Origin of the sequence: Mesorhizobium sp. ES1-3 (assembly GCF_020164795.1) — a bacterium.
In the GTDB taxonomy this organism is placed as follows: domain Bacteria; phylum Pseudomonadota; class Alphaproteobacteria; order Rhizobiales; family Rhizobiaceae; genus Mesorhizobium.
Window position 1 is genome coordinate 226436 of the sequence record NZ_JAIUGW010000001.1, and the last position, 55671, is coordinate 282106.

At 63.8% G+C, this 55671-nt stretch carries 57 protein-coding genes (2 of these 57 only partly in view); 30 read left to right on the forward strand and 27 right to left on the reverse strand.

The features are described from left to right. The 3 genes in view from LB536_RS01065 to LB536_RS01075 are tightly spaced (at most 11 nt apart) and all read left to right on the forward strand, a layout consistent with a single transcriptional unit that may run on beyond the window. Window positions 1-357: the end of an ABC transporter ATP-binding protein gene (locus LB536_RS01065; RefSeq protein WP_224589788.1), read on the forward strand. 747 nt of this gene lie to the left of the window's left edge; only the last 357 of its 1104 coding nucleotides appear in the window; its start codon lies beyond the left edge, outside the window; its stop codon occupies window positions 355-357. 11 nt (window positions 358-368) lie between these two features. Continuing rightward, on the forward strand, window positions 369-1226 hold the full coding sequence (locus LB536_RS01070) for an ABC transporter permease (RefSeq protein WP_224589789.1): 858 nt from the start codon (window positions 369-371) through the stop codon (window positions 1224-1226). Further along, window positions 1223-2023, forward strand: a complete 801-nt coding sequence (locus tag LB536_RS01075) for an ABC transporter permease (protein ID WP_224589790.1) — start codon at window positions 1223-1225, stop codon at window positions 2021-2023. Before LB536_RS01070 ends, LB536_RS01075 begins: the two co-directional genes overlap by 4 nt. Window positions 2024-2025: 2 nt before the next feature. On the opposite strand, the gene LB536_RS01080 is transcribed toward LB536_RS01075, so the two are convergent. From LB536_RS01080 to LB536_RS01110, 7 genes are all read right to left on the reverse strand, one after another. Next, window positions 2026-3420: an FAD-binding oxidoreductase gene (locus LB536_RS01080; protein ID WP_224589791.1), complete on the reverse strand. Its 1395-nt coding sequence runs from the start codon at window positions 3418-3420 to the stop codon at window positions 2026-2028. Window positions 3421-3630: 210 nt separating this feature from the next. Then, window positions 3631-4890, reverse strand: a complete 1260-nt coding sequence (locus tag LB536_RS01085) for an ABC transporter substrate-binding protein (protein WP_140757746.1) — start codon at window positions 4888-4890, stop codon at window positions 3631-3633. A 47-nt stretch (window positions 4891-4937) separates the two neighbouring features. Then, complete coding sequence (locus LB536_RS01090; protein ID WP_224589792.1) at window positions 4938-5369, reverse strand: DUF4440 domain-containing protein; 432 nt, start codon at window positions 5367-5369, stop codon at window positions 4938-4940. Then, on the reverse strand, window positions 5366-6421 hold the full coding sequence (locus LB536_RS01095) for an aldo/keto reductase (protein WP_224589793.1): 1056 nt from the start codon (window positions 6419-6421) through the stop codon (window positions 5366-5368). Before LB536_RS01095 ends, LB536_RS01090 begins: the two co-directional genes overlap by 4 nt. Beyond that, entirely contained in the window at window positions 6418-6771 is a 354-nt protein-coding gene (locus tag LB536_RS01100) for a TIGR04076 family protein (protein ID WP_224589794.1), read from the reverse strand. Before LB536_RS01100 ends, LB536_RS01095 begins: the two co-directional genes overlap by 4 nt. Further along, window positions 6764-7255: a DUF3830 family protein gene (locus LB536_RS01105; protein ID WP_224589795.1), complete on the reverse strand. Its 492-nt coding sequence runs from the start codon at window positions 7253-7255 to the stop codon at window positions 6764-6766. Before LB536_RS01105 ends, LB536_RS01100 begins: the two co-directional genes overlap by 8 nt. Further along, a complete protein-coding gene (locus LB536_RS01110; protein WP_224589796.1) occupies window positions 7252-7986 on the reverse strand; it encodes a GntR family transcriptional regulator in 735 nt (244 codons plus the stop codon). The genes LB536_RS01105 and LB536_RS01110 overlap by 4 nt, the downstream gene beginning before the upstream one ends. Window positions 7987-8113: 127 nt before the next feature. On the opposite strand from LB536_RS01110, the gene LB536_RS01115 reads away from it, so the two are divergent. From LB536_RS01115 to LB536_RS01135, 5 genes are read left to right on the forward strand one after another with little or no spacing between them, the layout of a single operon-like run. Then, complete coding sequence (locus tag LB536_RS01115; RefSeq protein WP_224589797.1) at window positions 8114-8914, forward strand: ABC transporter ATP-binding protein; 801 nt, start codon at window positions 8114-8116, stop codon at window positions 8912-8914. After that, window positions 8911-9651 (forward strand): ABC transporter ATP-binding protein, encoded by a 741-nt coding sequence (locus tag LB536_RS01120; RefSeq protein ID WP_224589798.1) that lies wholly within the window; start codon window positions 8911-8913, stop codon window positions 9649-9651. Before LB536_RS01115 ends, LB536_RS01120 begins: the two co-directional genes overlap by 4 nt. Next, window positions 9648-10556 (forward strand): branched-chain amino acid ABC transporter permease, encoded by a 909-nt coding sequence (locus LB536_RS01125; protein WP_224589799.1) that lies wholly within the window; start codon window positions 9648-9650, stop codon window positions 10554-10556. The genes LB536_RS01120 and LB536_RS01125 overlap by 4 nt, the downstream gene beginning before the upstream one ends. Next, window positions 10553-11536 carry a branched-chain amino acid ABC transporter permease gene (locus tag LB536_RS01130; protein ID WP_224589800.1) on the forward strand — a complete coding sequence of 328 codons (984 nt, stop codon included), beginning with the start codon at window positions 10553-10555 and terminating at the stop codon, window positions 11534-11536. The genes LB536_RS01125 and LB536_RS01130 overlap by 4 nt, the downstream gene beginning before the upstream one ends. Further along, window positions 11533-12837, forward strand: coding sequence for an NAD(P)/FAD-dependent oxidoreductase (locus LB536_RS01135; protein ID WP_224589801.1), 1305 nt, complete (start codon window positions 11533-11535; stop codon window positions 12835-12837). The genes LB536_RS01130 and LB536_RS01135 overlap by 4 nt, the downstream gene beginning before the upstream one ends. A 16-nt stretch (window positions 12838-12853) precedes the next feature. On the opposite strand, the gene LB536_RS01140 is transcribed toward LB536_RS01135, so the two are convergent. Genes LB536_RS01140 through LB536_RS01155 form a run of 4 tightly spaced genes read right to left on the reverse strand, consistent with a single transcriptional unit; the run spans window position 12854 to window position 17194 of the window. After that, a complete protein-coding gene (locus LB536_RS01140) occupies window positions 12854-13510 on the reverse strand; it encodes a GntR family transcriptional regulator (RefSeq protein ID WP_224589802.1) in 657 nt (218 codons plus the stop codon). A gap of 13 nt (window positions 13511-13523) precedes the next feature. After that, complete coding sequence (locus LB536_RS01145; RefSeq protein ID WP_224589803.1) at window positions 13524-14837, reverse strand: aspartate aminotransferase family protein; 1314 nt, start codon at window positions 14835-14837, stop codon at window positions 13524-13526. Then, window positions 14838-15896 (reverse strand): phosphotransferase, encoded by a 1059-nt coding sequence (locus LB536_RS01150; RefSeq protein ID WP_224589804.1) that lies wholly within the window; start codon window positions 15894-15896, stop codon window positions 14838-14840. After that, complete coding sequence (locus LB536_RS01155) at window positions 15893-17194, reverse strand: ArgE/DapE family deacylase (RefSeq protein ID WP_224589805.1); 1302 nt, start codon at window positions 17192-17194, stop codon at window positions 15893-15895. The genes LB536_RS01150 and LB536_RS01155 overlap by 4 nt, the downstream gene beginning before the upstream one ends. Before the next feature lie 177 nt (window positions 17195-17371). Between LB536_RS01155 and LB536_RS01160 the strand changes: the two genes are divergently transcribed. Further along, on the forward strand, window positions 17372-18019 hold the full coding sequence (locus LB536_RS01160) for a GNAT family N-acetyltransferase (RefSeq protein WP_224589806.1): 648 nt from the start codon (window positions 17372-17374) through the stop codon (window positions 18017-18019). Between the two features lie 70 nt (window positions 18020-18089). Here the strand turns inward: LB536_RS01160 and LB536_RS01165 are convergent, their stop codons facing one another. After that, window positions 18090-19736: an acetolactate synthase large subunit gene (locus LB536_RS01165; RefSeq protein ID WP_224589807.1), complete on the reverse strand. Its 1647-nt coding sequence runs from the start codon at window positions 19734-19736 to the stop codon at window positions 18090-18092. A gap of 94 nt (window positions 19737-19830) precedes the next feature. Continuing rightward, window positions 19831-20733: a LysR family transcriptional regulator gene (locus LB536_RS01170; RefSeq protein ID WP_224589808.1), complete on the reverse strand. Its 903-nt coding sequence runs from the start codon at window positions 20731-20733 to the stop codon at window positions 19831-19833. A 102-nt stretch (window positions 20734-20835) separates the two neighbouring features. Between LB536_RS01170 and LB536_RS01175 the strand changes: the two genes are divergently transcribed. The 6 genes from LB536_RS01175 to LB536_RS01200 all read left to right on the forward strand — a co-directional run bounded on the left by LB536_RS01175 (window position 20836) and on the right by LB536_RS01200 (window position 26607). Further along, complete coding sequence (locus tag LB536_RS01175; RefSeq protein ID WP_224589809.1) at window positions 20836-21825, forward strand: zinc-dependent alcohol dehydrogenase family protein; 990 nt, start codon at window positions 20836-20838, stop codon at window positions 21823-21825. A gap of 182 nt (window positions 21826-22007) precedes the next feature. Beyond that, entirely contained in the window at window positions 22008-22307 is a 300-nt protein-coding gene (locus tag LB536_RS01180; RefSeq protein ID WP_181178436.1) for a zf-TFIIB domain-containing protein, read from the forward strand. A 72-nt stretch (window positions 22308-22379) separates the two neighbouring features. Continuing rightward, window positions 22380-23372 carry a Tim44 domain-containing protein gene (locus tag LB536_RS01185; protein WP_224589810.1) on the forward strand — a complete coding sequence of 331 codons (993 nt, stop codon included), beginning with the start codon at window positions 22380-22382 and terminating at the stop codon, window positions 23370-23372. Window positions 23373-23732: 360 nt separating this feature from the next. Further along, window positions 23733-24284: a MaoC family dehydratase gene (locus LB536_RS01190; RefSeq protein ID WP_224589811.1), complete on the forward strand. Its 552-nt coding sequence runs from the start codon at window positions 23733-23735 to the stop codon at window positions 24282-24284. A gap of 2 nt (window positions 24285-24286) precedes the next feature. Next, the gene (locus LB536_RS01195) at window positions 24287-25447 is read left to right on the forward strand and encodes a CaiB/BaiF CoA transferase family protein (protein WP_224589812.1); all 1161 of its coding nucleotides are present in this window, start codon (window positions 24287-24289) and stop codon (window positions 25445-25447) included. Between the two features lie 32 nt (window positions 25448-25479). Continuing rightward, window positions 25480-26607 carry an extracellular solute-binding protein gene (locus LB536_RS01200; protein WP_224590073.1) on the forward strand — a complete coding sequence of 376 codons (1128 nt, stop codon included), beginning with the start codon at window positions 25480-25482 and terminating at the stop codon, window positions 26605-26607. Between the two features lie 17 nt (window positions 26608-26624). On the opposite strand, the gene LB536_RS01205 is transcribed toward LB536_RS01200, so the two are convergent. Together LB536_RS01205 and LB536_RS01210 are read right to left on the reverse strand one after the other, a co-directional pair. Further along, window positions 26625-27464, reverse strand: a complete 840-nt coding sequence (locus LB536_RS01205; protein WP_224589813.1) for an amidohydrolase family protein — start codon at window positions 27462-27464, stop codon at window positions 26625-26627. Window positions 27465-27529: 65 nt separating this feature from the next. Then, the gene (locus LB536_RS01210; protein WP_023771193.1) at window positions 27530-28315 is read right to left on the reverse strand and encodes an IclR family transcriptional regulator; all 786 of its coding nucleotides are present in this window, start codon (window positions 28313-28315) and stop codon (window positions 27530-27532) included. Window positions 28316-28483: 168 nt separating this feature from the next. Here LB536_RS01210 and LB536_RS01215 point away from each other — a divergent pair, with 168 nt between their 5' ends. The 8 genes from LB536_RS01215 (at window position 28484) to LB536_RS01250 (ending at window position 35781) form a co-directional block, all read left to right on the forward strand. Further along, window positions 28484-29803: an ABC transporter substrate-binding protein gene (locus LB536_RS01215; protein WP_224589814.1), complete on the forward strand. Its 1320-nt coding sequence runs from the start codon at window positions 28484-28486 to the stop codon at window positions 29801-29803. Window positions 29804-29925: 122 nt separating this feature from the next. Next, the gene (locus LB536_RS01220) at window positions 29926-30822 is read left to right on the forward strand and encodes a carbohydrate ABC transporter permease (protein ID WP_140757771.1); all 897 of its coding nucleotides are present in this window, start codon (window positions 29926-29928) and stop codon (window positions 30820-30822) included. Window positions 30823-30836: 14 nt separating this feature from the next. Continuing rightward, window positions 30837-31703, forward strand: coding sequence for a carbohydrate ABC transporter permease (locus LB536_RS01225; RefSeq protein ID WP_224589815.1), 867 nt, complete (start codon window positions 30837-30839; stop codon window positions 31701-31703). 4 nt (window positions 31704-31707) lie between these two features. Beyond that, window positions 31708-32805 carry an ABC transporter ATP-binding protein gene (locus LB536_RS01230; RefSeq protein ID WP_224589816.1) on the forward strand — a complete coding sequence of 366 codons (1098 nt, stop codon included), beginning with the start codon at window positions 31708-31710 and terminating at the stop codon, window positions 32803-32805. Between the two features lie 5 nt (window positions 32806-32810). Beyond that, window positions 32811-33923 carry a mandelate racemase/muconate lactonizing enzyme family protein gene (locus LB536_RS01235; RefSeq protein WP_224589817.1) on the forward strand — a complete coding sequence of 371 codons (1113 nt, stop codon included), beginning with the start codon at window positions 32811-32813 and terminating at the stop codon, window positions 33921-33923. 10 nt (window positions 33924-33933) lie between these two features. After that, window positions 33934-34263: an L-rhamnose mutarotase gene (locus LB536_RS01240; protein ID WP_140757815.1), complete on the forward strand. Its 330-nt coding sequence runs from the start codon at window positions 33934-33936 to the stop codon at window positions 34261-34263. Next, window positions 34256-35329, forward strand: a complete 1074-nt coding sequence (locus tag LB536_RS01245; protein ID WP_224589818.1) for a Gfo/Idh/MocA family protein — start codon at window positions 34256-34258, stop codon at window positions 35327-35329. The genes LB536_RS01240 and LB536_RS01245 overlap by 8 nt, the downstream gene beginning before the upstream one ends. Then, entirely contained in the window at window positions 35326-35781 is a 456-nt protein-coding gene (locus tag LB536_RS01250; RefSeq protein ID WP_181182809.1) for a MaoC/PaaZ C-terminal domain-containing protein, read from the forward strand. The genes LB536_RS01245 and LB536_RS01250 overlap by 4 nt, the downstream gene beginning before the upstream one ends. Window positions 35782-35909: 128 nt before the next feature. Here the strand turns inward: LB536_RS01250 and LB536_RS01255 are convergent, their stop codons facing one another. The 11 genes from LB536_RS01255 to LB536_RS01305 form a co-directional block, all read right to left on the reverse strand. Beyond that, window positions 35910-36569, reverse strand: a complete 660-nt coding sequence (locus LB536_RS01255; RefSeq protein ID WP_224589819.1) for a GntR family transcriptional regulator — start codon at window positions 36567-36569, stop codon at window positions 35910-35912. 173 nt (window positions 36570-36742) lie between these two features. Continuing rightward, window positions 36743-37744 (reverse strand): N(2)-acetyl-L-2,4-diaminobutanoate deacetylase DoeB, encoded by a 1002-nt coding sequence (gene doeB, locus LB536_RS01260; RefSeq protein ID WP_224589820.1) that lies wholly within the window; start codon window positions 37742-37744, stop codon window positions 36743-36745. A 5-nt stretch (window positions 37745-37749) separates the two neighbouring features. Continuing rightward, window positions 37750-38928 carry an ectoine hydrolase DoeA gene (gene doeA / locus LB536_RS01265; RefSeq protein ID WP_224589821.1) on the reverse strand — a complete coding sequence of 393 codons (1179 nt, stop codon included), beginning with the start codon at window positions 38926-38928 and terminating at the stop codon, window positions 37750-37752. A gap of 137 nt (window positions 38929-39065) precedes the next feature. Then, window positions 39066-40058, reverse strand: coding sequence for an ectoine utilization protein EutC (gene eutC / locus LB536_RS01270; RefSeq protein WP_224589822.1), 993 nt, complete (start codon window positions 40056-40058; stop codon window positions 39066-39068). Beyond that, entirely contained in the window at window positions 40055-41047 is a 993-nt protein-coding gene (gene eutB / locus LB536_RS01275; RefSeq protein ID WP_140757780.1) for a hydroxyectoine utilization dehydratase EutB, read from the reverse strand. Before eutB ends, eutC begins: the two co-directional genes overlap by 4 nt. A gap of 5 nt (window positions 41048-41052) precedes the next feature. Beyond that, window positions 41053-41832, reverse strand: coding sequence for an ectoine utilization protein EutA (eutA, locus tag LB536_RS01280; protein WP_224590074.1), 780 nt, complete (start codon window positions 41830-41832; stop codon window positions 41053-41055). Between the two features lie 3 nt (window positions 41833-41835). Beyond that, window positions 41836-42495: an ectoine/hydroxyectoine ABC transporter permease subunit EhuD gene (gene ehuD / locus LB536_RS01285; RefSeq protein WP_127870505.1), complete on the reverse strand. Its 660-nt coding sequence runs from the start codon at window positions 42493-42495 to the stop codon at window positions 41836-41838. A gap of 34 nt (window positions 42496-42529) precedes the next feature. Beyond that, a complete protein-coding gene (gene ehuC, locus LB536_RS01290) occupies window positions 42530-43189 on the reverse strand; it encodes an ectoine/hydroxyectoine ABC transporter permease subunit EhuC (protein ID WP_140757782.1) in 660 nt (219 codons plus the stop codon). Between the two features lie 168 nt (window positions 43190-43357). Then, window positions 43358-44209: an ectoine/hydroxyectoine ABC transporter substrate-binding protein EhuB gene (ehuB, locus tag LB536_RS01295; protein WP_140757783.1), complete on the reverse strand. Its 852-nt coding sequence runs from the start codon at window positions 44207-44209 to the stop codon at window positions 43358-43360. Between the two features lie 70 nt (window positions 44210-44279). Then, complete coding sequence (gene ehuA / locus LB536_RS01300; protein WP_027145205.1) at window positions 44280-45071, reverse strand: ectoine/hydroxyectoine ABC transporter ATP-binding protein EhuA; 792 nt, start codon at window positions 45069-45071, stop codon at window positions 44280-44282. Between the two features lie 181 nt (window positions 45072-45252). Then, complete coding sequence (locus LB536_RS01305; RefSeq protein WP_224589823.1) at window positions 45253-46638, reverse strand: PLP-dependent aminotransferase family protein; 1386 nt, start codon at window positions 46636-46638, stop codon at window positions 45253-45255. 83 nt (window positions 46639-46721) lie between these two features. Between LB536_RS01305 and LB536_RS01310 the strand changes: the two genes are divergently transcribed. The 5 genes from LB536_RS01310 (at window position 46722) to LB536_RS31025 (ending at window position 51666) form a co-directional block, all read left to right on the forward strand. Continuing rightward, window positions 46722-47213, forward strand: coding sequence for an Lrp/AsnC family transcriptional regulator (locus LB536_RS01310; protein ID WP_224589824.1), 492 nt, complete (start codon window positions 46722-46724; stop codon window positions 47211-47213). A 130-nt stretch (window positions 47214-47343) separates the two neighbouring features. Then, window positions 47344-48837 (forward strand): NAD-dependent succinate-semialdehyde dehydrogenase, encoded by a 1494-nt coding sequence (locus LB536_RS01315; RefSeq protein ID WP_224589825.1) that lies wholly within the window; start codon window positions 47344-47346, stop codon window positions 48835-48837. Window positions 48838-48867: 30 nt separating this feature from the next. After that, window positions 48868-50247: an aspartate aminotransferase family protein gene (locus tag LB536_RS01320; protein ID WP_224589826.1), complete on the forward strand. Its 1380-nt coding sequence runs from the start codon at window positions 48868-48870 to the stop codon at window positions 50245-50247. A gap of 171 nt (window positions 50248-50418) precedes the next feature. After that, window positions 50419-51519 carry an alcohol dehydrogenase family protein gene (locus LB536_RS01325; RefSeq protein WP_224589827.1) on the forward strand — a complete coding sequence of 367 codons (1101 nt, stop codon included), beginning with the start codon at window positions 50419-50421 and terminating at the stop codon, window positions 51517-51519. Between the two features lie 21 nt (window positions 51520-51540). Beyond that, window positions 51541-51666, forward strand: coding sequence for a hypothetical protein (locus LB536_RS31025; RefSeq protein WP_263488784.1), 126 nt, complete (start codon window positions 51541-51543; stop codon window positions 51664-51666). A gap of 10 nt (window positions 51667-51676) precedes the next feature. Here LB536_RS31025 and LB536_RS01330 read toward each other — a convergent pair whose 3' ends face one another. Further along, window positions 51677-53119, reverse strand: a complete 1443-nt coding sequence (locus LB536_RS01330) for an NAD(P)-dependent oxidoreductase (RefSeq protein WP_224589828.1) — start codon at window positions 53117-53119, stop codon at window positions 51677-51679. Window positions 53120-53436: 317 nt separating this feature from the next. Here LB536_RS01330 and LB536_RS01335 point away from each other — a divergent pair, with 317 nt between their 5' ends. Further along, the gene (locus LB536_RS01335; protein WP_224589829.1) at window positions 53437-55290 is read left to right on the forward strand and encodes an ABC transporter ATP-binding protein; all 1854 of its coding nucleotides are present in this window, start codon (window positions 53437-53439) and stop codon (window positions 55288-55290) included. Further along, on the forward strand, window positions 55290-55671 hold the beginning of the coding sequence (locus LB536_RS01340; protein ID WP_224589830.1) for an ABC transporter ATP-binding protein. Its footprint extends 1511 nt past the window's final position; only the first 382 of its 1893 coding nucleotides appear in the window; the start codon lies at window positions 55290-55292; the stop codon falls past the right edge of the window. The genes LB536_RS01335 and LB536_RS01340 overlap by 1 nt, the downstream gene beginning before the upstream one ends.

The window sequence follows — 55671 nt, forward strand, 5'->3', positions numbered from 1 at the left end:
CCCGTGCAGGGCGAGCAACGGTCGATCGAGACCGCGCTTGGCCGCATGGTCTGCTCGATCGGCGACCAGCCGCATCTGAAGGCCGCCCCTGACGGCGCCAGCGCCTTCGCGGCGTTCCGTCCCGAAGCCCTTCGTCTTGCTGATGCCCATGACGGCGGCAACGGCTTTTCCGGCACCATCGCCGATCTGGCCTTTGCCGGTTCGTCGACGGTCGCCACGATCATGGCGGGGGCGGACAATGCCGCGCAGCGCCTGCGGCTGCGCATGCCGAGCCGGATCGACGGCAGCGCGCTCAAGTCAGGCGAGACGGTCTCGCTTTACTTTGCGCCGCATGAAGGCCATCTGGTGCTGGCATGAGCGGAGCGGGTTTGACACACTCCGTGGAAAGGCGCCTGTCGCAGCTGGTCACAGTGCTGGCCTTTGCCCTGCCGGTGATCTTCGTCCTCGTGCCGTTGGCGATCTTCCTGGTCTACAGCTTCTTCAGCGTCGACCAGGGCACGATCGTCTATGCGCCGACGCTCGGCAACTATGTCAGGTTCTTCACCGATCCGATCTTTCTGCCGGTGTTCTGGAACACCATCGTGCTGTGCGTGTCGGCGGCGGTCATCTGCATCCTGCTCGCCTATCCCGCCGCCTATTTCCTGACGACGCTGAAGGGGCGCTGGCGCTATGCCCTGCTGATGCTGCTCCTGGTGCCGCTGCTGATGAGCTACGTCATCAAGATCTACGCGATCCGCAGCATTCTCGGCCTCAACGGCTTCCTCAACAAGGCACTTGTGGCGCTCGGCATCCTGGATCAGCCATCGACGCTTTTCGTGTTCAACATGAACGCCATCCTTTTGACGCTGAGCCTGCTTTTGATCCCCTTCGCCATCCTGCCGATCTTCCTGTCGCTGGAGCGGATCCCGCAGACCTTGCTGCGCGCCTCGGACGATCTTGGCGCCAGCGGCTTGCAGACGTTCCTGCGCATTACCTTGCCGCTCAGCCTGCCCGGCGTCGCCTCGGCGGCGAGCTTCGTCTTCGTGCTGGCGATCGGCGATTTCCTGACGCCGCAGATGGTCGGCGGGATCAGCGGCTTCACCTTCGGCCGCATCCTCTACAGCCAGTTCGGAACCGCCTATAACTGGCCGTTCGGGGCGGCGCTGTCGGTGGCGCTTGCGATCGTGGTGATCGCCGCCATTCTCGTCGGCGAACGGTTCGGACGCAGCCGGGGGACGTCGGTATGAGCGCCCTGCCCCGACCGTCCACGATCTTCCTGGCCGCGATCACGGCGCTGGTCGCCGTGCTGCTCTACAGCCCGCTGTTCGTGCCGATCGTGTCGTCGTTCTTCACCATTTCACATGGCAATGTCGACTGGTCGTCGCCGACCCTTTCGACCTATGTGGCGCTGGCCGGGAACCATGACATCCTGGCCGCCTTGCGTACGACGCTCATCGTTGGGCTCTGCACCGTCGTGCTCTCGGTGGTCAGCGGAACGCTGCTGGCGCTCTACTATCACGGCCGCCGCTCGGGACGTTCGATCCTGCAGTTCATCATCTTCCTGCCATTCCTGATGCCGCCGATCATCAGCGGCCTGGCGCTGCTGATCTTCTTCCGCGAGATCGGCCTCGAACGCTCGCTGCTGACGGTCGTCATCGGTCACACTGTCTTCGTGCTGGCGATCGTCTACCGCACGGTGCTGATGCGGCTGCAGTCGATGAGCCGCACGCTGGTCGAAGCCTCCTACGATCTCGGCGCCAGCGGCGGGCAGACCTTCTGGCGCATCATCTTGCCGAACCTGTCGAGCGCCATGGTCGGCGGCGCCATCCTGGCCTTCGCCCTGTCGTTCGACGAAACGATGATCACCATCCTGGTCACCGGCACGCAAAGCACACTGCCGGTCAGGCTGTGGGCGATGATGCGGCTTGGCTTTTCGCCCGACATCAATGCACTGGTGGCGCTGATCCTGATGTTCACCGTGCTGCTGTGCGTGCTCGCCGCCCGTTTTCTGATCCCGAGGCAAATGGCGACGGAACGGAATTGAGTTTAAGCCAATGGGCTGAGGTCGAAGACGCGACCTGGGTTGAGGATGTTGTTCGGATCGAGCGCGGCCTTCAGCCGCCGCATCGTGGCGATTTCGGCGTCGCTGCGCACCAGATGCAGCCAGCGCTTCTTGTCGAGGCCGATGCCGTGCTCGGCCGACACGCCGCCTCCGGCGGCCGCCACACCGCGATAGATGATGCCGTAGGCCGCCGCCGGATCCTCGGTCAGAACCTGATAGTGCAGGTTGCCGTCGCCGAGATGGCCGAAGACATAGATGCCGGCCCCGGGATCGACGGCATGAATGGCGGCGTCCGCTTCTTGCAGGAAAGTTGCCATACGAGCCAACGGGATGCTGATGTCGACGCTGATCAGACCTTTCATCGAAAACAGGACGCGGTTGGCGTCTTCGCGCACATCCCAGAGCGCGCGGAATTCGCGCGGCGATTGCGAGACGACCACATCGTCGACGACGCCGTCCTCGACCGCCTGCATCAGAACCTCGGCGAAGCGCTCACCGTCGCGGTCGGGCTCGCTGCCCTGGATTTCGGCCAGCACATAGACGGGTGATCCAACCGGCAACGGCGCCGGCATGGCCATGCTGGCGACCATGACGTCATAGAGCGGCGCGAAGTTGACCTCATAGGCCGATAACAACGGGCCGAGCTTGTGCCGCAGCAGCCCCAGCAGGGCTATCGCCGCATCGAGCGAAGGCAGCGCGCAGAAGGCGTTCACTTCGGACGCAGGCTTCGGATGCAGCCGGAGCGCGGCGCGGGTGACGACGCCGAGCGTCCCTTCCGCGCCGATGAAGAGCTGGCCGAGGTCGTAGCCGGAATTGTCCTTTGGCAGGCCCTTGAGCGACGTCAGCACGCTGCCATCGGCGAGCACGGCCTCCAAGCCCAGCACCTGCGCCCGGTACATGCCGTAGCGCAGCACGCGGATGCCACCGGCATTGGTGGCGATGTTGCCGCCCACCGTGGCGGAACCCCGCGCGGCGATGTCGACGCCGAACATCAGCCCGGCGCCGTCGGCGGCCTCCTGTACCGCCTGCAGCGTGGCGCCGGCTTCGGCGACGATGGTGGCGGCCTGCCGGTCCGGCGCGCCAAGGCCGGTCATGCGCTCCAGCGACAGCACGATCTCGCCCGGCTGGACGCGCGCGCCACCGGCCAGTCCGGTGCGTCCGCCCTGGATGACGACCGGCTGGCGAAGAGCGTCGCATGCGGCGAGTGCTGCCGCGACACCATCGGTGTCGCGCGGGCGCAGCACGGCTTCGGGAAGCGTGCCGAACTTGCCGTCGGGATCATCGCGGTAGCGCTGGTCGACGTCGGAGCCGGCGAGCACGCCGCCCACGCCCAGCCTGTCGCCAAGAGCGGACAGAAGTCGCGTCGTTTCAGGCGACATCCGGCTCAGGCGCCTGCGTGACAAGGCGCATCGTCAGCATCCAACAACCGGATGGCCCGATGAGTATTCTTGTCCAACACGCTCGCCATCCCTGAATTGCAGCCGGCCGATCCTATTCGTGATCGCATGCAGTGCAAGCGATATCGGCTGCCCAGGCGATGCCGGCATCAATCGCGAGAGCCGAGATTGATGCCGGAAGGGCCGCGCAGTTTACTGAAGCTTGGCCTGCAGCGCGTTGACGTCGTCGGTGGTCATTTCACCATCGGTGGTCACCTTGCCGTCGACGATCTTCCACAGCCGGAACGGGCCGGTAATGTCGCCAAACTTGTCGAAGGCGACCGGACCGATGACGCCTTCATAGCGGATCGGCTTGCCATCCTTGATCAGGCCGAGCGCCTTGGCGAATTCTTCCTTGCCGGCATAGATCGGCGTGCCGGCAGGGTCGACCGCCTTGTACATGGCGTCCTTGATCTTGGCCGGATCCTCGGAGCCGGCAATCGCGATGGCGAGCCCGACAATGGCGCCGGCATCATAGGAGCGGTCGGCCGCCGGGTTCGACGGTTCGATGCCGGAGAACGCCTTGTAGTTCTTGGTGAAATACTCCGTCGATGCGGTCGGGCTGGTGCCGGACGACGTGCCATAGGCGTCCTTCAGATAATCGGCGCCGACCGACTCGATGAAATCAGGGCTGTTCATGCCGTCATTGAGCAGGAATTTCTGCACGCCGCCCTGCGAAATCCAGGTGCGGGCGATGGTCGCGCCGTCGACGGGCGTGCTGACTAGGTAAAGCCCATCCGGCTCGCCGGCCATCGCCGCGGTGACTTCCGAGGCATAGCTCGATTGCTTCTCGTTGTAGGGCGTGTCGGAGACGATGGTGCCGCCGAGCGCTTTGTAGGCACGCGAGAATTCGGCCACCATGTTGACGCCGAAGTCGTTGTTGACGTGGATGATCGCCAGCTTCTTGAAGCCCTTGTCGACGGCGTATTTGGCAGCGGCCACGCCCTGCAGCGCGTCCGAGGTGATGGTGCGGAAGAAGATGCCGTTGGTCTTGCCGTCGCGGCCGAGTGTCGTCAGCGTCGGCGAAGACGATGCCGGCGAGACCTGGACGATCTTGGCCGGCGCGGTGACAGAGGTCAGGATCGGAATCGACACCGAGGAAATGATGCCACCGATGATGACAGGTACTTTCTTGACCTGAACCAGCTGGGTGGCGGCGTCGACCGCGATGTTGCCCTGGCTCTGGCTGTCGCGCGTGTCGGTGACGAGATCGCAGCCGCGCACTCCGCCGGCTTCGTTGATGTCGCGGAACGCCATCTCGACCGACTTGGCGCCGGCTTGGCCGTATTCGCCGGCCGGGCCGGTCAGTTCCATGACGAGGCCGACGGTGATCTTGCAATCGGCGGCCTGGGCAGCACTGGCTATCGTGACGAGAGCAAGAGCGGTGGTGAGTTGGAGTATCGTCTTTCTCATTGTTGTTCCCCTTGAGTTACACGAACTGATTTGACGTCTGGAAAGTCTCAGTGTTCCGGCACCTGCAGCCAGGTTTCATGCAGATGCCGCCATTGGACGCCGTTGGGCGCCGATGAACTGGTGGTGAAAACCGCGCTCGACTGGCGACGGCTGTGCTTGCCCGCGCGCAGCTGCGCCTCGACATAGAGGACGACGATCGTATCGCCATCCTGCCATCCGGGCTTGATGTCCTCGATCGAGATAGCAAAGCCGTCGTCGCAGGTGGCCCGGCTGGAGCGGACATGGTCGATCACGGCATCGCGATCGAGGGTCTGGCCGCCTGGTGTGATCATGGTCAAGCCCTCGCCCATGACGGCTTCGAGGCGGCCGAAATCCACTTTGTCGGCCCGCGCGGCGACGAACCAGTCGACGAAAAAGCGATGCAGGTCGACGACTTCGGCGCTGGCCTGCGAAAACAGCGTCGCGCTGGTGGCACTCATGTCCGGCCTGCATTGAGGTTGTAATGCATGATCGAGCCGTGGCGGCCATCGCGGTCGCGCTCCAGCGCGTAGACGTCGCCCTGCGGCCCCTGGCTTTGCCCGATCACGGCAGCGATGATTGCGCGGTCTTCGGCATCGAGTTCGACGTCCATAATTTTGGCGTTGGCCACCGCATGCGCCTGGTTGCGGGCACCGACGATGACCGCCGCCACTTGCGGCTGCTCCAGCACCCAGGCGCTGGCGATGGTGGCGATGTCGACGCCGTGGCGATCGCCGACCGCCTTCAATGCGCGAAGCAGTTGCTGGAACGGGTCCCAGCCGCCGAAATCGTCGATGATCAGCTTGTATTTGACCAGCGAGCGGTTTTCGAGCGGCATGGCGGGTTCGGCCACGCCGAGCCATTTGTCGCTGAGGAAGCCGCCGGCCACCGAACCATAGCAGAGGAAGCTGACGCCGTTCTCCTCTGCAAGTGCGGCGAGGCTGTGCGCCGGGCGCTGGTCGAGCACCGAATATTGCAGCTGCTGGCTGACCAGCGGGACACCGGCTGCCAGGATTTCGGCTAGCCGGGGCGTGTCGAAATTGGTGGTGCCGAGATTGCGCAGCTTGCCCTCGAGCCGAAGCTCGTCGAGCCAACCCATCGCCTCGACATAGCGCGGCTGCGCATAGTCCCACCAGTGGAACTGCACGAGGTCGAGCCGCTCGGTCTTCAGCCTGCGCAGCGACTGGTCGACGATGCCCCTGATGTAGTCGCGGCTGATCGTAGCGAGCCGTTCAAGGTCGGGTACCAGTTTGGTATGCACCTTCATTTTGGCCGCTGCATCGAGGCCGCGCTCATTGGCCAGCCGCAGGCGCGCGGCGCCGATCAGCTCCTCGACGCCGGTGTAGATATCGGCGCAGTCATAGGTCCAGATGCCGGCATCGAAGGTGGCGATCAGATCGGCCACCGCCTGGCTGCGATCGATGGCGCCATGGCCGCCGGCGAGTTGCCAGCCACCGCGTATGACGCGCGAGATGGTGTAGCCAGGACTGAGCTCGAAGGCCTTGGCGGTCATGTCAGGTCATTCTCCTTCGGCAGCGGCACGGCCGTGGTTTCGGCATGGCTGAACCGCCGCTTGCCGGTCCTGACGATCCTCAACCGGCTGGCGCAGTTGGGATCGGGGCAGGCGATCTCGGCGTCCGAGGTCATCCAGTCATTCGGGTGGCTCGGGCGCTGCTTTGCCGCCAGCAGCGGCAGCACGGCGGCAAGCGAATAGATCGAGAAGCCCTGCCCCGCCGGCATCGACAGCATCTCGCCCTTGAGCTCGAAATAATCGCCGGCCTTGGCGCCGCAATAGATCGGCTTGCCGTCGGGAATGACCGCCTCGACGCGGAGATCGAAGAGCTCGAAACTGTCGTCAGCCATTTGAGGTCTCCACCAGGCTGAAGGTGATGTCGCAGGCGCCGTTGCGGCGGATGATGCCGCAGGCAGCCGCGAATTGATCGCGCTCCTCGGGCTTCACCTGCGCCACCACGCTGCCGGCCAGCCAGCCGATCGGGAACAACAGACGCGCGCCCTGCCCGTAGAACAGGCCGATGTCGAAGATGGCATTGGGATTGCCGCCCCACATGCGCGGCGGCACGTAGGACAACACGATGTCGCCCGGCTGCGGCGTCAGCGTCGCGTTCTCGGCCGGCAACGGCTGGGCATAGGCCTGCCCCTCGAGATCGGCGGCAGGAACAGGACAGGAAATCTCAGGTCCCGTCCACATAGCATGGATGCCTGGGACGACACGCGGCCTACCAAGATACGCTGTGAGAAAGGCCGCGTTTTCCGGCGCCTTCCCGGGCAGCAACAGCGCCGTGACGGAAAGCTTCGAGCGCGGCTCGCTGATCCTGATGGAGGTCATGTCTGGTCTCTCGCGGCGGCGGATTGCAGCTTGCTGCGCAGGAAGGTGAAGGGCCGGCTGATGTCGGCGGCAAGCGCTTCACGTGCCGCCCGCGCGTCCTGCGTGGCCAGCGCCTCGACGATGCGCCGGTGATACTGGGCTGTGTCGACCTCGCCGGCTTCCGAGAAGGCGTAGATGGCGACGCGGATGCAAGGACCTGATTGCAGCCACAGGCTCTCGATCATCGGGATCAGCACGGCTGAGCTGCAGGAGCGATAGATCTCGAAGTGAAAGCTCTGGTTGAGCGTCACTTCGCGATCGACATCCTTCTTGTGTTTCAGCGCCCGCATCTCGTCCCATTCACCGAGAATGGTTTCGATGGTGGCTATCTGGCGCGACCCCATGCGGGCGGCGGCCAGCGCGATCGCCTCGCCCTCGATCAGGATGCGGGCCCGCAAGAGATCGTCGAGGCGTTCCAGCGTGATTGGCGGCACCCGCACCGAACGGTTGGGCAGCGCCTCCAACGCCTTTTCCGTGATCAGCCGACCAAGCGCCTCGCGCACCGGCATGGTCGAGGTGACCAGCGCATCGGCCAGACCGCGGATGGTCAGCACCTGGCTCGGCTCGAACAGCCCACCGATCAGGGCGCGACGCAGTTCGGAATAGACGCGATCCTGCAACGTCTCGCGGCCGACCGGCGCGAGCTGGGCCGCGATCGCCTCGTTGTTCTTTTCGATGGCAGCCTTTTGCATGGAATTCCGTTCTCGGCGGGTTTTCGGCTTGCGGAGGAAATTAAAGCCGAATAGCGTGATCAAAGCAAGTGTGATCACAAATCAAAAATCAGGAGGCGGCGACGATCGTCTTCGACCAGAGGGTTTGATGAGCGAGGCAGCGGAAAGGCAGGGGAAGGAGACCCGTGCGCCGGTTCTGACGGCACGCAACGTCGTCAGGCGGTTCGGCGGCCTTGTCGCCGTCAACGATGTCTCGTTCGATGTCAAAGCGGGCGAAATCCTTGGCCTGATCGGGCCGAACGGCGCCGGCAAGACGACGATGTTCGACCTGCTCGCCGGCAGCATCCTGCCCACCAGCGGCGATATCCTTCTCAACGGCGTGCGAGTCTCCGGCGAAGCCGCTCATCTGCGTATCGGTCGAGGTCTCGGCCGCACCTTCCAGATCCCGCGCCCGCTGCCCAATCTGACGCTGATCGAAAACATCATGCTGGCGGCACAGGGCCAGGCCGGCGAAAGGCTGCTCGCCAACTTCGTCACGCCGTGGCGGGTGGCGGCACAGGAAAAAGCCGCCAGGACAAAGGCACTCGAACTGCTGGAACTCGTCACCCTCAGCCATCTCGCCCATGAGCCGGCGCGCGTGCTGTCTGGTGGCCAGCGCAAGCTGCTCGAACTTGCCCGCGTCATGATGGCGGACCCGGCGATCATCCTGCTCGACGAACCCGCGGCCGGCGTCAATGCGACGCTGCTCGAAGTCATCATCGACCGCATCCGCGACATCAACGCGCGCGGCATCACCTTCCTGCTGATCGAGCACAATATCGACATGGTGACGCGGCTCTGCCATCGCGTCCTCGTCATGGCGAGTGGCCAGTTGCTGAGTGAAGGCACCGCGGAAGAAGTCGCCCGCGACCCGCGCGTCATCGAGGCCTATCTCGGAGGCAGCGCGTGAGCCAGACCGTCCTCGATGTCCGCAATCTCGAAGCGGGTTATGAACCTGGCGTACCGATCGTGCGCGGCGCCTCGATCACCGTCGACAAGGGTGAGATCGTCGTCGTGCTCGGCCCCAATGGCGCCGGCAAGTCGAGCTTCATCAAGGCAATCGCCGGCCTGGTCCCGATCACCGGCGGCACGGTATTGCTGGACGGCAAGGACATCACCGCCGCACCGGCGCACACCATGGTGCGGCTTGGCCTCGCCTTCGTACCGCAGACCGAGAACATTTTTCCGCTGATGTCGGTCGAGGACAATCTCAGGGTTGCCTGCGGCATCCTCGAGCGGCGCGACATCCCGGCCCGCATCGAGGAGATGTATGCCGCCTTCCCCGATCTCGTCCGCCAACGCCGCACCGCCGCCGCCAATCTTTCGGGCGGCCAGCGGCAGATGCTCGCGGTCGCGCGGGCGCTGATCATCCATCCCAAGGTGCTGGTGCTGGACGAACCGTCGGCCGGCCTGTCGCCGAAATTCGTCTCGATGGTTTTCGAGATGCTGGTCGGCATCCGCAAATCCGGCGTCACCATCCTTTTGGTCGAGCAAAACGCCAAGGCTGCACTTGCCATCGGCGACCGCGCCTATGTGCTGGTCGAGGGCAAGGACCGGCACGAGGGCATTGCCTCCGAACTGTGGAACGACCCGGTCGTGGCCGAACTCTATCTCGGCCAGCGCCCCCAGCAGGGAGGCGCGGCATGAGCCTGCAATTTATCGTCGACGGATTGCTGACGGGCTCGATGATCGGCCTCGGCGCCATCGGCGTGACGCTCACCTATTCGATCCTGCGCTTCTCGAACTTCGCGCATGGCGACTTCATGGCCTGGGGCACCTATGCGACGCTGACCATGGTCAGCGCCATCGGCGCAACATTCGGCAAGGTCGCGCCGATCGCGCCGCTGTCCTTCGGCTGGCCGCTCCTCGTTGCATTGATCGTCGGCATGGCATTTACCGCCCTGTTGGCGCTGCTGCTCGACAAGGTACTGTTTTCGCGGCTGCGCTCGCAGGGCCAGGCAATCATCGTTGTCATGGCGAGTTTCGGCGCCTCGATGGCGCTACGCAGCCTGCTCGAATTCGCCTTCACCTCGCGGCCGACCTATTTCAGCCGGGCGATCCAGATCGCCATGCCGGTCGGCTTCGGCATCCGTGTCACGCCCGACCAGATCGCCCTGTTGCTGCTGACCGCTATACTCGTGCTCGGCGTGCATCTGTTGATGACACGCACTCAAGTCGGCCGCTCGATGCAGGCCTTGAGCCAGAACGCAGCACTGGCCCGCATCGTCGGCATCGACGTCGCCAGCGTGGTGCGGGTGACCTGGATCATCGGCAGCGCGCTCGCCTGCGTGGCTGGCGTGATGATCGGCATCCTGGTGCAGATCCGCCCGTTCATGGGCTTCGACATGCTGCTGCCAATGTTTGCCGCCGCCATTTTGGGCGGCATCGGCAGCATCCCGGGCGCGGTGCTCGGCGGCCTGATCATCGGGCTCGCCGAAGCCGGCGCGGTGCAATTGATTGGCGCCGAATGGCGTGCCGCCGTCTCCTTCATCATCCTGATGGCGGTACTGTTCGTGCGGCCGATCGGCCTTTTCGGAGTTCGGGAAAGATGATCGATCTCATCGGCTACGGCGCGTTCTTCCTGACCACGGCGCTCATTTTCTCGCTGGTCACGCTCGGGCTCAACCTGCAATGGGGCCTGACGGGCCTGTTCAATGTCGGCCTCGCCGGTTTTGTTGCCATCGGCGCCTACACCTCGGCACTGCTGACGACACCGGACGACCCCGCGCGGCTTGGCGGCTTCGGCCTGCCCATCCTCGCCGGCTGGGCGGGCGCCATGGTCGTTGGCGGTATTGCCGCGGCACTTACCGGCATGGCGACGCTGCGTCTTAGATCCGACTATCTGGCGATCACCACCTTCGGCGTGGCCGTCGTCGTACAACTGGTCGCGCTCAACACACAGAAACTGACCGGCGGACCATTCGGCATCGGCTTCATCCCGCGTCCCTTTGGCGGCCTTGCGGAGACGCCGCTGCTGTTCAACCTGTCGAACCTTGCCATTGTTTGCGCTGTGACGCTGATTGCCTATCTCGCCTTGGAACACCTGTCGCGAAGCCCGTGGGGTCGCGTGCTGAAGGCATTGCGGGAGGACGAGCGGGCGGCGATTTCGCTCGGCAAGAGCGCGCGCTTCTACCGTGTCCAGGCGTTTGCCGTCGGTGGCGCCATCATGGCGCTGGCCGGCGCGCTGCAGGCACACTTCACCGGCTTCATCGCTCCGGACAATTACCTGCCGATCCTCACCTTTCAGGTCTGGGTGATGCTGATCGTCGGGGGCTCGGGCAGCAATCTCGGCGCCGTCATCGGCAGCATACTGGTCTGGGCGATCTGGGCAGGGTCGGGCACGCTGACCAGCGTGCTGTTTGCGCCCGAGCAGCAGGCGCGCGCCGCCTCGCTGCAGATCGTCGCGATCGGTGTCATGCTTTGCGTCATCCTTCTGGTCAGGCCGAACGGGTTGTTCGGCGACAGGCCGCGGCGGCCGCGCTTTGGCAAGCGCAGGCGGATCGCTACGGACAAAAGCAGTTCCGGCTCATGAATGCCCCGGTCCGGCAGGGTGCGAATGGCACTTCGCTCTGGCATGCTATCAACCGCGATCACCGGGAACGGCCGACGCTGCAAGGCAGGCTCGATGTCGATCTGGCCATCGTCGGCGGTGGATTTTCCGGTCTGTCGACCGCGCTGCACGCCGCGGAAAAAGGCATCTCGGTCGCTGTGCTCGAAGCCGAAGTCATCGCCTGGGGCGCGACCGGCCGGAACGCGGGTTTCGTCGTGCCGAACTTCGCCAGGATGGACCCCGATAGCATTCTCGCGCATCTCGGCTCCGAACGCGGCGAAAGGCTGATCGATTTCGCCGCGGGCAGTGCCGACCTCGTCTTCGGCCTGATCCAGCGGCACGGCATCGACTGCGACGCGGTGCAGAACGGATGGATTCAGCCGGCGCACTCGCCCGCCGCCTTGCAGAAGGTCAAATCACGCGCGGAACAATGGGCGCGTCGCGGCCGGCCTGTCGTCACCTTGGATCGCCGAGAGGTCGAAGCGCTGGCGGGTGCGCACGGCTATGTCGGTGGCTGGATGGATCGTTCCGGCGGCGTGCTCAATCCGGTCGCCTACGCACGCGGACTGGCCGATGCGGCGGAAAAGGCCGGCGCGCAAATTTTCGAGCGGACACGTGTCACGTCGGTCGATCGCATAGCCGATGGCTGGGCGCTGAAAACGCCATCGGGCTCGGTGCGCGCGGCCAGGGTGCTGATCGCCACCAACGCCTATGGCGGGTCGCTCAATCCTTTGCTGCAGCGGACTTATTTTCCGCTCAAGGTTTTCCAGATCGCGACCGCGCCACTACCGCTCGAAATCCGCACGCGTCTACTTCCCGGAGGGCAAGGCGTCGGCGATACCAGGCGCAATCTCTTCACCTTTCGCTTCGACGCTGATAACCGGCTGATCAGCGGCGGCATGCATATTCTTGGCGCCGGCGCCGATACGCGCGTGCCGCAAACAATCTGGCGGCGGCTTGCCAGCCACCTCGACCTGCCTGATTTGCCGCCGCTTGCCTACAGCTGGTCGGGGATGGCGGCGGTCGAACCGGATTTCCTGCCGCACCTCCTGGACCTCGGCCCGGGGCTGATCGCCGGCCGCGCCTGCAATGGACGCGGCATCGCCATGACCACGGCGATGGGCAAGGTGCTGGCCGACTGGGCCGCTGGAGCCGAAGCGCGTGATTTGCCGCTGCCCTTTGCACCGCCGGCGCCAATCCCATTCCATACCCTGTTGCGGCACGCACCCAACACGCTGCATGGCTGGAGCATTCTGCGTGACCGGATGGACCACGCGGCATAGACCCACCGCCGTGCGATCAGCGCGCCGTGCGAAGATTCTCGGAGAGAATAGCGGCCGCCGCCGCGATGTCCTGCTCGAGGGAAGCTCGAACGGCTGGACCGTTGCGTTGTTCCAGCGCGGCGACGATCCTTCGGTGCGCGTCGTTGGACTGCGGAATGTAGCGATCAGCCCGCATCAGGAGCTTGAGATAGGGTCCAACCCGACCCCAGAGATCGCGGATCATGTTCAAGAGGATCGGCGCGCCGGCATGCTCATAGATAGCGAAATGGAAGGCCTCGTTCAGGGAGAGATAGGTCGTGGCGTCTTGCGCCTCGATGGCCCGCTGCATCCCGGTGAGCGCGACCTGTATGTCCACCAGCGCGCGCTCACTCATCCGCGTGGCGGCCATCTCGCCCGCCAGCCCCTCGACGGCGATGCGGATGCGCGTCAGTTCCTCGAAAGCGGGATCGGACAGCAAGGGCACGATGATCGAGCGGTTGTTCTGCATTTCCAGAAGCCGCTCGGCGACCAGCCTTTGCAATGCCTCTCGGATCGGGGTGGTCGAAATGCCGAAGGTTTCGGCGAGCTTGCGGATGACCAGGGTCTGGCCCGGACTGAACCCGCCTGAAATCAATTCCTGCTTGAGCGCGCCATAGGCGCGGTCATTGAGGGTTTGATGCTCGAGCTTCAGCATGCGCCTGCTCGGCTCACCATTTCGACAGTGCGCGGTCGAGCGTCTCGGCCAGTTGCTCGGCATTGTCCCTGGCAAAGGGCAGCGGTGGCCTGATCTTCAGCACATTGCCGCGCGGACCGCAGGACGAAATCAGCACGCTGTCCTCGCGCATGGCTTCGACGACGGATGAAGTCTTGGCGGCGGCGGTGGCCCCATCCTCCGCCGTCAGCTCAACGCCGAAATAGAGGCCACTGTGCCTGACATCGGCGACCATGCCGTGCCGGCTTTTCAAGGCATCCAGCAGTTCTCCGGTATAGGCGCCGACCGTCCGCGCGTTCTCGATCAGCCCCTCGCCCTCAATCACCTCGAGCACGGCGATGCCGACGGCGGCCGCCACCGGATTGCCGCCGAAGGTGTTGAAGTAGCCGGTGTTCGAGCCGAACGAGCTCACCAGTTGCGGCCGCACGATCACCGCACCCATTGGATGTCCATCGCCGATCGGCTTGCCCATGGTGACGATGTCAGGCTCGAGGCCGTAATTGGCAAAACCCCACATGCCCTGGCCTAGCCGGCCGAAACCGGACTGGACCTCGTCGGCGATGACGATGCCGCCGGCCTTTCTGACGTGATCGGCCGCCTCGTGCATGACAGAAGCATCGGGGAAAAAGATGCCGTCACTGGAAAAGGCGGAATCGAGAAGCAGCGCCGCCGGACGGATGTTTTGCGCGCGCATGTCCTCGATGGCGGCGGCGACATTTCCGGCGAAATCATGGGCGGCGCGGCCGCCGTCGCGGAACGTGTCCGGCGCAGCCACGGTGCGATGCTGCGCCGGCACGCCCTTGGCCCCGACCGCCGCCGGCGACAGCTGCGCCGTCGCGATGGTGGCGCCGTGATAGGCGAAATCGGTGATGATCACGCCGGTGTTGCCGCTGGAGTGCTGGGCGATGCGGATGGCGAGGTCGTTGGCCTCGCTGCCGGTGCAGGTGAACATGGCGTGGCCGAGATGGGATGGAAGCGTGCCGAGAAGCTTTTCCGCGTAGTCGAGGATGATCTCGCTGAGATAGCGCGTGTGCGTGTTGAGCGTGGCGGCCTGTCCCGAAAGCGCCTCGACGACGCGCGGATGGCAGTGTCCGACCGAAGCGACGTTGTTGTAGGCATCGAGGAATTTTCGGCCGTGCGCATCGTAGAGCCAGACACCGCTGCCACGCACCAGATGAATCGGATTGCGGTAGAAGGCGCGATAGGTCGGCCCGAGCAACCTGGCGCGGCGTTCGAGCAGCGCGCGCTCGGATTGCGACAGGCCGGCATCGGCGGAGGCACTTGCGGGCGAGGACTGGGACACGGGCATCTACTCCGGCTTGGAATGGTCGAGGAAATAGCGGCGGGCTTCAGCGGACGACAGCCCGTCCAGCCGTTCGAGCGAGGCCCAGACCTCGGTGATGAGGCGCAAGACATAGTCGCGTTTGGCCGGAAACCGCTCGGCCTGCCAGCTGGCGATGTTGGCGATGAGCGCAAGCCGGGCACGAATGAGGTGGAAGAGAATGCCAAGCTCTTCGATCTCGAGCGGCTGCACCGATTGATAACCGGCGACGAAGCGTGCCGCAGGCGCCAGCGGATGACTTTCGGCCGGCCAGCGATAGACGGCACCGATAGCGAGATCGCAGATCAGCGGCGAATGGATCATGTCGCCGAAATCGAGGATGCCGCCGACCACTTCCGGCCGCGCGGCATCCATCACCACATTGTAGGAATTCATGTCGTTATGGACGATCTGCGCGCGCAGCCCGGGGATGACCGGCGCCGCATGTTCCTCGAAAGCGTCGATGACGCGCTCGACCATGGCGCGATGGCCGGCGTCGGCGATATACGCCAGCATCGGCCGTGTCTTGGCGACCTTGCGGATGTCCCAAAGTAGGTCGCTGCCGGCGGCCGGGTGGAAGAAGCCGCGCAGTGCCCGGCCAAGCCGGGCGAGGAAGATGCCGAGATTGCGATCCTGCGCCGCTGACGTAGGCGAGCGCGAAAGCAGCTGGCCGGGCAGATAGGTAACCAGCCTGATGATGCGCGGCGCCGATCCGCCGACGCCGACCATAAACTGCGCTTCGCCTTCGAGGCTCTTGCGCACCGAGGGAACGGGCAAGGCCGGGTCGACCGTCAGAATGTGGTCGAGCGCCTTGTTCTGGAAATCGGTGAAGCCGGCCTCTTCCGCCGGATGCGAGACCTTCAGTACGAAGTCGCCCTCGCCTTCGGTCTTGATATGGAAGTTGTGATCGCGTTCACCCGGCAGCGGGCGCACGCTGCCGGTGAGCCCGTAGTGCAGGCGCAACAGGCCAAGCGCCTCGGCGATCGAAACATCAGGCGCATCCTCGGCGAGCGTGTCGCCGAAGGCATCCGACACGGCCGCGTTCATGGCCCGACCTCGGGATCGATGGGCTCGAGACCGCACCAGTCGGCGATGAAGAGCGCGATGGTCTGGGTGACCTTGCGAACAGAGTCGAGATCGACGGCCTCGTCATAGCCATGCGGCATGCGGCAGATCGGGCCGTAGACGATCGCCGGCGTGTCGGCATAGAGGCCGAAGAAGCGGGCATCGGTGGTGGCCGAGGTGACATGCTCGGTCAGCGGCTCACCCCACACGGCGGTGTGGCTGCGCCGCAGTACGGCTTCCATCTCGTCGGCGCCTTCCAGCACATAGCCCTCGGCCATGAAGCCGTTATAGGTCATTCTGGGCGGGCGATTGGTGAGAAACGGATCGGCGCGCGCCGCATCGGCGATGCAGGCCTCGAGTTCGGCCCTGGCATCCTCCGGCTTCTGGCCGGGATAGGTCGCGACCCGCATCTCGAAGACACAGCGCGCCGGTACGCTCGATGTCCATTCGCCGCCTTCGATCTTGCCGAGGTTGAAACGGATCGGGTGCGGATGATCGCAGAAATGCGGATCATCGACCTTGCGCGCGTTCCAGACGATTTCGAGCTGCTTCAGCGCCTGGATGATGAGGAAGGCCTTCTCGATGGCATTGGCGCCGGCGGAAAAGGCGCCCGACGCGTGCTGCGGATCGCCGTCGACCTCGACCCTGAACCAGATCGGCCCGACCTGTGCCCGCATCAGCCTTGGCTCCAGCGGCTCGGGAATGAAGGCGGCATCGGCGCGGTAGCCACGCTGCAGGCAAGCGAGCGCGCCATTGCCGGTGCACTCCTCCTCTACGACCGACTGCAGGAATACTTTCGCCGCCGGCTGATAGCCGAGGCCGCGCAATGCGGCCAGCGCATAGAGGCAGGCCGACAGGCCGGCCTTCATGTCGCCGGCGCCGCGGCCATGCATCCAGCCATCCTCGATCGCGGGATCGTAGGGGTCTCGCACCCAGCGGTCGAGCGGCCCCGTCGGCACCACGTCGATATGGCCGTTGAGGATCAGCGAGCGGCCGGTGGCGTTTTTCGGCGTATGGGTGGCGACGACGTTGAAGGCGTCATCGTAGGACACCGCGACGGGCGAAAATCCGGGCAGGTCGCGGATAGCATCGACATCGACACGCCACATATCGACCGCATAGCCATTGGCTTCATAAGCAGCCGCCATGAAGGATTGCGCGGCGTGCTCCTCGCCGCGTTGGGAGGGAAAGCGCACGAGATCGGCCAGGAAGACAAGCTGGCTGTCGAAGCCATCGTCGACCGCCCGCAAGATGGCCTCATCCGCAATTCGCTCAGGCATGATATTCCGCTTTCCCAAGAATGATGTATCATATCTCATATGCCATTTCCCGAAAAGGCAACAACACAGGCGGGCCAAAATCGTGGCCCACCCCTGGAGCCTCTTGGCAGGCGGTCGCAGAGTTGGCATCAGCTTCTTGACTGCCGGCAAGGCTGCGCGGCGGATGATCGAGGACAGATGCAAGTCACCGAAGGCACATTGCCGGATGAAATCACCGACCTCGCGTCCGGCTACCGGCGTGTGCCGGCCGGCAAGATCGTCAATGCGGTGACGTGGATGGAGGCGCGCGCGCCGGTGCAGGGTCTCGGCCAACCCCTGGCAATGACGCGCGTCACCGAGCCCGACTCCGCCGTCTACCGCGCGGTCTTCCTGGAGATCGGCGCACCCTGGCTCTGGGACCGCGCCGCCGAAATGTCGGACGGCGACATCGCGGCGCATTTCGCCGACCCACGCCAGCATCTCTATTACAGCCACGATGAAAGCGGCGGCCGTGTCGGCATGGTCGAATTCTCGGTAACCGACAGCAACGAGATCGAGATCACCTATTTCGGCCTGTTCCCTTCCTTGACCGGCCGAGGCTTCGGCAAGCGGCTGATGGCTGGCGCACTCGATCAGGCATGGCGCCTGGAGCCCAGCCGCATCTGGCTGCACACCAGCAGCTTCGATCATCACAGCGTCATCGGTTTCTACAGAGCTTGCGGGTTTGAACCCTTCGCCGCCGGGTTCGAAATCACCGACGATCCGCGGATCAAGGGAACCCTGCCGCGCGGTGCGGCCCCGCAAATCCCGCTGATCGAGACCGAATGGGTGCCCGGCGCCAGATGAGACCGTCGTCGCAACCCGCGAGGACGCGCGCGACACCGCACTGGCCGCGCAGCCGTCATATCGGCAACCGTCAGCTCGCCTGCGGCGCCGGCAGGCGCTCCCGCAATTCGTCGACAAGCACTCTGGTGTTTTCGGAATAGTCGATCGGCACGACCACGAGGTGGACCCCGCCGCCGGTGAAGGCCTGTTCCAGTGCCGGCCGCAATTCGGCGATCGCGCCGACCCTAGTCCCCCTGGCGCCGTAGGCCTCGGCGTATTTGACGAAGTCGGGATTGCCGAAGGTCATGCCGAAATCGGGAAATTCATCGACCGCCTGCTTCCAGCGGATCATGCCATAGGCATGGTCTTCCAGCAGCAGGACGACGAGGTTGAGCTCGAGCCTGACGGCGGTCTCCAGTTCCTGGCTGTTCATCATGAAGCCGCCGTCGCCGCAAATGGCCATGACACGGCGCTGGGGATAGAGCAGCGCCGCCATCATCGCCGACGGTAGCCCAGCGCCCATGGTGGCGAGCGCATTGTCGAGCAGCAGCGTGTTTGCCATGCGCGTGCGGTAGTTGCGCGCGAACCAGATCTTGTACATGCCGTTGTCCAGCGCGAGGATGCCGTCGGCCGGCATCACGGCGCGCACGTCGTGCACGACGCGCTGCGGCGTGAAGCGGTCTTCGGTGGCGCGCGCGGCGATGCGGCTCAAAATGCCTTCGCGCAGCGGCAGCAGGGCCTGCGCGTTGGGGATCTTGCCTTCGACGCGATCGGCCAGCAGCGCCAGCGACGGACCGAGATCGCCGACGATTTCCGCTTGCGGAAAATAGACCTGCTCGACATCGGCCGTCTGGTAGCCGACATGGATGACCTTCGGTCCCTTCGCGCCCATGATGAAGGGCGGTTTCTCGACCGTATCGTGGCCGATGGTGATGATCAGGTCGGCCTGCTCGATGGCCTCGTGGACATAGTCGCGTTCCGAAAGGGCCGCCGTTCCCATGTAGAGTTCGGTGCCGCCGGGCACCGTGCCCTTGCCCATCTGCGTGGTGAAATAGGGTATCTGCGTGCGCAGAACGAACTGGGCGACATCGGGGGTCACGCGCGGCCGCGACGCCGCCGCGCCGAACATCAGCAGCGGACGCTTGGCCTCGATGATCATGCGGGCGGCGCGATCGAGCGCGCCAGCGCTGGCCAGGGGCAGTTCGACCGGATGCGTCGGCACCAAGGCAATCGGTTCGCACTCCGCCGCTGCGATATCTTCCGGCAGTTCCAGATGCACAGGGCCGGGGCGTTCTTCCTGTGCGACGCGGAAGGCTTCTCGCACCAAGGACGGAATCATCTTCGGCGAGACGATCTGGCGCGACAGCTTGGTCAGCGGCTTCATCGCAGCGACGATGTCGACGATCTGGAAGCGAGCCTGCCTGGACGACAGGATGCCCTTCTGTCCGGTGATCATGATCATCGGCATCGCGCCGAGCAGCGCATAGGCCGAGCCGGTCGTCAGATTGAGCGCGCCGGGGCCGAGCGTGGTGATGCATACACCCGGCTTGCCGGTAAGCCTTCCATAGGTGGCGGCCATGAAGGCGGCCGCCTGCTCGTGGCGGGTCAGGATCAGCTGGATCGACGAGCGGCGGATGGATTCGACAATGTCGAGATTTTCCTCGCCCGGAATACCGAAAATCCGATCGACTCCTTCGTTCTCGAGGGCCGCCACGAACAGATCCGAACCTTTGATCATGAACCGTCTCTCCTGCAATGCTGGCATTCCGTCAGCCACCTTCATATGGCACCGGAATGCGACACCTCAAAGAGCGCAAGTCGTCTGCTGGCGATCACGCCATCATTTTCGGCAATGCGGCCGCCAATGCGTCGACGGCCAGCCGGACCTTGAGCGGCAGATACGGCGTCTCCAGCCATAGCGCGTGGCAGTCGTAGGGATAGCGCGGCCGGTCCGACAACAGCTCGACCAGCGCGCCGGCCTGGATTCGTTCGCGAACCAGCCAATGAGGCAGCCACGCGAGGCCCATACCGCCGGCGGCGGCATCGGCGATGGCATCGAGATCGTCGAGCCGAAGCCGGCCGGTTGGGACGAACTCGGCCGCAGCTTGTTCCTCGCGCGGGAACAGCCAGGGCTGAACGATCATGCCGAGCCGGCGGTAGACAATCGCCTGATGATCGGCGAGGTCTTCGATCCGCCGTGGTTCGCCATGAATTTCCAGATAGGAAGGCGCGGCACAGACGACCATGTGCTGGCGTGCAACGCGGCGCGCGATCACGCCGGCCTTGTCGTCCAGATCGCCGGTCCGGATGGCGAGATCGTAGCCGTCCTCGGCAAGATCGGCGAAGCGGTCGCTCAGCGACAGGTCGAGTTCCAGCGTCGGATACCGCCGCGCCAGTTGCAGCAATACGGGGGTCACGCAGTGGCGGCCGAAATGCGCCGGCATGGTGACGCGCAATTTTCCCCGCGGTTGCGAGAGCTGATCGGCGGCAAGCGCATCGGCGGCCTCGGCCTCGGCCAGCACCAGCCGACACCGCTCATAATAGGCGCGGCCGAAATCGGTCAGGCTCTGGCGGCGCGTGGTCCGGTTGATGAGACGCACGCCAAGCCTGTCCTCAAGAAACCGGACATGCTTGCCGACCATCGGTCCGGATAGATCGAGCACGGTGGCCGCCGCCGCGAACGAGCCGAGATCAACGGCCCTGACGAACACGGCCATGCTTTCAAGCCTATCCATTTTCGAAACTCTTGGTTTCTAGTGCACAATCTAAACAGCCATTTATCGCCAAAAGGCTTCGCCTCATAGCTCATTCGGTTCAGATAATTTGGAGTGAGCAAAATGACCCGTATCGTCCGCTTCCACCAGCATGGTGGTCCCGAGGTCCTGCGCATCGAGGAGGTCGATCTTCCTCCGCCGGGCCATGGTGAGGTTCAAATCCGCGTCAAGGCATTCGGCCTTAACCGCGCCGAGGCGCTGCTGCGCGCGGGCAACTATATCGAGACACCCACCCTGCCCTCCGGGCTCGGGCTGGAAGCGGCAGGCGTCATCGAGACAATCGGCGAAGGCGTGACCGGGCTGACCCCCGGCGACGCCGTCAGTGTCATCCCGCCGCAATCGATGGTTCGCTGGCCGGCTTACGGCGAGCTTGTCACCTTTCCCGCCAGGCTTATCGTCAAACACCCGGCGTCCCTCGACTGGCAAACTGCGGCGGCGATCTGGATGCCGTACCTCACCGCCTATGGTGCGTTGGTCGAGATCGCCAAGCTGGGTGGACAAGACTTCGTCGTCATCACCGCCGCCTCCAGCAGCGTCGGCCTTGCGGCGATCCAGATCGCCAACAGGGTTGGCGCGACAACGATCGCGGTGACGCGGGCGTCGGCGAAGAGGCAAGCACTGCTCGACGCCGGTGCAACGCATGTGGTGGTCCTCGAGGAAGAGTATCTTGTGAGAAGACTGAGCCAGATTGCCGGGCCGCAAGGCGTACGCGTCGTGTTCGATCCGATCGGCGGGCCGATCTTCGAGCCGTTGACGGCGGCCATGTCGAAAGGCGGCATTCTCATCGAATATGGCGGCCTCAGCAGCGACCCGACGCCGTTTCCGTTGGCTGCCGTGTTGGGCAAGACACTGACGTTGCGCGGCTATCTCGTCCACGAGATCACCGGCAATCCGGAGAAGTTGGAGGCTGCCAAGGCGTTCATCCTCGAAGGCCTCGAGGACGACACGCTCACGCCGATCGTCGACAGAACGTTTTCCTTCGACCAGATCGTCGAGGCGCATCGCTATCTCGAATCGAACGAGCAGTTCGGCAAGATCGTCGTGACGGTTTGAGCAGCAATCATTCTCACGGGCAACATTGCCCCTTGAAGGCGCCGTGCCGCATGCCTAACTCCCGTGTGCGGGCCGGGCCCCTCTGACTGTCGCTTTTGGCGACCGTGATGTCGGACCGCTTCAACGGGCCCGTTTCCATCCTTTCGGTCAAGCGGGCTCATTTCCTTTCTGGTTAGGAGCCCCTGATGACATCTCTCCTTGGTATGGTTTGCCCCTCCTGCCGCGTCGCGCTCGTGATGAGCGAACGCCAGGGGATCGAGATCGACTACTGTCCGCAGTGCCGTGGTGTCTGGCTCGATCGAGGCGAACTCGACAAGATCATCGAGCGTTCCAGCAGGGATGCGTCGCCCGCGCCACAAGCGCAGCCGGCAGCGTTCTCGCAGCCGCGCGATGGCCGGGACCGCGATGACGACTATTCCCGCTCGCATGGCCAACGCTATCCGAAGCGGAAGAAATCATTCTTCGAAGAGCTGTTCGATTGACCGCATGAGGCCCGCCACCCGGCCAACGTTTTTGCTGAAATTTCCGAAACCACATCGATAAAGGTCACCCCGATGACTTCCCGCACAAGCCGAATTGCCGCCCTCCTCGCCGGACTGTTCCTAGCATTCTCCATGGTCGCGATCGATCATGCCGAGGCGCGGCGCGGCGGCAGTTTCGGCAGTCGTGGTACACGCACCTTCCAGTCGGCACCGCCGACCAGGACCGCGCCGGCGCCGACCGCGCCGGTCGAGCGTTCGATGACACCGAACACCGGCGTGAACAATGCGGCCCGGCAGCCGCAGGCCGGCCTGCAGAGGCCCGGCTTCATGAGCGGCTTCGGCGGAACGATGATGCGCGGCCTGCTGCTCGGCGGCCTGATCGGCCTGCTCGTGGGCCATGGTTTCGGCGGCCTCGCGGGCATGTTCGGCTTCCTGCTGCAGGCGCTGCTCATCGGTGGCGCGATCATGCTGGCCATCAGGTTCTTCCGGTCGCAATCCGCGCGAGGTCCCGCGCCCGCGCTCGCCGGCGTGGGCAATGCCCAGGCTTCACGGTTCGAGAACCGCGCAACGGCAAAGCAGGAGACAGGAACCGCGGGCTCCTTCACAATTCCCGGTTTTGGCGGCGGTTCGGGCGGAGGCCATGAGGCCACCCGCTCCGAAGAGATAACGCTGGCCCAGGCCGACCTCGACGCCTTCCAACAGCTGTTGACCGAGGTCCAGGAAGCATTCGGCCGCGAGGACCATGCCGCCCTGCGCCGGTCGGTGACGGCCGAGATGGTGTCCTATCTGTCGGAAGAACTGGCCGACAATGCCCAGAAAGGTCTCAGGAACGAAGTGTCCGATGTCACCCTGCTGCAGGCCGACATCGCGGAAAGCTGGCGCGAGGATGACCGCGACTACGCGACGGCCGCGTTGCGCTACGAGTCTCGCGACGTGATGCGCGAACGGGCGAGCGGCAAGGTCGTCGAGGGCGACCAGGACCATCCTACCGAGACGACCGAGTTGTGGACATTCACGCGTCAGAACGGCTCGAACTGGAAGCTCTCGGCGATACAAGAGGCCTGAGCCTGGCGAGTTTACCTGCTGACGGCCAACTCACGATCTGGACGCACATCGGCGTGCCGATCCCGATGGCGGAGACCGACACCGCGGGCGTCCTAAAAATAAGGCGCCTCCCGGTTCAGGCTGCCGACAAACACGAGACACGCATTCCCGACACCGCGCATGATTTCCTCCTGCCCTGCGCGCGCTTCCGCGCGCAAAAACCGGTCAAAATTTCGCCCGTCCTTGCTTGCAACGCAATCCCATATGTGAAAATAGTATTTACAAAAGAAGATTGGCGGGAGGAGACATCGTGCAATCAGGCGCTTCGATGCGTGCTCGAAGGGTTGCCCGGGCGCTCTCGCGAGACCGGTGGATTGAGCCATGAACGATTTCGCACCGACCGTCGGCGTTGCCTCGACGCATCCCAGGAACATGCCTGCGGATCATGCCGCCCTGCCGGTATGGAACGCCGAGAACTGGTTCTACGAGGACTGGCCGGTCGGCCACAAGATCCGCTCCTTGCGACGCACCATGGCGGAAGGCGACAGCCACCTCTTCAACACGCTGGTGCTCGATATCCATCCTTACGTGCAGGACCAGATGTTTGCCGAGAGCGAAGGCATTTTCGGCAAGAGGCTGATCGCCGGCGCGTTCGTTTTTTCGGCTGGGCTGGGACTTGTCGCCACCAACTGCGTCAACGCCTTTTCCTATGGCTATGACAAGCTGCGCTTTATAAAGCCTGTCTTCATTGGCGACACGATCTATTCGATCCGTTCCAACCTCGACAAAAAGCCTCGCTACAAGGAGATGGGACTGATCCGCGCCAGCTACGAGGTATTCAAGGGCGAAGGCGAGTTGGTGCTTTATTGCGAACACCTGCAAACGGTGAAGTACCGCAACCCTGCCGATTTCATCGGCAAGACGGAGAAATAGAAATGCCGGCAGCCGCCGAATTGCCGCTTGCCGGCCTCGTCGTCGTAGACATGAGCCAGTTCCTGTCCGGGCCCTATTGTTCGCTGAGACTGCTCGATCTCGGCGCCCGCGTCATCAAGATCGAGCGTCCGGATGGAGGCGACCTGTCGCGTCAGCTCTATCTCAGCGACACCGAGATCGGCGGCGATTCCACCATCTTCCACGCCATTAACCGGGCCAAGGAAAGCCTCGCCATCGACTTGAAGAACGAGGCCGATCTCAAGGCATTGCGCGGCCTTCTGGTCAAGGCCGATGTGCTGATCCAGAATTTCCGGCCGGGTGTCATCGAGCGGCTTGGCCTCGACTACGAAGCCGTCCGCCAGATCAATCAGCGCCTGGTCTATGCCTCGATCAGCGGCTATGGCGAGGAAGGCCCGTGGGTCAAGCGTCCCGGCCAGGACCTGCTGGCGCAGTCGCGCTCCGGCGTGATGTGGCTGAACGGCGACGAAGACCAGGGGCCGGTGCCGTTCGGGCTCGCCATCGGCGACATGCTGGCGGGTGCCGCCTGCGCGCAAGGCATCCTGGCGGCACTGGTGCGGCGCGGCATCACCGGCCAGGGTAGCCATATCGAGACCAGCCTTCTGGAAGCGCTGGTCGACTTCCAGTTCGAGGTGCTGACCACGCATCTCAATGACGGCCGCCGCTTGCCGCGACGCTCGAGTTTCCGCAGCGCGCATGCCTATCTCTCGGCGCCTTACGGCGTCTATCCAGCCAAGGACGGCTATCTCGCCATCGCCATGACGCCGATCCCAAAGCTCGCCGACCTTTTGTCGCTCGATGAACTGGCGCCCTACCGCGACAAGCCGGCATCGTGGTTCACCGCGCGCGACGACATCAAGGCGATCATCGCCCAGAGGATTGCAACGAAAACCATCGACGAATGGCTTGCCATTCTCGAGCCCGCTGACATCTGGTGCGCGAAGGTGTTGAACTGGCCCGAGATGCTGGCAAGCGAAGGTTTTCAGTCGCTCGACATGCTGCAGACGGTGACGCGTGAGGACGATGTCTCGATCCTGACCACCAGTTCGCCGCTCCGGGTCGATGGGATCAGAGCCAAGGTCGACCGCGCGGCGCCGCGCATCGGCGAGCACAGTGCGAAAATCCGCGCGGAGTTCGGCTTGTGACCACGCGCTTCCTTAAGCCCGCACTCAGGGGCATGACCTGGAGCCACCCGCGCGGCTACGATCCGATGGTCGCGTGTTCATCTCTGTGGCAGCAGAAAACCGGCGTTGTCGTCGAATGGGACAAGCGTTCGCTGCAGGATTTCGAATCCTTCCCGATCGAGGAGTTGGCGCGGGCCTATGACCTTATCGTCATCGATCATCCGCATGTCGGCCAGGTCACGGCGGAGCGCTGTCTCGAGCCTCTCGACGTCGCCGGCCGCGAGGCGGAGCGCGCCGCGCTTGCCTCGGGCAGCGTCGGCCAGTCCTATCCGAGTTACGCCTGGCAGGGCCGGCAATGGGCGTTTCCGATAGACGCGGCGGCCCAAGTGCAGGCCTGGCGGCCGGACGCGCTCGATGCGCCGGCGGCGACGTGGGGCGAGGTGCTTGATCTCGCCCGGCAGGGCCGCGTGCTGCTGCCGCTGCGGCCACCCCACTCGCTGATGACCTTCTATACGCTGGCCGGCAATCTCGGGCATCCCTGCGCGATCGATCCGTCGGGCGATCTCATCGACGTCGAGACGGGCTGCGAAGTCTTCGAGACGATGCGAGAGATCGCGGCGCTGGTCGACCCCACCTGCTTCGACATGGACCCGATCGCCATTTCGGAGCGCATGGCCGAGGCCGGTTCCCGCATTGTCTGCGCGCCGCTGATCTATGGCTATGTCTCTTATGCGGCGTCGGGTTTTCGCGCGAACAGGCTGGCCTTTGCCGATATCCCGATCATTGGTTCCAATGGCCCGATCGGCTCGGCGCTCGGCGGCACCGGCATTGCGGTCTCGGCCTTTTCCAAGGCGAAAGACGCGGCGATCGATTTCGCCTATTGGGTCGCCAGCGGCGATGTCCAGCGCGGCAGCTACGCCGCCGCCGGCGGCCAGCCGGGCCATGCGGCTGCCTGGGAAGACCAGATGGTCAATGAAGCGACCGGTGACTTCTATCGGGACACGCGCGCGACGCTTGAGGGGGCTTGGGTGCGGCCGCGCCATGACGGCTACATGGCATTCCAGCAGGCGGCGTCCGACCGCATCAATTCCGGCCTGGCCTCCGGCCACCCAGCCGGCCAGGTCGTCGCCGATCTCATCAGCCTGTTTCGGGCCAGTACCCAGGTAACCAACATCACCTGAGGGACCTGGCCTGGGTCTTATTTCAGCCGCCATAGCTTGCGGGCATTGCCCGACAGCAGGCTGTCGCGCTCCGCAATGCTGCAGCCCGAAAGCAGCGCATGTGTCGCCGCCACCCAGGTCGAGAGACCGCCACCAAGCGTGCAGACCGGCCAATCGCTGCCCCAGACGACACGGTCCCAGCCGAATGAATTGATGGTGTGTTCGACGTAAGGCCGCAGCGTCTCGACGGTCCAACTGCCGGGGTCTGCATAGGCGACCACGCCGGAAATCTTGGCCATCACGTTCGGACGCCGCGCGATCTCGCTCATATGTTCGCGCCACGGATGCTCGGCCCCGCCCTTGATATCGGGGACACCGCAATGGTCGAGCACGAACTGCACGTCGGGCGCCAGATCGGCGAGCGCAATCGCCCTCGGGATCTGGTGCGGCAGCACGACAAGATCGAAGGTCAGGCCAGTGCCGCCAAGCCGTTTGATGTTCTCGCGGAACAATGCGCCTTCCGAAAGATCGTCCGGCACGACGTGGAGGACACGGCGAAAGCCCTTGACGAAGGGATTTGCCCGCTGGCGTTCAAGATAGGCCGGGAAATCCGCCTCTTCGGGACGGCAAGGTGCAATCGCCCCGGTGAGCATGCTGCCCGCTTGCCGCGCCAGGCCCTCCACACGTGCGGTCTCCGCCTCGATGTCGGTCGGGTCGACATCGACCTCCATATGCAGCACACGTCCGACGCCGACACGCTGGGCCTCCACCGCATATTCCTCGTAGGAGAAATCGCGGTTCAGCGCCGGCACTCCCGCAAGCCAGGGATAGCGCAGCGCCGAGCGATCGATGAGATGCAAATGGGTGTCGATGATCATGGCGAGGCTCCTCCGGTAGCTTTACTAGATCATCTCACGGGGGAATTCTTCATTCAAATAAGAATTCACGCTGATGAACCGACAGCCGACCCGGCCAGGTGCGACAGCTTTTCACAGGTTGCCAACAGCAACTCGATGGTTCGGGTGATATCGGGCGCGGACGGAGCGTTGACCACGGTGATGTAGGGGATCGACAGAGCCGCGATGGCCTTGCCGTCGGAACCACGCACCGGGGCGGAAAGGTTGAAGACGCCCGCGGTCTGCATGGAAGCCATCATCTCGTAGCCGCGGTCGCGGATCTGGTCGAGACGGGCGAAGAACTCGGCCGGCTGCGCGGTCTTGTCGGTGCTGCGGACATGTTCGGAAATCATCATCTGCCGCTCTTCCGGCGAACGAAAGGCGAGCAGGACATGGCCTGAACCGGTGTCGAACAGGCTGATATGCGAGCCGACCCGGATCGAAATCCCCCAATAGTTCGGCGCCTCCTGCTGGCCGATCACGACAGCAGAACCGCGATCAAAAACAACGAGTTGATTGGCCTGCTGCGAAGTCTCGGCCAGCTCGCGCATCAGCGGCGTGGCATAGGAAACCAACCTGCGCACCGGTGCGTGCAATTGCGCCAGGCCGAACAGCTTGAGCGTCAGCGAATAACGGTCGCCATCCAGCCGCGTGACATAGCCACGCCGCACCAGCCGGTCGAGCATGCGGTAGAATTCGTTAGGGCTGCGGTCGAGTTTCTTGGCGATTTCCGCCTGGGTCAGGCCGCCGTCGACGCCGGCCAGCAATTCGAGGATGTCGAGCCCCTTGTCGAGCGCCGGCGCGCGATAGCGCTCGTCTTCGCTGTCGTCCATGGGGCATCCCTCCAGTGAATTCAGCTCTTCATATACGCAGGAACGCGACCGACGGAAACAAATTTCGCCTTGACGTGTCCATGAATGTTTTGTTTGTATATGAATGTAGCACTTCTTGTCATCGGACGAGTTGCGGTCGCCACCGAGGCGCACCCAGGGAGGATATCAATGAACAGACTGCTTTCCGGCGTGTCCGCCGGTGCATTGGCGCTCGCATTTGGTGCGGGTGCTGCCCTTGCCGGCGACCTGCCCGGCAAGTTCGAAGGCGTGACCGTCGACGTGAAACTGATCGGCGGCCAGCAATATGAAAAGCTCTACGAGCGCATACCCGAATGGGAGAAGGCGACCGGCGCCAAGGTCAACATCCTGACCAAGAAGAACGGCTTTGACATCGACAAGGAGCTCAAGTCCGATATCGCCTCGGGCAGCACCAACTGGTGCGTCGGCTGGAACCATTCCTCCTTCGCGCCGCAGTACACCGGCCTCTATACCGATCTCAGCAAGCTCCTGCCGAAGTCGGAGATCGACGCCTTCGTACCCTCGACGATCAAGGCTGCAACCATTGACGGCAAGCTGGAGATGCTGCCGCGCGCGCAGTTCGACGTCTCGGCGCTCTACTATCAGAAGAGCCTGTACGAGAACGCCGACAACAAGACCAAGTTCAAGGCCAAATACGGCTACGATCTGGTGCCGCCGGACACCTGGAAGGAAGTCACCGACCAGGCCGAGTTCTTCGCCAACCCGCCGAATTTCTACGGCACGCAATTCGCCGGCAAGGAAGAGGCGATCAACGGCCGCTTCTATGAAATGGTCGTCGCCGAGGGCGGCGAATATCTCGACAAGGACGGCAGGCCGGTCTTCAATTCCGAGGCCGGCATCCGGGCGCTCGACTGGTTCGTCAACCTCTACAAGGCCAAGGCCGTACCGGCCGGAACCACCAACTACCTCTGGGACGATCTCGGCCAGGGCTTTGCCTCGGGCACCATCGCCATCAATTTGGACTGGCCGGGCTGGGCCGGCTTCTTCAACGATCCGAAGTCGTCGAAGGTGGCGGGCAATGTCGGCGTCAAGGTCGCGCCGAAAGGCTCCGCTGGAGTACGCACCGGCTGGTCGGGTTTCCATGGCTTCTCGGTGACCGAGAACTGCCCGAACAAAGAGGCAGCCGCATCGCTCGTCTGGTGGCTGACCAACGAGGACAGCCAGAAGCTCGAGGCCGCCGCCGGCCCGCTGCCAACCCGCACCGCGGTCTGGGACTGGGACCTGCAGCAGGCCGCGAACGATCCTTACAAGAAAGAGGTTCTTTCCGCTTTCCAGGAAGAAGCCAAGCACGCCTTTGCCGTGCCGCAGACGCCTGAGTGGATCGAGATCTCGAACGCCGTCTATCCCGAGCTGCAGGCCGCCATCCTCGGCGACAAGACCTCCAAGCAGGCACTGGATGAAGCCGTCGCCAAGGCGACGCAGATCCTGCAGGACGCCGGCAAGCTCTAGGCGTTGTTCCCAAGACCGCCTCCCCCATTGTGAATGGGGGAGGCGATCGCGTCTTTCCTGTGCTGTCCATTCAGCCGGTCGGGCTCGGCCCAAAATTGCATGCCAGATATCAAAGGACCCCGATGAAGGGCTTCAAGCCATCCGCACCATTCCTGCTGCTGCTTCCGGCCATCATCGTGCTGGCGGCGGTCGTCGTGGTGCCGTTGCTGCTGTCGCTCTATTCCAGCTTCACGCCTTTCCGGCTGACCAAGCCCGAGACATTCTTCGTCTTCATCGGCTTGCGGAACTATCTTTCGATCCTGGCCAACACCGATTTCTGGTGGGCGTTCGGGCGCACCGTTCTTTTGCTGACGATCGCGCTCAATCTCGAAATGCTGCTTGGCCTCGGGCTTGCCATGCTGGTCGAGAAGGCGACACGCGGCCAGCGCATCCTGCGTACGCTGATGATGTTTCCGATGATGTTCTCGCCGATCCTGGTCGGCTTCCAGTTCAAGTTCATGTTCAACGACAATATCGGCCTGGTCAACAATGCGCTGCAATCACTTGGCATCACCAGCGACGCCATACCGTGGCTGATCGAAGGCCATCTCGCCTTCATCGCCATCTCGATTGCCGAGATCTGGTCGTCGACGGCGATCTTCGCCATCCTGATCCTCGCAGGGCTGCTCGCCATGCCCAAGGAGCCGATCGAGGCGGCGCGTGTCGATGGCTGCACGCCGTGGCAGACATTCCGCTATGTCACATGGCCCTTCGTCATGCCTTTCGCCTACATCGCCATGACCATCCGCTCGCTCGACGTGGCGCGCGCCTATGACATCGTCAAGATCATGACCGACGGCGGACCGGCCGGCCGCACCGAACTCTTGTGGACGCTGGTGGCGCGCACCGCCTATAGCGACGGACGCATGGGCATGGCCAACGCCATGGCCTATTTCTCGATCCTGCTGTCGATCGCTTTCACCGTCTATTTCTTCAACAAGCTTGCCGCGGCGCGCACGCAGATCGGTGCGGAGTGGTGAAGGGCGGAGTGGTGATGGACGAGAATTCTTCCGCCCGCCTGCAGCGCCGGCTGCTCGGTATCGTCTATCGCGTCGGCCTGTTACTGGCGATGCTGACGATCTGCCTGCCCGGCCTGTGGATCGTGCTGTCGTCGCTGCGACCGACGGTCGAGATCATGGCCAAGCCGCCGGTGTGGATTCCGCAGGATATTTCGTTCGACGCCTATGTCGCGATGTTCTCGGGCATCGGCAAGGGCGGCATTCCGGTCATCGAATATTTCCGCAACTCGCTGATCATCTCGGTGACCTCGACGGTGATAGCGGTCGCCATCGGCATGGCCGGCGGCTATGCCTTCGCGCGCTATCGTTTTCGCGGCAAATCCAGCGTCTTCCTCGGCCTGATGCTGACGCGCACGGTGCCGGGCATCGCGCTGTCGCTGCCGCTGTTCTTCCTCTATGTGCGGCTCGGAATCATCGACACGCATTTCGGGCTGATTCTTGCCTATGTCGCGCTGAACGTGCCGTTCACGATCTGGCTGATCGACGGCTTCTTCCGCCAGGTGCCGAAGGACCTCGCGGAGGCAGCACAGATCGACGGCTGCACGCGCTGGCAGGCCTTCTGGCAGGTTGAGTTCCCGCTCGCCGGGCCAGGCATCGCGTCGGCGGCGATCTTCGCCTTCCTGACTTGCTGGAACGAGTTCGCGCTGGCCTCCCAACTGACCCGCTCTGTCAGCGCCAAGACGCTGCCGGTCGGCCTGCTCGACTACACGGCCGAGTTCACCATCGACTGGCGCGGCATGTGCGCGCTGGCCGTGGTGATGATCATCCCGGCGCTCACCCTCACCTACATCGTCCAGAAACACCTCGTCGGCGGCCTGACCTCCGGCGCGGTGAAAGGCTGATCTCATGGCAACGGTTTCCCTCAAAAAGCTGACCAAGCGCTACGGCAATATCCAGATCGTGCACGGCATCGACCTCGATATCACGGACCGCGAATTCATCGCGCTGGTCGGCCCGTCAGGCTGCGGCAAGTCCACGACGTTGCGCATGATCGCCGGGCTGGAAGAGATCAGCGCCGGTTCGATCGAGATCGGCGGGCGCGTCGTCAACGATTTGCCGCCGCGCTCGCGCAACATCTCCATGGTGTTCCAGTCCTACGCGCTTTATCCGCACATGACGGTGCGCGAGAATCTCGGCTTCTCCCTCAAGATCGCGGGTGCCGCCAAGGACGATATGGACCGTCGCGTCGCCGAAGCTTCAGCCATCCTCGGGCTCGATGCGCTGCTCGACCGCCGCCCGTCGCAACTCTCCGGTGGCCAGCGCCAGCGTGTCGCCATGGGCCGTGCCATCGTGCGTGACCCCGATGTCTTCCTGTTCGACGAGCCGCTTTCCAATCTCGACGCCAAGCTGCGCACGCAGATGCGCACCGAGATCAAGAAGCTGCACGCCAAGGTGCAGTCGACGGTGATCTACGTCACCCACGACCAGGTCGAGGCGATGACGCTTGCCGACCGCATTGTCATCATGCGCGATGGCTATATCGAGCAGGTCGGCACGCCCGACGAGGTTTTCCGCCGGCCAGCGACGCGCTTCGTCGCCGGCTTCATCGGTTCGCCGCCGATGAACCTGCACGAGGCGACGATCGACGACGGCCAGCTGGTTTTCATCAGCGGCGCCAAGCTGCCCCTGCCCGCCCAGTTCAAGGCCAATGTCGCCGCCGGCGACAAGGTCGTGTTCGGGCTGCGGCCGGACGATATCTATCCGACCGGCCACGGCATCAGTTCCGGCGGTGCCGCCGACGTGCATCAGATCGAACTGCCTATCACGGTCACCGAGCCGCTCGGCAACGAGACGCTGGTGTTCGTCGAGTTCAACGGCAGCGACTGGGTTTCGCGCATGCTGAACCCCCGCCCGCTGCGATCCGGGGAGCGCGTCGCCATGAGCCTCGACCTGTCGCAGGCGCATCTGTTTGCCACCGAGACCGGGAAGACATTGCGGAGCTGACCGACATGGCAAGAATCGAAAAGATCGAACTGCGGATGGTCGACCTTGTGCCCAAGGTCAAGCGCACCGACGCCATCCAGAGTTTCGTCAGCCAGGAAACCCCGATCGTGACGATCACCGATTCCGACGGGGCGGTCGGTGCCGGTTACAGCTACACGATCGGCACCGGCGGTTCGTCGGTGATGCGGCTCTTGTCCGACCACCTAGCGCCGCGCCTGATCGGCCGCGATTCTGATATGATCGAGGCGATCTGGCACGATCTCGAATTCGCCACCCACGCCACCACGATCGGTGCGATCACGGCCATCGCCATCGCGGCAATCGACACGGCGCTCTGGGACCTCAGGGCAAAGAGACAGAACCTGCCGCTGTGGAAGCTCGCTGGCGGCGCCAAGGACCGCTGCCCGCTCTACACCACCGAAGGCGGCTGGCTGCACATCGAGACGCAGGCTTTGGTCGATGATGCACTGGCCGCCAAGGCGAAGGGATTTCGCGGCTCGAAGGTGAAGATCGGCAGACCGCACGGATCGGAGGATCTTGCGCGCCTATCGGCGGTGCGCAAGGCGGTCGGCGACGGCTACGAGATCATGACCGACGCCAACCAGGGTTTCTCGGTCGACGAGGCGATCCGGCGCGCGGCGAGGTTGCGCGAGCTCGACCTCGCCTGGATCGAGGAGCCGCTGCCGGCCGACGACATCGACGGACATATCAGGTTGTCGAACTCGACGCCGACGCCGATTGCCATCGGCGAGTCGCTCTATTCCATGCGCCACTTCCGCGAATATATGCAGAAAGGCGCCTGCTCGATCGTGCAGGTCGATGTCGGCCGCATCGGTGGTATCACGCCCTGGCTCAAGATCGCCCATGCGGCGGAGGCCTTCGACATTCCGGTTTGCCCGCATTTCCTGATGGAATTGCATGTCAGCCTGACCTGTGCTGTTCAGAACGGCAGGTATGTCGAGTACATTCCGCAACTCGACCAGTTGACCGGCAGGCATATGCGCATCGAGGATGGGCATGCGCTGGCGCCCGACGAGCCTGGTATCGGCATCGATTGGGACTGGGACGCGATCAAGGCCATGAGCATCGCCGAATTCACCACGGCGATCACGAAATAGGGGAACTGATATGCAGCGGATGGGAATGGTTCTGGGGCTGAAGCCGGAGAAGGTCGAGGAGTATGTCCGCCTTCACGCCGCCGTCTGGCCCGACGTGCTGACCATGATCTCGGCCTGCAACATCAAGAATTATTCGATCTACCTGAAGCGGCCGGAGAATCTGCTGTTTTCGTATTTCGAATATCACGGCACCGACTACGCGGCCGACATGGCCAAGATGGCAGCCGACCCGAAGACGCAGGAATGGTGGGCTGTCTGCATACCCTGTCAGGAGCCCTTGCCGACCCGCAAGGATGGCGAGTGGTGGGCTTCGATGGACGAGGTCTTCCATCATGACTAGGGGTTTCGACCCTGCCTCGCTCGTCCAGTCCTGGCCAAAACCCTCGAAAACCCGGCCGATCGTCACCTTCGGCGCCGGCTCGATCGTCGACGACGCGCATTTTCCGGCCTATCGGAAGGCGGGATTTCCGATCGCGGGTCTCTATGATCCGGATCAGGCCAAGGCGCAGGCCCTGGCCGACAAATGGGGCGTGACGGCGTTCCGCTCGGCGGAAGAAGCCGCTGGGGTCAAGGATGCGATCTTCGATCTGGCAACGCCGCCGGGGCGGCACGCCGAGATCCTGAAGGCTCTGTCCGACGGTGCGGTCGCACTGATCCAGAAGCCGATGGGCAACTATCTCGGCGAGGCAACCGAAATCCTCGAAATATGCCGCGCCAAGAATCTCAAGGCGGCAGTGAATTTCCAGTTGCGCTTCGCGCCGATGATGCTGGCGCTGAAGGACGCAATCGCCAATGGCTGGCTCGGCGAGGTCGTCGATTTCGACGCCTGGCTGGCGCTGGCGACGCCGTGGCAGTTGTGGGAATTCCTGCTCAAGGCGCCGCGCGTCGAGATCGCCATGCATTCGATCCACTATCTCGACCTGATCCGGCAATTGCTCGGCGATCCCAAGGGAGTGCATGCCAAGACACTTGGCCATCCCAACCACAAGGTGGCGCAGACGCGCACCAGCGCCATCCTCGACTATGGCGACACGGTGCGCTGCGCGCTGTCGATCAACCACGACCACAAGTTCGGGCGCCGGCACCAGGCCTGCGAGTTCCGCATCTGCGGCACCGAGGGTGCCGCCTACCTCAAGCTCGGTCTCAATCTCGACTATCCCAGAGGCGAACCGGACATTCTGGAGATCTATCCGAAAGGCGGGGCCGATTGGATTGCCGTGCCTTTGGCCGGCGAATGGTTTCCCGATGCCTTCGTCGGGCGCATGGCCAATGTCCAGCGCTTTGCCGCAGGCGAAGACGATGAGCTGATCAGCCCGGTCGAGGACGCCTGGAACACCATGGCTCTGGTGGAAGCCGCCTATCGTTCGAGTGCGGCGCCAGCGACGCCGATCGCGGAAAGACCCTGATGGAACAGATCCAGTATTTCGAGGACTACGAGATCGGCTCGATGCGGCTGACCAGCGGCCGCACGATCACCGAGACCGACTTCATCGTCCATGCCGGCCACACCGGCGATTTCTTCCCGCACCACATGGACGCCGAGTTCATGAAGACGACGCCGTTCGGCCAGCGCATCGCGCATGGCACGCTGGTGTTCTCGGTCGGGATCGGGCTGACGGCGAACGTGATCAACCCTGTCGCCTTTTCCTATGGCTACGACCGGCTGCGCTTCATCAAGCCGGTGTTCATCGGCGACACGATCCGCACGCGCACCACCATCGCGGCCAAGGAGGACGACCCCAAGCGACCGGCTTCAGGACGGGTGATCGAACGCTGCGAGGTGATCAACCAGCGCGATGAAGTGGTGCTGGCGGCCGACCATATCTACATCGTCGAGCGCAAGCCGGCGCAGGGCTGAAACTCGGCGTAATCCTACGCACCGGTGGCGCGCGCGGTGATGCGCTCCAGTCCGAACAGCAGCGAACCGGTCCGCAGGCAACCGCTATGACATTGATCGCGGACGGCTCTGCCCTCGGTCTAGGATTTTCACGATAGCCCGCCGCCGTCTATCGCATTGACGAGTGTCTCGCTTCCTTCACGCGTATGCTGTCTCAGAACACTCACGGCCTTCTTGCCGTCGCGCTGACGGCAAGCGGCCAGCAGATGGCGATGCTCCGTCTGCGAGTGGGTGCGATAGTCGAGGTTCGACAGCAGGATACGGACATAGCGGTCGGCCGCGTTGTGATGCGCGTCGATCAGGTCAAGCAAACGACGGTTGCCGCAGGCATCGTAGAGCGAGAGATGAAAGACCCTGTTCAGGGCGCCCCAGCGGCCGACATTGCGCCCCGCGTCGATCTGATCGAGCACCTGCTCGGCTTCTTCAAGCTTGGCTCCGGGCAGGACCGGAACGGACAGCCGGAGCGCCTCGCATTCCAGCAATTCGCGGACCGCGTAGATTTCGGTGATCTCGGCGCCGTCCATCCCCGCGACATGCGCCCCCTTCGTGGGATGAATGGAAACAATGCCTTCTGCCTCCAATTGGCGAAGCGCGTCCCGGATGGGCATGCGGCTGAAGCCGAACTGCTCGGCCAGTTCATCCTGACGCAGCGTGGCGCCGGCCTTCAACGATCTGCTGGCTATGGCCTCGCGCAAAACGTTGGCGACCTGTTCGGCCACCGTCTGCGGCCTCTCGATCAGGCCTTCCATAAATCCGCGCAATCGATGCTCCCGTGCCACGCGATGGCCAGCCTAGTGGAAAACCTGCGGGGATATAAGTATCCCCGTGTACGAGAGCGGTTTGGTTTCCAGCGGAGGAGTGACACCGGGGCTATGGATGGCTGGGTCCGCCCGGCATGGTCCGGGCGGAGAAATCACGTCGGTCAATCGACCTTCACGGCGACCACCGCGGCGCAGTCGCCGGCCTTTACCAGGCCAGGGAAATGCCGCGCTGTCAGCATGCCCGACATTTTCGCCCGTATTTCCTGAGGCGCAACGCCGGTGCGGCCGGTGGAATGAATGCGGGCCAGCACCGCGCCTTCTTCGACGGACTCGCCAAGATCGACCATGGTTTCGATCATGCCGTCGTCCTCGGCGAAACAGAAGCAATCTCCCGAGGGCATGTCCAGCCACTGGGTTTTGCCCATCTCGACCGCCCCGGCGACGATACCGGCATCACGCAACACGTTGAGCATGCCGCGCCGGGCGATCCGCACCGTCTCGGCTCGGGATGTGCCGCCGCCGCCGAGCTCCGTGGTGACGAAGACCTTGCCCATCTCTTCGGCCGCCGTGTCATACATGCCAATCGCATCGATCTCGGTCATGCGCATCGAGAACGGCGCCGAGAATGCCGCCACCGCGGCAAAGGCTTTCTGCTCCAGCGCCTTGTCGGGCAAGGTATGGGCGGCGCAGAACGGCACGAAATCCAGCGTTTTGCCCCCGGAATGGAAGTCGAAGACGATGTCCGCGCGGGGCAGCAACTCGCGTTGGAAGTAATCGGCGATCTTCTGCGTCACCGTGCCGTCCGGCCGGCCGGGAAAGCTGCGGTTCATGTTACCCTTGTCGATCGGCGAGGTGCGCGTGCCGGCCCGAAAAGCCGGATAGTTCATCGCCGGCACGATGATCACCGTGCCGCCGACCTGGCTGGGATCGAGCGTGCGGGCGAGTTCGTAGAGCGCCAGCGGCCCTTCATACTCGTCGCCATGATTGCCGCCGGTCAGCAGCGCTGCCGGCCCCTTGCCGTTGCGGATGACGCAGATCGGGATCATCACCGAGCCCCAGGCCGAGTCGTCGCGGCTATAGGGGAGGCGCAGGAAACCATGCTGGACGCCGTCGCGATCGAAATCGACGGTCGGTGCGATCGGCGACGGGCGAAGACTGGACATCGGGCTCAATTCTTCACCACCAGCTTGCGCGGCACATTGGCCAGGCACTCCACACCGGTTTCGGTGATCAGGATGGACTCGGTAATCTCCAGCCCCATCGTCTCCAGCCACAAACCGGTCATGAAATGGAAAGTCATGCCGGGCTTGAGCTCGGTGCGATCGCCGGGGCGCAGGCTCATCGTGCGTTCGCCCCAGTCCGGCGGATAGGAAATACCGATCGAATAGCCGGTGCGGTTGTCCTTAACGATACCGTATTTCTTCAGCACGGCGAAAAAGGCATTGGCGATGTCCTCGCAGGCATTACCCGGCTTTGCGGCGGCAAGGCCTGCTTCCATGCCTTCCAGCGTCGCTTTCTCGGCATCGAGGAATTCCTGCGTCGGCTTGCCGAGGAAGACGGTGCGCGACAGCGGGCAATGGTACCTGTTGTAGCAGCCGGCGATCTCGAAGAAGGTGCCCTCGCCCCGTTTCATCGGCTTGTCGTCCCAGGTCAGATGCGGCGCCGAGGCGTCCGCGCCTGACGGCAGCAGCGGAACGATCGCGGGATAATCGCCGCCGATGCCGTCGACGCCGCGCGTGCCGGCATCATAGATCTCAGCGACCAGATCGCATTTGCGCATGCCGACTTCGATCTTGTCGAAGATGCGCTGATGCATCGCCTCGACGATGCGGGCGGCCTTGCGCATATAGTCGATCTCGGTCGGGCTCTTCACCGCGCGCTGCCAGTTGACCAGCGCGGTAGCATCGACGAAGCGAGCGTTGGGCAGATGCTGCTGCAGAGAGGCGAAGGCGGCGGCGGAGAACCAGTAATTGTCCATCTCGACGCCGATGGTGAGCTTGCCCCAGCCGCGATCGGTCAGCACGCTGGACAGGAAATCCATCGGATGGCGCTCGGTCGATTGCACATAATGGTCGGCGTAGCCGACGATGTTGTCGTGAGCGAGATAGGCGGTGCGCTTGGCGCCGTTGGCGTCCTGGCCACGGCCGTACCAGACCGGCTCGCCCGACGGCGGCACGATGACCGCCTGATGGACGTAAAACGACCAACCATCATAGCCGGTCAGCCAGGCCATGTTGGAGGGATCGCTGATAACAAGGAGATCGACGCCCTTCGCCTCCATGGCTTTCCGCGTCTTGGCGAGGCGTTCCCCATATTCGCTCCGCGAGAATCTCAAGTTCGGCTGCATTTTGTTGGTCCTCGTTTGTTAGGGCTGGAGCTGTTTCAACTCCGTTGAATCGGGCTCCAGCTAGTTCTTTTTGTCGCAGCATGATCTGCCGGGAAAACCGGTTGCCATTGTTCCGGATCATGCTCCTGCGGCCGGCATCAGCTTTCAAAAATCGTTCCGGCTTTCGCGGCCAGCGCGCGGTCGCGGGCGAGCGTGGCGATCGCCGTATCCTGCACGCCGGTGCCGGTAAGATCGACGATGGTGATGTCGCTGGTCGAGCGCCGGCCGTGCTTCGCGCCGGCGATGATCTGGCCGAGCTCGGTCACATCCGTCTCGGCCGGCATCACGCCCGCCGCGATGGCATGGTGCAGTTCGCCCAGGCGCCGCGTCTGCTTCGCGCTGTCGGCGACATAAAGATCGGCCATGCGCAGGATCGCCGGCGCGATCTCGTTCTTGTGCTCGGCGTCGGACCCCATGGCGGTGATGTGCTGGCCGGCCGAGACAAACCCTGCCTTGATCAGTGGTTCGGTCGACGGCGTGGTGGTGACGATGATGTCGGCGCCGGCAACAGCGTTGGCCGCTTCGGGTTCGGCGCGCACGTCGATGCCGAGCTTTTCGCGCAAGGCGGCCGCGGCAGTCTCCGCCTTGGCGGCATCGCGCGCCCAGATTCGCGCCTGCGTGATCGGCCGCACCAGCATCAGGGCTTCCAGCTGCAGCCCTGCCTGGACGCCGGCACCGAAGATCGCGGCGACGGATGAGTCCGGTCGCGACAAGTGTTTGGCCGCTACGGCTCCGGCGGCAGCGGTGCGAATGTCGGTCAGATAGCCGTTGTCGAGCAGCAAGGCCTCGACCAACCCTGTCTCCGATGACAGCAGCACCATCATGCCGTTCACGCTGGGCAGGCCGAGCTTGGGATTGTCAAAGAAGCCGGGGCTGATCTTGATGGCGAAGCCATCGATACCAGGCACATAGGCGGTCTTCACATCAACCTCGCCGCGATGCTGCGGAATATCGAGCCGCAGGATCGGCGGCATCGCCACCGGCAGCGTGGCAAGCGCGCGGAAGGCATTTTCGACACAGGCGACGGCATCGAGATCGAGCGTCACGATTGTGCGCAGTTCAGCTTCGGTGAGGATCGTCATTCTGCTCATGCGGCGCGCTCCGAAATCGATGGTATCTCCCCGCAGACGACCTTCCTGTGCAGTTCCATGTCGATGTTGCGGCCGGAAAGCAGAACCACCACCGGCCCCTGCACCTTGACCTTGCCGGCGAGCAGCGCGGCGATGCCTACCGCACCTGCTCCTTCGACGATCTCGCGTTCCTGTTCATAGGCATGGCGAATGCCGGCGGCGATTTCGTCCTCACTGAGCAGGATGACATCGTCGAGCAGGTCGCGGCACATGGCGAAGGTCAGCCGGTTGTCGAGGCCGATGCCGCCGCCGAGCGAATCCGCCAGCGTCGGCAGTTCCTCGGCCAAGACAGGGCGGCCCGCATCGAGGCTGGCCTTCATCGCGGCGCCACGTGCCATCGACACGCCGATTATTTTTGTGCCGGAGTTAATGCCTTTGATTGCGGCAGCAACACCGGAGGCCAGTCCGCCACCGGAGAGCTGCACCAGGACGAGAGCGGCATCCGGGACCTGCTCCATCACCTCCAGTCCGAGCGTGCCCTGGCCGGCAATGATGGCCGGATGGTCGAAGGGCGGCAGCATGACAAGCCCCTCCTCCGCCACCAGCCGCTCGACCTCCTGCTGGGCGTCGTCCTGGCTGTTGCCGACAATACGGATTTCCGCGCCGAGGCGGCGGATTTCGTCCAGCTTATTCTTGGGCACCAGTCGAGACATGCAGATCACCGCACGCATGCCCTCCAGCTTGGCCGCGTGGGCGAGCGCGCGGCCATGATTGCCGGTCGATGCCGCAACGACGCCGCGCGCCTTCTCCTCGGCATCAAGCGAAGCGACGGCGTTCGAAGCGCCGCGCAGCTTGAAGCTGCCGGTGGTCTGGCGGTGCTCAAGCTTGAGATGAACCGGGACGTCCAGCCGTTCGGAGAGATTCGCCGAAAGCACGACCGATGTGCGCTCGATCTTGCCGGCAATTCGCTCGCGGGCGGCACGGATATCGCCAAGGGTTACTGTCGCCATGATCGTCAGTCGCGCGACAAGGGCAGCGTCATCAGACGGCCGAATTCGGGATGGGCTGTCTCATCATTGCAAAGGCGCAGACAATTCCAGGCCGTCGCCTGGTTGCTGGTCACCACCGGGCGGCCGGTCGCCTGCTCCATGCCGGAGACCGCGAGCGCGCCGCGCAGTGCCGTGCACGACACGAAAAGCGCATCGGCCTCAGGATGCATTGCCTGGCGTGCGAGATCGACAAGCGTCGCCGGGGCGATGCGCGCCATCTCACGGTCGTCCTCGAAGCCGAGACAAGTGAAGCTTAGGATTTCGAAGCCACGTTCGGCGAAATAGGTCGCCATCGGCCTGGAGGTTTCGGCCGTATAGGGCGTGAGGATGCTGATCCTGCGCACGCCAAACGCATTCAGCCCGCGCACGCCGGCCATTGTTGGTGTCACGACGGGCACGCCCGGCTTGGCGGCCTTGATCGCAGCCTCGACCTCTCCATCGCCAATCACAACCGAGGCCGACGTGCAGGAATAGCAGATGGCGTCGAGCGGCTCATCGGGCAGGATCAAGGCCGCGCCCGCCGTCAGCGCCGGCTGCATCTTGCGCAGATTCTCAGGCGTCGTCGGATTGGCGTAGGGAATGCGGGCGACGTAGACGCCGATCCGTTCGCTCGCCACCATGCGGCGAAAATCCGGCTCGGTCGTATGGTCGGTGGCCAGGATGATCAGGCCGACACGCCGCCTCAGCGGGCGGTCATCGAGCGCTGGCCGGTTGGGTGCCACTTTGATCTCGGGCAAGGGCTTCATCATTTATCTTTCAATCTTGCCGTAGCGGCGTTCCAGCCAGCGCAACAGTACGACCGAAATCAGGCTAATGGCGAGGAAGAAGGCACCGACCAGCGTGATCGGCTCGAGGTAGCGATAATAAGTGTTGGCGACGCTTTTTGCCTGGTTCATCAATTCCAGCACGGTGATGGCCGAGAGCAGCGGCGTCTCCTTGAACATGGCGATGAAGTAGTTGGCCAATGCCGGGATCATCGGTGGAATGGCCTGCGGGATGATGATGTGGGACCAGGTCTGCCGGGCGCTGAGATTGCACGCCTTGGCGGCCTCCCACTGGCCACGCGGCACATTGTCGATGCCGGCGCGGTAAACTTCCGCCGTATAGGTGCCGTAATGCAGGCCGAGCCCGATGACGCCGGCGACCAGCGGCGGCAGCAGGATGCCGATGTCGGGGAGCACATAGAAGATGAAATAGAGCTGCACCAGGAGCGGTGTGCCGCGGATGAATTCGGCCACCCAGCCGACGGTGCGCGACACCGCCTTGTTGGGCGAGCGGCGCGCCAGCGCGATCCCCAACCCGACGATCGCCGCCAGCACCGAGCCGAGCAGCGTCGCCAGGATGGTGATCTTTACCCCCTGGATCAGCGTCGGCAGGATCTGCCGGACAAAATCCCAATCCCAATCCATCAGCGGGCCCAATTCATCGGGAATGCTTTGGCCATCAGACTCGCACTCCGTCGAGGCCGCGTGCCATGCGGCGTTCCAGCGAGCGCACACCCCATGAGATGAGCAGCGCCAGGATGAAATAGATGACGAGGATGGTGGTGAACGGCACCATGGTGTTGCCGGTCTGGGAGCGCACCACCTGTGCCTGGAAAGTGAGGTCGGCGAGCGAGATCAGCGAGACCACGGATGTCGCCTTGAGCAGCTCGATGGCATTGTTGCCGAAGGTCGGCAGCATCACCAGAAACGCCTGTGGCAGGATGACGTGGCGCATCCCTTGCCAGCGGCCCAGATTGAGCGCGATGCAGGCCTCATGCTGTTCGCGGCCGATCGATTGCACGGCGCCGCGCACCACCTCGGCGGCATAGGCTCCGACATTCAAGCCCAGCGCCAATACGCCGGCCTGCAGCGGAGTCAGTTCGAGACCCAGCAAGGGCAACACGAAATAGGCGAAGAACAGCTGCACGAAGATCGATGTGCCGCGGAAGAATTCGATGTAGGCCGTCGCCAAGGCCCGCAGCGCGAAGAAGCGCGACAGGCGCCCCAAGCCGGCCAGAAAGGCCATGATCAGGGCCAGCACCGATCCCATCAGCGTCAGCTCGATGGTGACAAGCGCGCCCTGCAATATCAGGCCGAAATAGCCGGACCACTGGGTCATTGAGTTTCCAACGTTTGTAGTACTAGGGTCCTTCTCCCCGTTTACGGGGAGAAGATTGCCGGCAGGCAGATGAGGGGCAGCGCTAGCGTGGCAGAAGTTCGCGCCGCCCCTCATCCGTCACTTCGTGACACCTTCTCCCCGTGAACGGGGAGAAGGCAAAAAGAACGGCTACTTCGCCGCGCAGAGTTTTTCGCGCGTGGTGGACATCGCCGCCGCCGCCGAGAAGCCATAGGGCTCGATGATCTTGGCGAACTCACCCGACTTCTTCATCTTGGCCAGTTCGACATCATAGGCATCGCGCAGAGCCTCGTCGCCTTTCTTGAAGGCAGCGCCGTCGCAATAGACCGGCGCGCCCTGCACCGGGGCGATGACTTCGAGGTTCGGATCGGCGGCCTTCTTCATCAGATCATTGATCGACAGCACGGGCAGCGAATAGGCATCGATGCGGCCATCCTGCACCATCTTCAGGCCGCTCTGGCCATCCGGTACGACGATGACACGTTCACGCGGCACGCCGGCGTTGAGCGCCAGCTTCTCCTCGGTGCCGCCGCCGGGCGCGCCGATGGTGGCGGACGTGTCCTTGGCGACATCCTCGTAGCTCTTGAAGCCCTTCGGATTGCCTTTCTTTACCAGCATCGCCTCGGCGTCGCACAGCACCGGTTCCGAATAGGCGACCGCCGCGCAGCGCTCCGGCTTCATGAACAGGCCGGCGGTGACGACGTCGAAGCGGCCAGCCTGCAGGCCGGGGATCATCGCGCCATACTCAGAGATCGAGGCGACGATATCGGCCACTCCGAGTCGCTTGAAGATTTCGCGCGCCACGTCAGGCGCGGCACCAGACACCTTGCCGTCGGCGGCGACCGCCGTATAGGGCGGCTCGTTGGCGATGGCGACGCGTGCGAACCCTTGCGCCTTGAGTTGTTCGAGCTTCTTGTCCGCGGCCGAGCCGATGCTCGACGTCGCAAGCACCGCCGTAATTGCAAGGCCCGCGACGCCGGCCAGAATGCCAAGTTTCTTCATTGTTCCCAACTCCTTGTTCTTGTCTTGGTTTGCGTGATTTCAGGACGGCTTAGCCGCCCTTGGCATGCGGTCAGACACGGTGTCCGGCCGCGATGATCTTCTTCAGGAACCCTTGCGTGCGTTCCTGTTTGGGATTGCGGAAAATCTCGTCAGGCTTGCCTTCCTCGACTATTCGGCCGCGATCGAAGAACAGCACCCGGTCGGCGAAGTCGTGGGCGAAACCCATCTCGTGCGTGACCAGCAGCATGGTCATGTCGGTCTCCGCGCAGAGCCGCCACAAGACGTTGAGCACTTCCTCGACCAGTTCCGGGTCGAGCGCCGATGTCACCTCGTCGAACAGCATGATCTTTGGCTGCAAGGCGAGCGCGCGGGCGATCGCCACGCGCTGCTTCTGGCCGCCGGACAATTGGGCCGGCATCGCCTTCGCCTTGTCGGCCATGCCGACCATCTCGAGCAGTTCCATGGCCCGCTTCTCGGCAGCGGCGCGCGGCGTGCCCTTGGTCAGCATCGGCGCCAGCGTCACATTGTCGATGACGCTCTTGTGGGGAAACAGGTTGAACAGCTGGAAGACCATGCCGGTCTTCTGGCGCATCCGCGCCAGATGGCGCTCATCGGCCGGCAGCAGCTGACCGTTGCGCTCCATATGGTAAAGCTGCTCGCCGTCGATCTGGATATGACCGCCGTCGATGCGCTCCAGCGTCATCAGGATGCGCAGGATCGTCGTCTTGCCTGAGCCGGAGGGGCCGATCAGCGCCAGCTTCTCGCGCGGCATGACCTGCATCGAGAGGCCGTCCAGAACCTTGAAGCTGCCAAAGCTCTTCGAGATGCTGTCGACCTTGATGATGGGTGCGGATGCGGACAAATGAATTTCCCGTGCTGGAGAAGCCTGGTGCCCTTAACGATGCGGAACGTGCCAAATCATGTCAATTGGGAAAATAATATCATGACAATTATTCTGATTGCGCACATTTTCCAGTCAATCACAGCCGGCTTTTTGGGCATGCCCTCGCCCCGGAACCACCTGACACTTTTGGACGCCATGCTCAGATTGCGAGCAGCAAATGCTCCGGATCGCCAAGCAAGAGCTTGGTGACAACGCCGAGACCGGCGCGCAGTTCCCCCTCGGTGGTCGAACCCAGCGAGATGCGCACCGCCGGATGCCAGGGCGCATCCGAAATGCGGAAGGAGGTGCCCGGCGCAATGGCCACACCCTGCAGCCGGGCCTGGGCGACAAAGCTCTCCTCGGAACGGTCGGCCGGCAGTGGCAGCCAGATATGCAGTCCGTCGCGATGGGCACGGTAGTCGACGCCGGCCAGCACCTCTGCCGCGATATCCTGCCGCCGCCGCAGCGCCACCCGTTGCCAGCCCACCAGTTCCATCGCGGTGCCGTCGGCCACCCATTTGGTGGCGATCTCCGCAACCATTGGTGTCGCCATCCAGTTCGAGACCAGATGCCGGTTGGCAACGGCCGCGACGTAACGATCGGGCGCGGCGAGATAACCGATGCGCAGGCCGGGCACGGTGATCTTGGTGAAGGAGGTGACGTAGAGCGTCCGCTCCGGCGCGAAAGCGGCGACCGGCGGCGGTCGATGCTCGACCAGCGGTCCCAGCACATCGTTCTCGATAATGGCGATGTCGTGCTTGCGCGCCACCGCCGCGATCTGCTCGCGGCGCGCCGCATCCATGAGCGTTGCCGTGGGGTTTATGACGGAAGGCTGGACGAACACCGCACGGATGTCGGACAGCCGGCAGGCCTGGTCCAGCGCTTCCGGAACCAGGCCGTTGCCGTCGATCGGCAGGCCTTCGAGGTTGAAGCCGAGATAACGGGCGAGCGGCACCAGCGTGTGATGGCCGATCGCCTCGGTGGCAACGGTGGAACCCGGCGGCGCCACGCTCATCAGCGCCACCGTCATGCCGGCGGTGGCGCCATTTGTCAGGCTGATGTTCTGCGGGGACGCATCGAGGCCGCACAGTTTCAGCCACTCGACCGCCACGGCACGGTGGCGCGGAAACACCATGTTTGGCCGGAACGACAGAGCCGAACTCGACGGCAGGTTTTCGGCGAGCCAGCCCAGTGCCTGCTTCATCCGCTCCAGGTGCATCGGCTCGCAGACCGGCTTCAGAATCGACAGATCGATGACTTCGCCCAGGCGCTCGGGCAGATAAGGCGGCTCCGGCTCGCGGCGCTGCGTCTGGACGAAGCTGCCACGGCCGATCTCGCCCGAAATCAGGCCGCGCCGGATCAATTCCTCGTAGGCACGGCTGACCGTCTGCACCGAGAGCTTCAGATCGTCCGCCAGCCTGCGATGCGTCGGCAGCCGCGCGCCGTTGGCAAGGCGTCCGTCATGGATGGCGCGTGCGAACTGATCGGCCAACGATTGATAGGCTGGCCGCCGGATGAGCGTGGGATCGGGTTGCCACAATGTCATGACTTATTAGAGATCGAAATCAGTGCAATTGACAATCGAAATAATGCGCCGTCATGGTACGATCGACGAAAAAGTGAGCGCTGATGACTGCTGCGAAACTCGACCCTATCGACCTCAAAATCCTGGACGCCATCCAGCGTGACGGACGCATCACCAAGCTGGCGCTGGCCGAGCAGGTCGGGCTGTCGCCGACGCCATGCTGGATGCGGCTGCGCAAGCTGGAAAAAGCCGGCATCGTCTCGGGTTATCACGCCCGGATCGCCATGCGTGTCGTGGCGCCTGTCGCCACCGTGCTGATGGAGGTGACGCTGGCCAGCCACCGCCAGGCCGATTTCGACCGCTTCGAGCGCGTCATCCGCGACATCCCCGAGATCGTCGCCTGCTGGTCGGTGGGTGGCGGCGTCGACTATGTACTGAAGGTGATGGCGCGCGACATCGACGCCTATCAGCGGCTCGTCGACGGCTTGCTCGATCGCGAGATCGGCATCGACCGCTACTTCACCTACATCGTCATCAAGACGGTGAAAGACGATGCCGCGCTGCCGATAGCCGACCTGTTGCCGGCATCGACATAGCGCCGGAGAAATGGGCTGCCCCCTCGGCGCAATAGAGAGATTCTCTCTGCGGCCAGGCGTCCAAACAGCCTCTCTGTCTGCCGGTGATGGTTAGTCTCCCCCCATCAAACCGAACCGGGAGGCTTCGACCATGTCCGCGCATTTTGCCCGCTCGCATCGCCACGAAGCGCTCGACCGGCTCGCCGACCGCCGATTGCTGCGCGAGCTTGCCTATATCGACGGCCATTGGACGGCGAGCGAGGCGGCCGAGAGTTTCGAGGTCACCGATCCGGCGACCGGCACCACCGTCGCCTTCGTCGCAGCACTCGACAGCCGGCAGACGACAAAAGCCATCGACGCCGCTGCGCGCGCCTTTCCGGCGTGGCGGGCGCAGTTGCCGCAGGAGCGCTCGAAAATCCTGCGAAAATGGTTCGAGCTGATTATAGCAGCGAAAGACGACCTGGCCCTGCTGATGACGCTGGAACAGGGCAAGCCGTTGAAGGAGTCGCTCGGCGAGATCGGCTACGCCGCCTCCTTCATCGAATGGTATGCGGAGGAAGCGAAGCGTCTCAACGCCGAGAGCGTCACCAGCCACCTGCCAAACGCGGAAATGATGGTGCGGCGTGAGCCGCTCGGCGTTGTCGGTGTCGTCACGCCGTGGAATTTTCCATCGGCCATGTTGACGCGCAAAGCGGCCGCCGCGCTTGCCGCCGGCTGTACCATCGTTGCGCATCCCTCCTCGGAGACGCCGCTGTCGGCGCTGGCGCTGGCCGAACTTGGCGAACGCGCCGGACTGCCCGCCGGCGTGTTCAACATCGTTACCGGCAAGGCCGCGACGATCGTCGGACGCATGTGCGAAGATCCGCGCGTACGCGCCATGAGTTTCACCGGCTCGACCGAGATTGGCCGGCTGATCGCCGCGCAAAGCGCGCCGACGATGAAGCGGCTGGTCATGGAACTCGGCGGCCACGCGCCGCTGATCGTCTTTGCCGATGCCGATATCGACAAAGCGGTGACCATCGCCATCGACGCCAAATTCGCCACCTCGGGCCAGGATTGCCTCGCCGCCAACCGCATCTATGTCCAGCGTCCGCTCTACGACCGCTTCTGCGCCGCTTTCGCCAGACGCATCGAGGCGCTGCGAGCCGGCAATGGCCTCGCCGACGATATCGACATCGGGCCGCTGATGCATGAGCGCGCCGTCAAGAAGGTCGAAGAACAGGTCGCAGACGCCGTAGCCCTTGGCGCGCGCTGCCTTGCCGGCGGCAAGCGGCATCAGGCCGGGCCGCTCTTCTACCAGCCGACACTGCTGGCCGATGTCGCCGACGACGCACTGATCATGCGCGAGGAGACCTTTGGCCCGGTCGCGGCCGCCACCCCCTTCGACGACGAGGGCGAAGTCATCGCCCGTGCCAACGCGACCGAATACGGCCTGGTCGCCTATGTCGTGACCGAGAACGGCGCCCGCCAGCAGCGCATGGGCCGCGCGCTCGACTATGGCATGGTCGCCATCAACCGTGTGAAGATCACCGGCGCGCCGATCCCGTTCGGCGGCGTCAAGCAGTCCGGTGTCGGCCGCGAGGGCTCGCGCCATGGCCTGGAGGCCTTCACTGATCTCAAATATCTATGCCTCGACGTAGCGTAGGCCACACCGGAATTTTGAAGGAGTAAAAAAATGCTCGACCAGTCCAACGAACTCGCCGCCTGGGATCGCGACCATTTCTTCCATCCCTCGACCCATATGGGCACGCACGCGCGCGGTGAATCGCCGACAAGGATCATGGCTGGTGGCGAAGGCGTCACCGTCTGGGACAACAATGGCAGGAAGAGCATCGACGCCTTCGCCGGTCTCTATTGCGTCAATGTCGGCTATGGCCGCCAGAAGATATCAGATGCCATCGCGACCCAGGCAAAAAACCTCGCCTACTATCACGCCTATGTCGGGCACGGCACCGAGGCCTCGATCACGCTGGCCAAGATGATCATCGACCGCGCGCCGAAGGACATGTCGAGGGTCTATTTCGGCCTCTCGGGTTCGGATGCCAACGAAACCAATATCAAGCTGATCTGGTACTACAATAATGTGCTGGGACGCCCGGGGAAGAAGAAGATCATCTCGCGCTGGCGCGGCTATCACGGCTCGGGCGTGATGACGGGCTCGCTGACCGGGCTCGACCTGTTCCACAACGCCTTCGACCTGCCGCGCGCGCCGATCCTGCACACCGAGGCGCCGTACTATTTCCGCCGCGCCGACCGCTCGATGAGCGAAGAGCAGTTCTCGCAGCATTGCGCCGACAAGCTCGAGGAGATGATCCTCGCCGAAGGGCCCGAAACGGTAGCCGCCTTCATCGGCGAGCCGATTCTCGGCACTGGCGGCATCGTGCCGCCGCCCGCCGGCTATTGGGAAAAGATCCAGGCGGTGCTGAAGAAGTATGATGTGCTGCTGGTCGCCGACGAGGTGGTGACGGGCTTCGGCCGGCTGGGCACGATGTTCGGCTCCGATCATTACGGGATCAAGCCCGACCTGATCACCATCGCCAAGGGCCTGACCTCGGCCTACGCGCCGCTGTCGGGCGTCATCGTCGCCGACAAGATGTGGCAGGTGCTGGTGCAGGGCTCCGACAAGCTCGGCTCGCTCGGCCATGGCTGGACCTATTCGGCGCATCCGATCTGCGTCGCCGCCGGCGTCGCCAATCTCGAACTGATCGATGAGATGGACCTGGTGCGGAATGCCGGCGAGACCGGCGCTTATTTCCGTGCCGAACTGGCCAAGGCCGTCGGCGGTCACAAACATGTCGGCGAGGTACGCGGCGACGGCATGCTGGCGGCAGTGGAATTCGTCAGGGATCGCGACGACCGCGTCTTCTTCGATGCTTCGCTCAAGATCGGGCCGCAGATTGCGACCGCCCTTGCCGCAAGCGGCGTCATCGGCCGCGCCATGCCGCAGGGCGACATCCTCGGCTTCGCGCCACCGCTATGCCTGACCCGCGAGGAAGCCGACATCGTGGTGGCCAAGACCGCCGATGCCGTGAAGAACGTGTTCGCCAATCTCTAATTCTTGACTACTGGCGCCGCCCCTCATCCGCCTGCCGGCACCTTCTCCCCGTATAGTGACGGGGAGAAGGGAGAAGCTCCGACGCTGGCGATCCCCTCTCCCCGTCCTTCACGGGGAGAGGGTAAGGGTGAGGGGCAGCGCAAACCTATAAGGTATTTGGAAGTGACCGCGATGACCTCCCATCCCACCCTCCCCGCCACCATGGCCGCCGTGCTGCTCACAGGGCACGGCGGACCGGAAAAGCTCGTCTACCGCACCGATGTCAAAGTGCCTGCCCCCGTTTCAGGTGAGGTGCTCATAAGGGTCAGCGCTTGCGGGATGAACAACACCGATGTCTGGGTGCGTCAGGGCGCCTATGGCACCGAGGAGGATGCGGGCGCGGTGTCGACCTGGCGAAGGCAGGGCAATACGCTGACCTTCCCGCGCATCCAGGGCACCGACACTGTCGGCACCATCGTTGCCGTCGGCGAAGGCGTTTCGCCCGATCGTATCGGCGAACGGGTGATGGTCGATTTCTCCATCTACAACCGTGAGGACGATTCACTCGCCGACATCGACTATATGGGCCATGGCCGCGACGGCGGTTATGCCGAGTATCAGGCTGTGCCAGCCGACAACGCGCATGTCGTCGACACCGACTTGAGCGATATCGAACTCGCGACCTTCTGCTGCGCCTATCTTACCGGCGAGCAGATGCTGGAACGCGCTGGCCTGAAGGCTGGCGAGCGCGTGCTGGTCACCGGCGCCTCTGGCGGCGTCGGCTCCGGCATCGTGCAGCTGGCGCGGGCGCGTGGCGCCATTCCCTATGCCGTCGTCGGCAAGGGCAAGGAACAGGCTGTGCTCGACATCGGCGCCGAGGCCGTCATCACCCGCGGCGTCGCGGACCTGCCGCAAGCCGTGACCGAAGCGACCGGCGGCCAGCCGATCGACGTGGTCGCCGATCTCGTCGGCGGCGCGATCTTCAACGACCTTTTGCGCATCCTGCGGCCCGAGGGCCGCTACACCACTGCCGGCGCGATTGCAGGCCCGGTCGTCCAGCTCGACCTCAGGACCATGTATCTCAAGCAGCTGCAACTGCACGGCTCGAGCCAGGGCACGCGCGCCGATTTCCGCCGCATCGTACGCTACATCGAGGAGGGCAAGATCCGACCCTTAGTCGGCGGCGTCTACAAGCTCTCCGATTTCCACCACGCGCAAGGCGATTTCGTCGCAAAGGATTTTGTCGGCAAGCTGGTGGTGGTGCCCGACGCTGTCGCGGAACGATCAGCGTAATCGCAAAAATCCTGGTCCGGCATGGGCAAAGGACCGCAGCGCACCTTTGCCGCCGTCCGTGCGCTCGTCAGCCCGCTCGACGACGATCGTGAGATGAGCGCCGACATGACGCTGGTCGCCCGTATGGTGGCCGGTCCCCGGGACTGAGAGTTCCGGCTTATCGCTGGAAAGGTCCCCTGACATTGAGGTTCTCGGCCAGAAGGCAGAAGCGGTCGATCAGCCTGACAAGCGCCTCACCCTGTTCGGCGACAATCTTACCGCGCTCGGACTGCGGCGTGTCGGCCAAGATCCTCCACAACCGGCTCTGCCGATCACAGACATCCGCCAATTCAGCGCAGTCGTTGGAGGTCAATTTCAAAAGATGATCCGCAGTCACCGGTCCGATGCCTGGAGGCGTGGTCGCTCCAAACGAAAGATAGCCTGGCGGCACGGTGCCTTTTGCGTTCACCGCTGTCTTGCGGCAGAGGACATCGAATATCTGGTCGACTGCCTGCTTGGCGCCGGCGACGCGTGAAGGGTGATCCGTGTCGGCCGCAGCATGCGGCAGGAGCTCGAGCCTGGCGCCATGCTTCTCGACCAGGTCGAGATAAGGCAGCATCGGGCCGGACAGGCTGCCGGTCGAGGCATCCCTGAACAGGTCGGCATCGATGGCGGCATGGCGCAGCCGGCCTGTACTCAAAGCTTCATCAAGCGCCTCGATGTCGACAAGCTCGCCGCGATCGTAGTTGACCAGCACCGCGCCGCTTTTCATGCGAGACAAAATGTCCGCGCCGATAAGCCCGGCATTGGCATAGTGGCCGGTCTGCGCATCCTGCTTGCCCAGGCCGACATGAACGCTGAGCACATGGGCGCCCGCAGCCGCGTCGGCGAGGTCCGCCGCATAGGCAAATCCCTCGGCTTCTATCCAGTCCCGATGCCGAGGCCGCGCATGGATCAACACGCGCATGCCGAAGGCGCGGGCAAGCTTGGCCACCTCCCTGCCGATATTGCCGTAGCCGACAATCGCGACCGTCTTGCCTTCGAGCTTTTCGGTGGGGAAATCGCGCAGCTCCCTGCCCGTGTCGAAGGCGCCCCGCGCCACACGGTCGTGAAGCATGCCGACCGGGAGATCCGGCAGCACTTTCAGAATCGCCTTCATCACCATCTGCGCCGTGGCGCGGCTGTTGATGCCTGGCGTGTTCATCAGCACGGCGGTGCCGCCCTCGCCGCTGCCGCCGCCCCATGAGCGCGAGCCCATATTGCCGGTGCCGGCGCCGATGCGCACGCCGGCGAGCGGAAAGACGGTCTCGGCCGGCAGGAAGGTGGCGGCGGCAATGACGGCGTCATAGCGTCCGTCGCCGGCGGCTTCGATCAGCTCTTCGCGGGTGCTGAGGTCCGGCTGGTAGAAGAAATGCACTCGGCCAGGTTCGAGAGCGGTCTTGTCGCCAAGTCCGGTCGCATGAAAGCGGCCCCCCTTGGCTTCGATATGGGCACGCACCTCCGAAGGGTCGGGTTTTCCGTCAGCGTCGAAGCGCAAGCCGATCAGATCGCAGACCAGCACGGCGTAGGCGCGCTGCGGATCGATCGACTCAACGGCGTGTGTGTCTGTGGTCGCGGTCACGTCGTTCCCCTGATGCAGGACGAAAGGCCTACTGGTAGAGCAGGCGAATAATCAGAACCTATCCGCCCAGAGAGGCGCGGGGTCGATCACCGGCGGCAGACCAGCGGCGAGTTGCGACACGCTCTTGCCGGTGACCGCGCCGCCGATCAGGCCCCGATGGCCATGGCCAAGATGGCACGCGACACCGTCTTTCAGGTACAGTGCGATGGCGCCATTGGCCCCTTGAACGGGCCAGGCGGACGCGCGTAAAATCGCGCTATCTGATTGAGTCTTCTACATTCGTTCGGGCTAATGTCCGGATTGGTCTGGGTATTTCCTTGCACACGGATGAAACCAGCGCGGCCAAGCGCGGCAAATCATTTACCCATGTGGCCGAAGCCTCCTGGGGCAAGGGCCTCAGCACCTTGCTGCGCATCGTGCGCATGACGCTGCGCCATCCCTGGCAGGTTGCCATCACCCTCGTCTCGACCTTTGTCGCCGCGACGCTGCAGCTTTTCATTCCGCGCCTCCTGGGGCGCGCCATCGATCAGGCGCAAGGCGTAATGGCGGCGGGTGCCGGCACCGCGGCCGAGCAGGCGCTATGGAATACCGCGCTGACGCTGTTGATCGTCAGCATACTGCGCGGCCTCTTCACCATGGCGCAGAACTACTATGGCGAGGCCGTCGGCCATCAGACCGGCTATGAGCTTCGGCTCGCCTTCTACGAGAAGATCCAGCGACTGAGCTTTTCCTTCCACGACAAGGTCCATACGGGCGATCTCATCACGCTCGGGCTGCTCGATCTCGACGGCGTGCGCATGTTCTTTTCCACGGGCATCCTGCGCGTGGTCCTGCTTGGCGTGCTGATCGGCGTCGGCGCCTATCTGTTGATCAGCACCGACCTCGTGCTCGGGTTGTTGAGCCTCAGCTTCGTACCATTCGTCGCTTGGCGCTCCTCGGTGACGCAGCTCCGACTGCGCAGCACCTGGCTGACGCTGCAGGAGCGGCTGTCGGTGCTGAGCCGGGTTATGGATGAGAATCTCGGCGGCATTCGTGTCGTGCGCGCCTTCGCGGCACAGCGGCATGAGCTGGCAAAATTCGACCGCGCCAAGGAGGATGCGCTGGAGCTCGCCAATGAGCGCGTCGACATCCGCGTCTCGAACACCAGCGCCATGAATTTCTCGTTCCTGGCCGCCATGGGCCTGGTGCTGTGGTTCGGCGGCCAGAAGGTGATCGCGGGCCAGATCAGCGTCGGCACGCTGGCCCAGTTCCTCACCTTCATGACCATATTGCAGATGCCGGTGCGCCAGCTCGGCCTGATGGTCAACTCCTTCGCGCGCGCCTCGACCTGTGGCACGCGGCTGTTCGAACTCCTCGATGCGGAGCTCGACATCGAGGACGCGCCCGATGCCAAAGATCTGGTCATAACCGATGGCGTGCTACGGTTCGACAATGTCGGTTTCCGCTATGAGGGCGCAGGCGAGCGTCCGACGCTTTCCGGCGTTTCCTTCGAAGCCAGGCCTGGCGAGACCGTCGGCATCGTCGGTCCGCCAGGCAGCGGCAAGTCGACCATCGCGCATCTGATCCCGCGCTTCTACGACGTGAGCTCAGGCGCGATCACCATAGACGGCCAGGACATTCGCAAGGTCACACTGCAATCGCTGCGCAAGGCGGTCGGCGTCGTCCAGCAGGACGCATTCCTGTTCACCACCTCGATCGAGAACAACATCGCCTATGGTAATCCCTGGGCGCGCGAGACCCGCATCGGACAGGCCGCCGAGTATGCCCAGCTCCACAACTACATCATCGGGCTTCCAGCAGGCTACACCACGGTCGTGGGCGAACGCGGCGCGTCGCTTTCCGGCGGCCAGCGGCAGCGCCTGACCATCGCGCGCAGCCTGATGCTGCGGCCATCTGTGCTGGTCTTCGACGATTCCACCGCGGCCGTCGACGCCGGCACCGAGCAGCGGATCCGGGCGGCGATGAGGCGCTTCGCCAGGGATCGCGTGACGCTCGTCATCTCGCACCGGCTGAGTTCGCTGATGCATGCAGACCAGATCCTGTTCGTCGAGGGCGGCCGGATCGTGGAACGCGGCACGCATGAGGAATTGCTGGCGCTCGGCGGACGCTACCGAGCGCTTTACGACCTGCAGCTGCGGCCGGACGAAGATCGCCTCGAGGGAGCCGCCTGATGTCGATGCAGGACGACGACAAGAAGGAAGACAAAAGCGGACGCCCGACCAAGGCGGTCGTCGGCTCGCACCGCGATGAGGAAGAGGTCTTCGGCAAGGCCTACGATCCGCGCATCGTCAGGCGCATCTGGAGCTTCGTCAGACCGTATCAGGGCCGGATTTTCATCTCGGTCGCCGCGGTGCTGGTGTTCACGCTGACGCAGCTGGCGATCCCGCTGGTCATCCGCTACGCCATCGATCACGGCATGGCGCCAGGCAGGCTCGACCGTTCGGTGATGATCACCGCGATCATCGCTTTTGCCGTGATCATCCTCATCAACTACGCCGCCAGCCATGTCCAGGAGAGCGTCGTCGGCAAGGTGGCCGAGAACGTGCTGTCTG

Excerpts from the sequence above, each read along its gene's own strand:
- LB536_RS01075 (WP_224589790.1), top strand. The coding sequence starts at position 1,223 with ATGAGCGCCCTGCCCCGACCGTCCACGATCTTCCTGGCCGCGATCACG.
- LB536_RS01080 (WP_224589791.1), bottom strand. The coding sequence starts at position 3,420 with ATGTCGCCTGAAACGACGCGACTTCTGTCCGCTCTTGGCGACAGGCTG.
- LB536_RS01085 (WP_140757746.1), bottom strand. The coding sequence starts at position 4,890 with ATGAGAAAGACGATACTCCAACTCACCACCGCTCTTGCTCTCGTCACG.
- LB536_RS01090 (WP_224589792.1), bottom strand. The coding sequence starts at position 5,369 with ATGAGTGCCACCAGCGCGACGCTGTTTTCGCAGGCCAGCGCCGAAGTC.
- LB536_RS01095 (WP_224589793.1), bottom strand. The coding sequence starts at position 6,421 with ATGACCGCCAAGGCCTTCGAGCTCAGTCCTGGCTACACCATCTCGCGC.
- LB536_RS01100 (WP_224589794.1), bottom strand. The coding sequence starts at position 6,771 with ATGGCTGACGACAGTTTCGAGCTCTTCGATCTCCGCGTCGAGGCGGTC.
- LB536_RS01105 (WP_224589795.1), bottom strand. The coding sequence starts at position 7,255 with ATGACCTCCATCAGGATCAGCGAGCCGCGCTCGAAGCTTTCCGTCACG.
- LB536_RS01110 (WP_224589796.1), bottom strand. The coding sequence starts at position 7,986 with ATGCAAAAGGCTGCCATCGAAAAGAACAACGAGGCGATCGCGGCCCAG.
- LB536_RS01115 (WP_224589797.1), top strand. The coding sequence starts at position 8,114 with ATGAGCGAGGCAGCGGAAAGGCAGGGGAAGGAGACCCGTGCGCCGGTT.
- LB536_RS01125 (WP_224589799.1), top strand. The coding sequence starts at position 9,648 with ATGAGCCTGCAATTTATCGTCGACGGATTGCTGACGGGCTCGATGATC.
- LB536_RS01130 (WP_224589800.1), top strand. The coding sequence starts at position 10,553 with ATGATCGATCTCATCGGCTACGGCGCGTTCTTCCTGACCACGGCGCTC.
- LB536_RS01135 (WP_224589801.1), top strand. The coding sequence starts at position 11,533 with ATGAATGCCCCGGTCCGGCAGGGTGCGAATGGCACTTCGCTCTGGCAT.
- LB536_RS01140 (WP_224589802.1), bottom strand. The coding sequence starts at position 13,510 with ATGCTGAAGCTCGAGCATCAAACCCTCAATGACCGCGCCTATGGCGCG.
- LB536_RS01145 (WP_224589803.1), bottom strand. The coding sequence starts at position 14,837 with ATGCCCGTGTCCCAGTCCTCGCCCGCAAGTGCCTCCGCCGATGCCGGC.
- LB536_RS01150 (WP_224589804.1), bottom strand. The coding sequence starts at position 15,896 with ATGAACGCGGCCGTGTCGGATGCCTTCGGCGACACGCTCGCCGAGGAT.
- LB536_RS01155 (WP_224589805.1), bottom strand. The coding sequence starts at position 17,194 with ATGCCTGAGCGAATTGCGGATGAGGCCATCTTGCGGGCGGTCGACGAT.
- LB536_RS01160 (WP_224589806.1), top strand. The coding sequence starts at position 17,372 with ATGCAAGTCACCGAAGGCACATTGCCGGATGAAATCACCGACCTCGCG.
- LB536_RS01165 (WP_224589807.1), bottom strand. The coding sequence starts at position 19,736 with ATGATCAAAGGTTCGGATCTGTTCGTGGCGGCCCTCGAGAACGAAGGA.
- LB536_RS01170 (WP_224589808.1), bottom strand. The coding sequence starts at position 20,733 with ATGGATAGGCTTGAAAGCATGGCCGTGTTCGTCAGGGCCGTTGATCTC.
- LB536_RS01175 (WP_224589809.1), top strand. The coding sequence starts at position 20,836 with ATGACCCGTATCGTCCGCTTCCACCAGCATGGTGGTCCCGAGGTCCTG.
- LB536_RS01185 (WP_224589810.1), top strand. The coding sequence starts at position 22,380 with ATGACTTCCCGCACAAGCCGAATTGCCGCCCTCCTCGCCGGACTGTTC.
- LB536_RS01190 (WP_224589811.1), top strand. The coding sequence starts at position 23,733 with ATGAACGATTTCGCACCGACCGTCGGCGTTGCCTCGACGCATCCCAGG.
- LB536_RS01195 (WP_224589812.1), top strand. The coding sequence starts at position 24,287 with ATGCCGGCAGCCGCCGAATTGCCGCTTGCCGGCCTCGTCGTCGTAGAC.
- LB536_RS01200 (WP_224590073.1), top strand. The coding sequence starts at position 25,480 with ATGACCTGGAGCCACCCGCGCGGCTACGATCCGATGGTCGCGTGTTCA.
- LB536_RS01205 (WP_224589813.1), bottom strand. The coding sequence starts at position 27,464 with ATGATCATCGACACCCATTTGCATCTCATCGATCGCTCGGCGCTGCGC.
- LB536_RS01210 (WP_023771193.1), bottom strand. The coding sequence starts at position 28,315 with ATGGACGACAGCGAAGACGAGCGCTATCGCGCGCCGGCGCTCGACAAG.
- LB536_RS01215 (WP_224589814.1), top strand. The coding sequence starts at position 28,484 with ATGAACAGACTGCTTTCCGGCGTGTCCGCCGGTGCATTGGCGCTCGCA.
- LB536_RS01220 (WP_140757771.1), top strand. The coding sequence starts at position 29,926 with ATGAAGGGCTTCAAGCCATCCGCACCATTCCTGCTGCTGCTTCCGGCC.
- LB536_RS01225 (WP_224589815.1), top strand. The coding sequence starts at position 30,837 with ATGGACGAGAATTCTTCCGCCCGCCTGCAGCGCCGGCTGCTCGGTATC.
- LB536_RS01230 (WP_224589816.1), top strand. The coding sequence starts at position 31,708 with ATGGCAACGGTTTCCCTCAAAAAGCTGACCAAGCGCTACGGCAATATC.
- LB536_RS01235 (WP_224589817.1), top strand. The coding sequence starts at position 32,811 with ATGGCAAGAATCGAAAAGATCGAACTGCGGATGGTCGACCTTGTGCCC.
- LB536_RS01240 (WP_140757815.1), top strand. The coding sequence starts at position 33,934 with ATGCAGCGGATGGGAATGGTTCTGGGGCTGAAGCCGGAGAAGGTCGAG.
- LB536_RS01245 (WP_224589818.1), top strand. The coding sequence starts at position 34,256 with ATGACTAGGGGTTTCGACCCTGCCTCGCTCGTCCAGTCCTGGCCAAAA.
- LB536_RS01255 (WP_224589819.1), bottom strand. The coding sequence starts at position 36,569 with ATGGAAGGCCTGATCGAGAGGCCGCAGACGGTGGCCGAACAGGTCGCC.
- doeB (WP_224589820.1), bottom strand. The coding sequence starts at position 37,744 with ATGTCCAGTCTTCGCCCGTCGCCGATCGCACCGACCGTCGATTTCGAT.
- doeA (WP_224589821.1), bottom strand. The coding sequence starts at position 38,928 with ATGCAGCCGAACTTGAGATTCTCGCGGAGCGAATATGGGGAACGCCTC.
- eutC (WP_224589822.1), bottom strand. The coding sequence starts at position 40,058 with ATGAGCAGAATGACGATCCTCACCGAAGCTGAACTGCGCACAATCGTG.
- eutB (WP_140757780.1), bottom strand. The coding sequence starts at position 41,047 with ATGGCGACAGTAACCCTTGGCGATATCCGTGCCGCCCGCGAGCGAATT.
- eutA (WP_224590074.1), bottom strand. The coding sequence starts at position 41,832 with ATGAAGCCCTTGCCCGAGATCAAAGTGGCACCCAACCGGCCAGCGCTC.
- ehuD (WP_127870505.1), bottom strand. The coding sequence starts at position 42,495 with ATGGATTGGGATTGGGATTTTGTCCGGCAGATCCTGCCGACGCTGATC.
- ehuC (WP_140757782.1), bottom strand. The coding sequence starts at position 43,189 with ATGACCCAGTGGTCCGGCTATTTCGGCCTGATATTGCAGGGCGCGCTT.
- ehuB (WP_140757783.1), bottom strand. The coding sequence starts at position 44,209 with ATGAAGAAACTTGGCATTCTGGCCGGCGTCGCGGGCCTTGCAATTACG.
- LB536_RS01305 (WP_224589823.1), bottom strand. The coding sequence starts at position 46,638 with ATGACATTGTGGCAACCCGATCCCACGCTCATCCGGCGGCCAGCCTAT.
- LB536_RS01310 (WP_224589824.1), top strand. The coding sequence starts at position 46,722 with ATGACTGCTGCGAAACTCGACCCTATCGACCTCAAAATCCTGGACGCC.
- LB536_RS01315 (WP_224589825.1), top strand. The coding sequence starts at position 47,344 with ATGTCCGCGCATTTTGCCCGCTCGCATCGCCACGAAGCGCTCGACCGG.
- LB536_RS01320 (WP_224589826.1), top strand. The coding sequence starts at position 48,868 with ATGCTCGACCAGTCCAACGAACTCGCCGCCTGGGATCGCGACCATTTC.
- LB536_RS01325 (WP_224589827.1), top strand. The coding sequence starts at position 50,419 with ATGACCTCCCATCCCACCCTCCCCGCCACCATGGCCGCCGTGCTGCTC.
- LB536_RS31025 (WP_263488784.1), top strand. The coding sequence starts at position 51,541 with ATGGGCAAAGGACCGCAGCGCACCTTTGCCGCCGTCCGTGCGCTCGTC.